The sequence below is a fragment of the Legionella septentrionalis genome, from assembly GCF_003989745.1.
GTDB lineage: Bacteria > Pseudomonadota > Gammaproteobacteria > Legionellales > Legionellaceae > Legionella_A > Legionella_A septentrionalis.
This window is the reverse complement of the sequence record NZ_RZGS01000013.1, coordinates 1-57,671: the sequence shown is the minus strand read 5'-3', so window position 1 is coordinate 57,671 and position 57,671 is coordinate 1. Positions and strand designations below refer to the sequence as shown.

The window sequence follows — 57,671 nt, the reverse complement described above, 5'->3', positions numbered from 1 at the left end:
TATTCCATACCGGATTAGTGGTGGACAATCCTGGTTTGCCCGCTCTGAGGTAAAAGATGTATTTGCTTATTTGAAACTATTGTGCAATGAAACCGACGATGCTGCTTTTTTAAGAATTATCAATACGCCTAAACGGGGTATTGGGGAGAACACCCTATCTGCTTTAGGCAATTATGCGCAAATACGCCGGCAAAGTTTATATGCTTGTTGTGATCATTTAGCATTAAGTGAGCATGTTGCTGATAAGCCGCGGGCGGCATTACAAGTATTTAAGCAATGGCTTGAAAAAATAAAATTTCGTTCACACAATGAACCTATTGTCGATGTATTGCGCGAAATGGTCGAAGAAAGCGGTTATGAAGCTCATATTTATGAACAATGCGACACGCCCTTAAAGGCGCAAAAGCGTATGGACAATGTATGGGAATTGCTGGAATGGGTAGGAAGGATATTAGACAAAGAGCCTGGGAAAGAATTACCCGATGCGATTAATAAATTAATTTTGTTGGATATTTTAGAGCAAGCGGATGAACAAGATGCCGACACGTTGCAATTGATGACATTACATGCTTCCAAGGGCTTGGAATTTCCTTTTGTATACCTGGTCGGCATGGAAGAAGAATTGCTGCCGCACCGGGTTAGCATCGATGCCGAGCAGATTGAAGAAGAGCGTCGCCTCGCTTATGTAGGAATCACGCGTGCACAAAAAGGCTTATGTTTATCATTAGCACGGCAACGGCGCCGCGCCGGTGAATTGCAGGATTGCCTGCCAAGTCGTTTCCTCGATGAATTGCCTAAAGACAGTCTTGAATGGTTCGGAAAGGCGGGGGAGCAGGATGAGACGAAATCAAAAGCCCTGGCACGCTCGCACTTGGCAGGGCTTAAGAATTTATTGCTGGAATAGCAGAAATTAACAGGCGCGCATTGGTTTTGCCTGCTTTGCCAAATTATGCAGAAATCCTGTTGTTGCCGTTTCTGCAGTTGCATTGGTGAAAAAGCGGTGTTTGCCATACGCAGCATGGTTTGCTTCCTGCTCTATTCTTGTGGTCAACACATCGTCAGCATCCAGCTCAAGCTCGCGCAAGTCGTGTTGCAGACGGGTTAATTGCTGGGCTTTTCCCTGCGCCAATTCTTGGCTGACCCAAACGTTTTGCAAATGTTTTTCCTTGAAGCGCTCAATTTTGTAAATGGCGCGCTCTTTTTTCCACTGCAGGGATGGTTCTTTGGTTTCTTTAACAGATACTTTCTTGATTTCATCCAATCCCCATTGCTTTTCAAAAGCGCGCCGAAATTCCAGGACGGGGCGCTGACCGCTGTTTAATTTACTGGTTAGGTAATCCCAGCATGCTGCTGCAAAATAAATCGGGATGAATAGCCGCTTCAGGATGCGGGTGGGAATATCATTGTTATGACTATGATCGTGTCCTTTGCCTAAACGCTCCTGAAGCAATTCTTTAAGATGCGCGGCGTGTTTTTTTTCCTGATCCTCATGCTGATGTTTATGGCGGGCCTGGCTATGGGAGTCATCAGCGTGGTGATGACTATCTTCATCTGCAGCAAAATCAAAGAAGTAATGAAAATCTTCCAGGGTTTCGCTGCAGGTACTCATGGTTGCGGTAGCCCATTCCGGAATGCCCGGTACCCGATCATCACTTACCCCCATGCTGATCAAATGGCCGATGAACATAACGATGCGCAAGGGAGCCGTCACAATGGTCAGAAAAAGACGGAAGGGATTAAGAATTTGCAAAATATTTTCCTGTGCGTAGAGGCGGGTAAAACGCTCTTTAACGGTTGTAATCCAGCGGGAAAAAAAACCTTCCTGAGGTTTATCTTTCTCGGCAGGCCGAATGGCTTTTTCAACCATGCTTAAGGTTTCACTGGTATTTTGTAAATTAAAAATGATGGAGGCAAAACCGATGATAACAGGGTTAACAACCCCTACAATGAATTGCGGGATGGAAGTGGCCATCCAGCTGAACAGAGGGCGGGATGCACGCGCGATACTCCACCATGTTCCGGCAGTACAAATAGTCAAAGCCAATGCCAGCACGGAAAGGAAAACAGCAGAAAGTCCTATAAATACGCTGTGCAGCGTCAAACCATTATTCCAGTCGTCGCGGACTTTCCTGAACCATTTGCGAATGGTGTCATTAGCAATCATGTCAGTTATTGCATTATAAGTGAGCATGCCATAGGCTGCTCCAGCCACAACTGCCATAGGGATAATCAGAGTCGGCAATACACCGAATGGGATGGCGGCCAGGAAAGGGATAATAGTGAATGCTTCCACCAGGAGGTAGGTCGAACCTATCCCCATAAAAATGCCAGCCAGTGTGCTGAAAATTTTTGCGGCATTAAAAGCCAGTTTCTGCGTATGGTATTTTTTAACGAAAGCTTGAGCATCGTGTTCTTTTAACCAGGCATTGAGTTCTTCTTCATAGGGGCTTAATTCTTGGGTATCGTCTACAGGGCGAAAGAGCTGGACGGCAAACCATTTTTCCATGTCGCGTAATGTTTTTTCAATCTCTTGTTTACGGTCTTCGTCTTCTGCATCCAGACGTTTATGCGCAAATTTATGCAGCAATTCCAATTGTTTCTGGTAATCTTTGCAAAACTGCGGGCAATGTTCCGTGTCTTTCGGGAAATGGGTGAGCAGGAATTCCTTACCTAATTCATTTTTTAAATAATTATGCTTTAAAAGCTTCAGCAAAGAACCTTTGATGTTTTGAAAATAAATTTCGCTTTCATAAGCAACGGACAAAACAAATGCCCCTGCCGCAAGCGGCAGCACAGGCCAAAGGGCAAACATACCCCCAAAACTTAAAAAGCCAAGAATCAAACTGGCGCCGCAGGTGAGCAACAGCAGGAATAAGTAATAAGGTATTTTTTTGCTTTTCATTTTATTTAAAAGATAATTTTGCAGAATTGGTACTTTATTACAAATGCAAATGATTATCAATAACGATAGCAAGGAAAGTGGCTGGCGGAAGCCTCTTTAAAAAGCAGCAAGAAACCCAGCTTGCCAGAAGGCAAGCTGAGTCAGCTAATCAATTGGTTTGCAGCATCAAAGACGTGTTTTCTTCTTCATGGTTAGCAACAGTAGAGCCATTCAGTTTGCTTGCCGCAACATCAGCCAAGGCATGGCCTAATTCTGGATGCTTCCCTTTGGTGAAAAAGCTGTACGCGGTTAATCCAGAGCCGGCAGACATAAAAACTCCGCCAGCTATTACGGCGCCAACTGCAGCCACCCCTGTAGGAGCCAAGGCTACCCCTAGGGCAAGGACTAGTAAGCCAATAGCCGCCATGACTCCTCCTAACAGACGCAGGGTAAAGGTAGGGGAGCTTTTAAGCTTGGCTGCTTCCTGTTGGTATTCTTCTATCGAATAGTTATTCATTAATAACTGATGCGTATGGTTGAGTGTTGCCGATAAAAACTCATCCGAGGCTTGGCGTTGCTCGCGCAAGTCCGCTACGATGCTGATCAGTGTTTTTATTTTGCCATGCAGCTCGGATGGTTCATTTTGACTTAGCCAGGTTTGCAAAGCTTGCAAAACTTTGTCAATTTCGGTGATTGGCACAACTTCATCGTCTAAGGATTCAGGCGGTGAGTACATGGCGTTTCCTTCATGTCCTACTTCCTGAGGAGGTGTCTCTTGTGCCGGTAGCTGCGGTGTTTTTTCCTGTACAATTTCAACTGGCAATGTTGAAGGTGTTTTTTCTGACGGTTGGCTAATAATTTCGACGGGTTTTTCCTCCGACAGTGTTTCCCGCGGTGTTTCTTTAGCTTCATTTGGGGTTTCTAATGAAGCTAAAATTTTTTGCAGTGTAATTTGAGTTTGCTGCATTAATGTAATTTTTCTAAGGATTTTCGCATTAAGCTCGGTTATATTATTCAAGCGTTTTTGTTGCGTTTCATTAAGTGTGCTACCCTCAAGCGTTTGTTTGAATTCCAAGACTATAGCAATGGTTTTCTTTTGGGTTTCTTCATAGTATTGCAAAGCAGTGTTAAGTTGATTATTAGCATCCGCATATTGGGGCACCCGATATTTTGCCGTAGCTTTATTGTGTTTTTCTTCTAAATTTCGCAAAATATTGGCAAGTTGCTCTTCATAAAGTTTTATTTTTTTGGTGAGAGCAGTAGTGGCCGACTTCATTGCTTGTAACTCCTATGTAAAAATTAACCATTTCGTGAAAAAATACACGTGGATCAACAGGTTCTTTAGAATGAAAGCCACATAGTAGCCGAAGCTTGGTAACAAAAAAAGAAGCGAAAAAATAAAAATTTAAGCAAATTTGTTTTATTTAATTGATTCTTAAGGAGAAGAACATGCCGGGAAGGTTTATTTTTTTAATGTGTTGCATGCTGTTGTCGTATTCGTTAACAGCAAAAACTCCTCTTGTTAAAGAGCAAGTGCAATTGCCAGCTTGTTTGGCCAATAATATAAAATTTGCACATAAGATCCTGGCAGAAAACGCTCAGTATAAAATTATTGAACTTAATTTGCATGATTTAGACACGTTAAGCCAGTTGGCAGAGCAAATTCATTGTGGCCATTTCGTAAACGTCAGCCATTTAATCTCCAGTGAATCGTTAACAAAGCGGCAAGAAACCGCTGCAGCCTTATTGGATAAGCCTGCGCACGCAAGGACTTTTGCGGGGGATAATCGCCTCCGTCACCAAAAGCTGGTGCGCAAAGCATTGCAGCAGATCGATTTGCAAGCCATGTGGCAGACCATCACCCATTTGTCTGCTTTCGTGAATCGTTCCGCCTTTAACGAAAACGGCGTAAGGACTGCCGAATGGATAAAAGAGCAGGTTGACAGGCTTATTTTAGAACATGGCAATAAAGATGCGGAGACTTTTTATGTACAAACGCGAGCTCCTTACGTGCAGCCTTCTGTCGTTACTGTGATTGGCAAAAGTAAAAAAGCTCCTGCTATTGTCATTGGTGCACACATGGACACTCTCGGCCGCGATGGGATGGACAGGATGCCAGGGGCGGATGATGATGCCACCGGCTCGGCGACTGCAATGGAAATTGCCCGTATTTTATTAGCTGCAGACATCCAGTTTAAACGCCCTATTTATATCATCTGGTATGCCGCTGAGGAACGAGGCTTAGTTGGCTCCCAGCAAGTTGTACAGGATTTTATGCAGAAATCCATCCCGGTGCATGCTGTGTTGCAGCTGGATATGACAGGTTATCGTCATCATGCCAAAGATAATACCATGTGGATTTTTACGGATTATACAAACCAAAAATTAAACCGGTTTTTAGCGCAATTGATTAAAGCTTACATTAAAGTACCGGTAGCTTATTCCCAGTGTGGCTATGGGTGCAGCGATCATGCTTCCTGGACGCAAGAAGGCATACCTGCTTCATTCCCTTGTGAGACCAGCTTTGAAGATCATAATCCTTTTATCCACACTGCAGCCGACGGCATGAACTTGCTCAATCAGCAACATATGAGGAATTACACCAAGCTTGGCTTAGCATTCGCCATTGAGCTTGCAGCAAAATAAGCGCATCGCACAAACAATTGCAATTCCGCGGGGTTAAGACCGCGGGATGCAAGTGATAACCAGATGAAACTTGATGTTATTGCCATGCTTTTTACACGGATGCAACATTAGTGAAACGATGGGAGCATCAGCAGGGTGAAGCGTCATCACCCTTGCTGGGTTTGGCTAGGATGATTTGTCGGGTGTGCTGGGATTGCTTGCAGGCGGCGGGCAATGGAATTCTCCCATCACTTGCCCTTTGTTATCGATGGTTTTCAACGCTACGGGAAATTTCCATAAGCTGTGCAGATGCTTTAATACTTCATGCGTTGTATTCCCTAATGGCGCGCGCTCATGTTGCATATAGTGCAGGGTAAGGGTGCGATCGCCTTCCATGTCGACGGAAAAAACCTGGATATCAGGTTCGAGATAACCTAAGTTGTATTGTCTTGATAATGCTTCCCGGATTTGCTGGTAGCCGCCCTCATCATGGATAGCACCTACGACTAATTCTGGATAACGATCATCGTCAAGAATATGAAATAATTTCAATTCACGAATGACTCGTGGCGAAAGGAATTGTGCTATGAAACTTTCATCCTTGAAATTGCGCATGGCATTGTCAAGGCTCTTTAACCAATCGCTGTTGACAAGTTCTGGAAACCAGAATTTATCTTCCGGGGTGGGATTTTCACAGATGCGTTTGATGTCTTGCATCATGTGATAACCCAAGGTGTAGGGGTTGATGCCGCTATAATAAGGACTGTTGTAAGCAGGCTGCATGATGACGTTGGTGTGATTTTGCAGTACTTCCAGCATGAATTCATCGGTAACCAAGCCTTCGTCGTAAAGCGCATGCAGCAAAGTGTAATGCCAGAAGCATGCCCAGCCTTCATTCATGACCTTGGTTTGTCCTTGCGGATAAAAATATTGCGCAATTTTACGCACAATGCGCACGATCTCGCGTTGCCAAGGATGCAGCAACGGAGCATTTTTTTCGATGAAATAAAGGATATTTTCTTGCGGCTCTTCGGGGAAACGTTTCTTCTCGCGTTTGTGGAAAGTTTCTTTATTAAAAGGGATCGTCCGCCATAACTCATTAATTTGCGATTGCAGATAAATCTCCCGGTTTTGCTGACGGATCTTTTCTTCCTGAATCGTTAGGGCTGTTGGGTGTTTATAGCGGTCCACACCATAATTCATCAATGCATGGCACGCATCCAGTGTCGATTCAACGTCTTCTATTCCGTAGCGCTCTTCGCATTCACTGATGTAATTTTTGGCAAATAAGAGGTAATCAATAATGGCATCGGCTGATGTCCACATTTTAAACAAATAATTGTTTTTGAAAAATGAGTTGTGGCCGTAACAGGCATGAGCTATCACCAGCGCCTGCATAGCCATGGTGTTTTCTTCCATTAAATAGGAAATGCAAGGGTTGGAATTGATGACCAATTCATAAGCCAATCCCATCTGGCCGCGTTGATAACTTTTTTCTACATTGACAAAATGTTTGCCAAAAGACCAGTGGTGGTAGCCTATGGGCATGCCGACTGAAGCGTAGCAATCCATCATTTGCTCTGCGCTAATGACTTCAATTTGGTTTGGATAAGTATCCAGCCTGAAGTCTTTCGCAATGCGGGCAATTTCCCGATCATAAGTCTGTAGAAGTTCAAATGTCCACTCAGCACCGGTAGATAAAGGTTTTTTTCGCGGTTTCATGCTGTTTTCCTTTTAAACAACTCACGAAATACGGGATAAATATCCACGACATTATCGATATTTTCCATCGCAAAATTTGGATGATGTTTGCGCACCTGCTGATACACTTCCCATAAACTTTGGTGGTGTCGCGGCATGATTTCAATATAGGCGAAATACTGCAGCATGGGCATAATTTTTTCTTGCAGCAATTCCAGACAATAAGGCGAGTCGGCATTCCAGTTATCGCCATCTGATGCTTGTGCCACGTAAATATTCCAGGCAGCTGGATTGTAGCGGGTTTCGATAATTTGGCTCAGCAGTTCCAGTGCGCTGGAGACGACCGTGCCGCCCGTTTCTCTTGAATAGAAAAAATCTTCTTCTGTGACTTCTTTCGCGGATGTGTGGTGGCGGATAAATACCAATTCAATTTTTTCATAATTTCGCGTCAAAAAAAGGTACAGTAAAATGAAAAAGCGTTTGGCAATATCTTTTTTGGGTTCATCCATAGAACCTGAGACATCCATGATGCAAAACATCACTGCTTGCGTGGATGGAGCCGGCATGCGCACGCGGTTGTTGTAGCGTAAGTCAATCGTATCGATGAAAGGCACTGCATTGAGCTTCTTTTTCAAAAACTGAATGTCTCGTTCCAAACGCGTGATGTCCAAATGATCTGCGTTTAAAGCTTGCAGACGGGCAAGTTCAGCTTCTGCTTCACGCAATTGGCGCCGGTAAGGAGATCCCAAAGCAATGCGTCGGCTGGTAGCTTGGCGCATGGAACGCAGCACGTTGATGTTTGTCGGGGTGCCGCTACTCGTTATGCCGGCGCGCACTGTTTTGAAAGTATTGATGCGTGCCAATTCTTTCCTTACCAAATCGGGGAGTTCTAAGTCTTCAAAATAAAGTTCCAGAAATTCTTCCCGCGATAATTGGAAGATAAAATCATCTTCTCCTTCGCCGCTGTTGCTGGCTTGACTGCCGCTGCCACTGCTATTGGCGCTACCTGGGCGTTTGATGCGATCGCCGGTTGTAAATTCATCATTACCGGGCAAAACACGTTCCAGTACGCCGCCATAACCGCGCGCGAAGCGTGGTTCACTGATGTCTTTCGCCGGGATGCTGATTTGCTCTCCCTGATCGATTTCAGTGATGCTGCGTCGGCTGACGGCATCGGTTACAGCGCGCTTAATTTGATTTTTGTAGCGACGTAAAAAACGCTGGCGGTTAACCGTGCTTTTTTTCCCTGAAGTTTGTCGCCTATCAATCAATTGGGTCATAAATACACTTCCCGTTTATCCTCCGCTTTGAGTTGGCATCGAAGCGGAGGATTTATCAACTCATTATTGCGATTTACGCACCCTTAAATACCATTCACACAACAATCGTACTTGTTTGGGGGTGTATCCTTTTTCCACCATCCGTGCGATAAATTCTTCATGTTTCTTCTTATCTTCCTCAGATGCTTTTGCGTTAAAAGAAATCACAGGAAGTAAATCTTCGGTATTGGTGAACATTTTTTTCTCAATAACCGTACGCAATTTTTCATAACTATTCCAGCGTGGATTGTTGCCATGGTTATTGGCGCGCGCTCTTAACACAAAGTTGACGACTTCGTTGCGGAAATCTTTGGGGTTTGAAATCCCGGCGGGTTTTTCTATCTTCTCAAGTTCTGAGTTCAGGGCTGCACGGTCAAAAATTTCTCCGGTATCCGGGTCGCGGTAATCTTGATCCTGGATCCAGAAATCAGCATAAGTGATGTAGCGGTCAAAAATATTCTGACCATATTCTGAATAGGATTCAAGATAAGCGGTTTGGATTTCCTTACCTATAAATTCAACGTATTTAGGTGATAAAAATTCTTTAATGAAGGTCAGATATTTTTCGTGCACTTCTTGCGGAAATTGCTCTTGTTCAATTTGGCGTTCCAGCACATAAAGCAGGTGCACGGGATTGGCTGCGACTTCGGCATGATCAAAGTTAAAGACTTTTGATAGGATTTTAAATGAAAAGCGCGTGGAAATTCCGGTCATGCCTTCATCAACGCCGGCAAAATCACGGTATTCTTGATAGGATTTTGCTTTAGGGTCCGTATCTTTCAAGCTTTCGCCATTATAAACGCGCAACTTGGAGTATATGCTTGAATTTTGCGGTTCTTTCAAACGCGTTAACACAGAAAATTGTGCAAGCATGTCCAGAGTTCCCGGTGCACATGGAGCATGGCTTAAGGAACTGTTATCAAGCAATTTTTTATAAATTTTAATTTCTTCGGAAACGCGCAAGCAATAAGGAACTTTAACGATGTTAATACGGTCAATGAATGCTTCATTGTTTTTGTTGTTGCGGAAAGTTTGCCATTCTGCTTCGTTTGAGTGGGCAAGTATGATGCCTTCAAAAGGAATGGCAGACAGACCCTCGGTAGGATTGTAATTCCCTTCCTGGGTTGCGGTTAATAAAGGATGCAATACTTTGATCGGTGCCTTAAACATTTCCACGAATTCCAGCAAACCGCGATTGGCGCGGCAAAGTCCGCCGGAATAACTGTATGCATCCGGATCATCCTGCGAAAATTCTTCCAGCTTGCGGATATCCACTTTTCCCACCAGCGAAGAAATATCCTGATTATTCTCATCACCAGGTTCTGTTTTGGCGATGGCAATCTGCTTCATACGCGATGGTTTAACTTTGATAACCTTGAATTTATTAATGTCACCGTTGTATTCGTGAAGGCGTTTAATAGCCCAAGGGGACATCACGTAGCGCAAATAACGCTTGGGAATACCGAAGCGTTCAAAAAGTAATTCCCCATCTTCATCCGGGTTGAATAAGGAAAGTGGTGAATCGAAAACAGGTGAACCTTTAATTGCATAAAAAGGTGTTTTTTCCATCAAATCCTTGAGTTTCTCTGCCAAAGAAGATTTACCGCCGCCTACAGGCCCCAGTAAATAAAGGACTTGTTTGGTTTCTTCCAAGCCCTGGGCTGCATGTTTTAAAAAACCAACGATTTGTTCAATGGGTTCTTCCATGCCATAAAAATCATTAAATACAGCATAACGGTGAATGATTTTATTGGAGAAAATTCTGGACAAAACAGGATCGTGGCGGGTGTCTACCAATTCTGGCTCGCCAATCGCCATGAGCAGACGCTCGGCGGGGTTGGCATAAGCAGAAGGATCGGTACGGCATAACTCAAGGTATTCATCCAGTGACAATTCTTCCTCTTTGTTATCCACGAAGCGGCGCGTGTATCCTGCCAAAAAATCTTGCGTATTCATAAGTTATTCCCCTATTACTCATCCCTAACGGATGACAATACCATAAAAAATATGCTTTGGGTGATGGTTGAATATGCTAATTTTCAATACTTTTATTTTTATAGCGGAAGAATAAAGAATTCTTTTCACTGCAAATCCTTTTCTTTTTTCTATTTCACTGATAAAAGCATGATACTTATCACTTATTTTGAGTATAGCTAGTAATTTTAATTATTTTTCATAATCGCTTAAAAAGTTGTTATATACAGGAACGACACCATGCCCAAGACTATTTATCGCAAAGATTATCAACCGCCTGTTTTTTCCGTGGAATCCGTCGCGCTGGATTTTGATTTATACGACGACCACGCGCTGGTGACGAACCAAATGCAGTTGAAACGGCAGCGGGAAGGGGGATTGCATTTATGTGGCGATGAACTTGAATTATTGAGTATCGCCATGAACGGCCAGGGGCTTGCGGCGGATGCATACGAATTGCGTGAGGGAAATCTTATCATCCCGGTATGCCCTGATGAATTCAGCTTATCTATCGTCACGCGCATCCGTCCACAAGATAATACGAGCCTGTCAGGCCTTTACCGCTCCAGGCAAATGTTTTGTACGCAATGCGAAGCGGAAGGGTTCCGGCGCATGACCTTTTATCCAGACCGGCCGGATGTCTTAAGTATTTTTACTACGAAAATTCATGCTGACAAACGTCAATATCCTGTACTGCTTTCCAATGGTAATTTGGTTGCATCTGGCGATGAGGCGAATGGCAGGCATTGGGTGCTATGGGAAGATCCGTTTAAGAAACCGTCTTACTTGTTCGCATTGGTTGCTGGAAATTTAGTCCAAATTTCTGATGAATTCATCACAGCCTCCAAAAGACGGGTTGATTTGCATATTTTTGTTGAACCGGGGAACGAAAATAAATGCCAGCATGCCATGGATTCTTTGCAGAAAGCCATGCGTTGGGATGAAGTAGAATACGGTCGCGAGTACGATCTGGATATTTTTATGATCGTTGCAGTAAGTGATTTCAACATGGGTGCCATGGAAAATAAAGGATTGAATATTTTCAATTCCAAATACATCCTGGCTCGGCCTGATACGGCAACCGATGTGGATTATGCCAATATAGAAGGTGTGGTTGGCCATGAATATTTCCATAACTGGACTGGAAACCGGATCACTTGCCGCGACTGGTTCCAATTAAGTTTAAAGGAAGGATTAACCGTGTTTCGTGATCAAGAATTTTCCCGGGACATGAATTCACGTGATGTAAATCGTATTTTAGATGTTAAGGTATTGCGCAACACGCAATTTCCAGAAGACGCTGGTGCCATGGCCCATCCGGTGCGCCCTGAATCTTACCAGGAAATAAATAATTTCTACACCGCGACGGTTTACAATAAAGGTGCCGAGGTCATTCGCATGCAACAGACGTTGCTGGGCAAAGAAGGGTTTCGCCGCGGCATGGATTTATATTTCGCCCGGCACGATGGGCAGGCAGTTACTATTGATGATTTTGTTGCAGCTATGGAAGATGCAAATGCAGTCGATCTTACGCAATTTAAGTTATGGTACAGCCAAGCCGGTACGCCGGAAATCGCCGTAAAAAGTGATTATTGTAGCGGGGAATTGACCCTAACATTGGCACAAACATGCCGTCCCACGCCGGAATGCAAGGATAAAAAACCATTCCATATCCCCATACGCATTGCGCTATTTGACGAGCAAGGCAAGCAAATGCCGCTTGCTACGCAAGTATTGGAGTTGCGGGAAAGGGAGCAAACATTTACGTTTACCGGGTTGCAAAGCCGCCCCATTATTTCCCTGTTGCGGGAATTTTCATCCCCCGTTATTTTAAAGCAAATTCAGTCACAAGAAGATTTACTGGCACTGTTGCAGTTTGAAACGGATGGATTTGCAAAATGGAATGCCGCCCAATGTTTGGCTCTAAATTGCGTGCAGAGTTTTTATCGCTCGGCCAAAGAGCAATGGTGCATACCGGAAAATTTGATTAAAGCGTATCGGTTCGTATTACAAGATAGCGACCAAGATGCTGCATTGCGCGCTGAATTGTTAAACCCGCCTGGTTTTGAGGAAGCTGCAGCTGAATTGGCGGCGGTAGACGTTGGTTTGTTGGAAGAGGCTCGCGATTCCTACCGTGCCCAATTAGGGGCGGCCCTTTTTGATGACGCTTGGCAGTGTTACGAAGTTTTATGGCAAGAAGAAGATCATGCGATGCACGGGGTGGCGTATAACCGGCGTAAATTGCGCAATATTTCCTTGTGGCTGCTGATGAAGGGAGATGAAGCTCGTGCCCTGCACCTTTGCCATGATCAATTTGTTAAAGCGCAGACGATGACGGATCAAATTGCCAGTTTAAGTTTATTGGTTAATGCAGAGCATGCGGAGATGCGCGAAAAAGCGCTCTCTGCTTTTTATGCACAATGGTCGCATGATGATTTGGTTCTTGATAAATGGTTTGTCTTGCAGGCTACAAGCGAATTACCAGGGACTTTAGAGCGGGTGAAAAAATTGTTGGCCCATCCTGCATTCAACATGAAAAATCCGAATAAAGTACGCTCTTTAATTGGCGCTTTTAGTCAAGGCAATCCTCGTCATTTTCATGCCGCAGATGGAAGTGGGTATGTATTTTTAACCGATATGTTGTTGCAAATAGATAAATACAATCCGCAAGTTTCCGCGCGGTTGGCTACGCCGTTTACGCGCTGGCGCAAGTTTGCTGCAGACAGACAACATTTGATGAAAGAACAATTGCAGCGCTTGTCTTCGCTGGATTTATCAAAAGATTTGCAAGAATTGGTAGAGAAGAGCTTGCAAGATTAATTTTAAGGCAACAACATGCAGAAAAAATGTTACGCTGTGATGGGCAACCCGGTGGAGCATAGCTTGTCGCCGTTTATTCACCAGGCATTTGCCAGGCAAGTTAAAATTGAATTGATTTATGAAAAAATCAACATCAATTTGCCAGATTTTGCCGCGCAAGTGCGTGATTTTTTTAGAGCAGGCGGTAACGGTCTTAACATCACATTGCCGTGCAAGCAACAAGCATTCACCCTTGCCCACATCGCTACCCAAAGATGCCAGACAGCAAAAGCCGCCAATACGCTTTGGATGCAAAATGGAGCGCTGCATGCGGATAATACCGACGGTATCGGATTAATACGCGATTTGCAGCGCCACATGGACGTGGAAAATAAAAAAATCCTGCTGCTGGGAGCGGGTGGCGCAGCACGCGGCATCATTGGTAATTTATTAGCTGCAAATCCTGCAAGGTTTGTGATTGCCAATCGAACTTTTGCGAAAGCAGAAATGCTTAGCCTTGAGTTTCCTTTATTAAAGCCTTTGCATTTTAATGAACTTGATGAAGGGTTTGACTTGATCATCAACTCCACGGCAGCAAGCCTTGAGGGAAGCAACATCGCCTTGCCTCCTGTGGTTTTCAGCACTAAACCGCTTTGTTACGATTTGGCTTATCAGGCGCATGGCCAAACCCCATTTGTAATGTGGGCGGTTGCACAGCAATGCGAAGGCCGGGATGGGTTAGGCATGCTGGTCGAGCAAGCCGCCGAAGCTTTTTACATTTGGCATGGAGTAAAGCCTGCAACCAAGACTGTTCTCGAAGAATTAAGAAGTCGACAGGTGCAGCGACTGCAATAAATGATTAGGAAAAAAATTTCGTCACCGTAGTGGCAGAAGCCATGGTATCGTGATAACCCAAGTCAATCAGTTCGCCTGTGAATTCTTTTTCAAATAATAGAAAACTCAGTAAGTCGCCTGAATGGCGTTGTGCCCCCAACGCATTTAACAAGAAACGCAATAATCCCGGCATGGCATGGTATTGGGTTTGCGCTAAAGCAGAGACATCAATGCTGGGACGTAAATGCAGCGTCTCAATGGGCCGCCAGGGTGAATGGCGTTTTTTCCACATGGATAGCAGGCGTGCGATGTCATTCATACGATTGACCATTTCAATATCGCGATCCAGGTTATCCAAAAATAATCCGTTTAACATGTTTCCTAAAATATGGGCAAAGCCGATGTCGCCGTTGCTTAATTTTTCCGGTTCGGCAAAGACAGGGAATTGCCGGGTACCCAAAATTAAAATTTTTTCGACATTAAAACGTACGGCACCACGTAAGGGTGCCACCAGGCCAATGCTGCCATCGCCATAGTGGCAGCCGCCGATGCGAATGGTGGGAAAGAACAAAGGTAGTGCGCTAGAAGCTAGAATGTGTGGCATGTCCATGTCAACCCGCTGACTGATATGGCGGGGATAATGCCAATCTGCAAATTCAGGTTGATGGTGCTGGTAGAACGATATGGTTTGTTGTGTTTCATAACAAATACTCATCACTTCCATGGTTTCTAGATAATGGTTGGCGATGTTGCTTTTTATCCGTGCGAAATCAATGTTGGCTCGAATTAGTTCATGCAGAGGGGCTGTATCAAGCAAATGTCCGGTCTGACGTTGGCGGATGATGATACGGCTTAAATTTTTTACAACGGATTTGCCTAGTTCATAATTACTGGTATTAAAAATATCCTGACAACGGATTTCCCGCCATAAAGTTTCAAGCTTGTCGATGGCAGCCGGAAAATCATCCGCATGCTGAGCAATGATGGCAGCATTAATGCTGCCGATGCTAACGCCGCTGACCATGCTAAAAGGCAGGGTTTTTGCTTGCAATATATGGGAAATTGCCTTTAAGACCCCGGCTTGATAGGCGCCGCGTGCCCCACCTCCGGCTAAATAGAGCGCATTTTTTGCCATGGTGCTCAGAATAAATGTCCAATATGAAAAAATATAGATGAGAAGAGGGGGGGCTGGCAAGAAATGGCTGAGAAAATTTATTAAATTATCAGCTTGTTACATTTCAATTCCGTTTTTTTCGCCAACAAAAAACGACTTCAGCTTTTCTTAATGTTTACTTGCTAAAATATAAAACATACATGCGAGTAATTTATCATGGTTATGCAGGAAAAAATTGAAGATACCCTGAATTTAAATGAAGGCTTACAAGATAAGCTCCTGTCCTCATTGCGAGAAATGAAAAAGGGCGTTGCTTTTACCGGGGTCGTTCGTAAAAAGAAGTCCTCATTACTGGTGACCTTGTTAAAAAAAGTTACACCTGTTGCCGGCGATCTGGCAGGCAGTGCAAATGATACAGGGACAGCAGTGACCCAGCTCCTGCAAATCGGTGGGGTTTTTGCACATTCCGCAAAAGAAGCAAAAATCCTATCCAATGGTTTTCATTATGGCTCATTAGTATTATCTGCTTTGGATTTTATCCGCGTACCTGCGCTGTATTTGGCATCGTGGATTGCGGGTGAGAAATCGCAAGTTACTTTATCCAAAAATGCACGTTGGCTCTATTCAGGGGTTTTACTCGGTTTGGCGATTGCGGCTGCTGTGTTTCCAACGGCAGCAGTTCCCATCGCCATTGCCAGTGCTTCCTTAGGTCTGGGCGTCAGTATTTTTTTAGCTGCCCGGTTTGTTTACAAGAAAATTGAACTGCACTTTAATATCAAGGCTGCTAAAAGCCGGCTCCAGGTAGAAGAAGAAAAATTTATCGACATTCAAAATCAAGCCGCGCAGAAAGAACAGGAATTGTTAGGCAAGTTACCCGAGGAGCGCATCCAGGCATTGTCTTTGGAAATTGAATCCTTGCAAAAGGATTATACAAAACAAAAGAAAATCGTTCAGGGTTTACATAATAAGGTTGCCACTCTTGAGCAACAACAGCAAGCCAAAGGTATCGGCGCTTTTACTGATAAGCTGGTAGGCGTGGGGGTGGGTTCTTTGGCACTACTTGGCATTACCTTAAGCTTATTTTTTCCAACCGTGGGAGTTAGTATTCTTGCAGCCAGCGCAGGATTGGGCGGTTTGTATTTACTGGGCCGCATCACTTATACCGTTGGCCGTGCGCTCATACCTTGGGTCATCACACAAGCTAAATCCTTGCAGCAACGCTTACAAGGCTTAATTGCAGCGGATGCAGAACCTAAAGCCTCGTTAAAGAATAGTGAGCCGCTGCAGGCAACCGTCACAAAAGATTCAACCTTGGTTATGCTAGGCAAGTTGTCTCCCACTGCTGCGGTTGCCCAAACGGAAGATAGCCTTCAGTTATTCAGGGAGCATGAGGAGTGGTATGAAGATGATTCAGACGAAGAAGATAAAGAGGGCAATAATATCGATGCAATCGACAAAGAAACAGTTGAAGAAGATGATGTGGTTGAATCAGTAGAGGGCAGAAACGATGACGAAGAAGGCATAATCCAAAAAACCACGCTGTGACTATGCTAGCATACTGTATGCCTATGCATAATTACCCATTTACAGTGCGTCAATAATTTCACCTCGCCGCAGCAACAGCGAATCCTACCGCTTTCCCCATGCTGCAATATGTTCTTAACGGAAATAATTATGTATAAATTTTTTTTAAAATTTTAATAAATTACTGTACAATAAGGTTCTTTTTTATTCTTTAGCTCATTATATGGGCAAGTGGTTGCATCCACTCAACCAAGTCAGGCGATAACGATGAAACTGGTGGCATTAAGTGAAAAATCGCAGGAGTTAATTGGCAGCATTAGGCAACAGACAATTAGTGATAGCGAAACTCAGCAAGATTTCTTCCAACCATTTGGGAGCAAAGAGAAAATCTTCAGGCATGAATTAGTAGCCTGGCTAAAAACCAGCCCGCAATATCCTGTAACCCTTCGCTATAAAATGGAATCTTTGCGTGCTGCTCTGCTGGAAGACTTGCATGGTTCCTTCCTTGAAAATGAGGAAATTGATAATACAAATGAACTGCCTGCCCCTTGGTATAATAAGGTGCAATTCGTCGCTTTGCTTATTGCCGGCACAGTTTTGGCAATATGCGAAGGTTTTGATGGCATCGCTGCTATTTTAGGGATGTTCGAAGCTGTACCTTCTTCCGTTATTTTTATTGCCGGTTTAGCATTTTCTTTCTTGTCGGTGGTGGTATTTTATGGGTTCGATTTATTAGCCATTTCCTCGAATCTAGGGGTGAAATTACAAGAATCGTCTCAATTAATCGATGTCTTTTTAAGGCAAATAGAGCAAATAAAATTACTAAGAAAAAAAATTGATGAGTATTATCCCAAGGTGGAGCAATTATCAGGGGAAGATGCATTAAATGAGTTAAATAGCTTAAAAGAAATGATTGCCATGCTCAAACATCGCTATAAAAGCATGGATGAGGCGCGCGAAATATACGAAACCAGATTGCACGCACCGCATATTCGAATCATGAAGCTTGTGATTGCGGCAGTTACCGGCGTCCTCTTTTTTGGCGGTGGATTTTTTGCAGGGCAATCTTTGGCTATGGCCATTGCTGGTTTTTTTGTGGCTTCCGTGGCGCCTACTTTCTGGCCTATCCTTTTAGTCAGCGTGGCGGTGGGACTTGCTGCTTTGTATACTTATTGGTTTATCGAACGCCCGGGGCTTGAAAATTTGGTGGGGCGCTGGTTTGGTCTGGATCAAGAAAAAATTGATGCCTTGGCAGATGAAGCAATAATAGCCCATCAGCTGGCAAAACTTGAGAAATTGGAAAGAAAACTTGACCAGCAAATAAACCATTGCCAAGAAGTCAGCACCTTAAAGCAAACTATTCAAACATTAACCCCTACAGAAACACCATTGCTGCAATCCGGTAATGAACAAAGGGGCAGCAATGTTATTCCTCTTTCGCCGCGGTTAAAGGGCGCTGGTTTTTTTACTCCACTCCCAAATCAAGAAAAAACCGCTCAGGAAGACTTAAGCGCTATAAAAACATTGCAATAGTAAGATTTAACCTAAACACCAAGTATATTTTTTACGAAAGGAATGGTTATTTTGCGTTGCGCGATCAGAGATGCTTCATCGAGGCGGTCCAGCAATGTTAATAAGTCATGCATGTTGCGCGCACAGCGGTTTAATAGAAATTGCCCAACATTGGTCGGTAAATCAAACCCTCGCTTTTGCGCGCGGGCGATTAAAGTATTAATTTTATTGTCATCGCTTAATTCGTGAAGTTGCAATGCAAGCCCCCAGCTCAAGCGTGAGCGTAAATCTGGCAAAGAAATGGGAGTGTGTGCCGGCGAATGTTTTCCTGACATAATTAATACGGCGCTTTCATTATCGCGAACTCGATTGTATAGATGGAAAAGAGCTTCTTCCCAAGCACGGTCTTTTGCTATGGCATCGACATCATCAATACAAATGAGTTTTTGTTCTTCCAAACCATCAAGTACTTGCGGCCCCCATTCTTTTAAGAGATTTAAAGGCAAATAAATGGCGGCATGCGATTTGCTAGCGTGACAACATGCTTGCAAAAGGTGGGATTTTCCGCTTCCCTCTGTCCCCCATAGAAACAGAAAGCGTTCGTTGTGGCTTTGCATGATGGCTGTTATGTGTTGCTGCAACAAAGGATTGCCTTCCCAACAAAAATCCGTAAGAGTTGCTTCATCATTCAGTTGAATTGCCAGGGCCAATTGTCGATTCATGTCTGTGAGCCAAACAACGTGTTAATAATTAATCAAGCCTCGGGATGCCGGCTTAGATAAGCTTTTCTTCCCCAAGTCCAAACATAGTCAATGTAAGTGGCGGCAGTCGTAAAAGCCGTGAATAAGACTAATATTTCCGTGAGGTAGGGTGAAAAGTTAAAATAAGCCAACTCAAAAAGACAGAGAGTTACCAGCAGTAATTGCAAGGCCGTATTGAGTTTACTTAAAAAAGTAGGATTAAAACTAAGCTTGCGCTGAATAAGCCAATACCAAGCCAATACGCCAAAGGAAATAGTTAAATCTCGTAAGAAAACTAATGCGACTAGCCACCAGGTTAATTTACCGATTAAAGCCAAGGAAATAAAGCTAGATGCAATCAAGAGCTTGTCAGCCAGCGGATCAATAAAGGAACCGAATTTGCTTTGCCAGCGAAAATGTCGGGCAAGCCACCCGTCCAAGCCATCGGTGAGGCCTGCAGAAAGAAAAATATAAAAAGCACCGTCATACTCTTGTTGATAAAGAAATACCAAAAATGGTGCAATCAAAACCAAGCGAGCAATGGTCAGGGCATTAGGTATGTATTGTAGGATCATGGGGTAAAACGGTAATGCATATATTGTTTTCAATCAAGATAAATTATTCTAATTTTTTTTAAAAAAGCCAGGTTTTTATAAACAGGTGCAAAAATTCTTTGTGTGGTAAAAATAATGAAATCCTTATATAAATTTGGTATGGCAGGTAGGGAGTGATACAAACAGGCATCGTTTGTAAAGCTTAGCAGTGCGTCTGCATTCCCATGCTAACCCATCACGCATCTGCGGCCTGTTTTCACGAAATATACATTGCCCCGGTTTTAAATCGCATGTGTAAGCAGATTTAGTTTGGGTGAGATGTTATTTCTCATCATTCTTACGGTAAATTATCGCCGTATTTCCGATCAGTTGTACCAGTTCAGCTTGCAATTGTTCACACAATTCAATAGCCATGGCTTGGCGATCTTCTTTTTCCGCGCCATTAATTTTAACTTTGATCAATTCATGTGCGAGCAGGGCCGCATGTGTTTCCTCAATTACAGCCGGAGTCAATCCCTTACTGCCTATCAGGATAACGGGTTTTAAGTGATGAGCTTTTGCTTTTAAGGTTTGTTTGAATGCGGTATCCACGGTTTCCAATTCCCAAAATGCTTGCAATTGCAAGTTTATTGCTGAAGAAATAATTAAGGTGTTTTTGTCTTTTGAGTAAAATGGTAAATTATTGCACGTTTTGCTGGGAAAAGATAGCGTTTTTCAGTATGATATAAAGGAACTTCCATAACATAATGATGGGTTATGCCGCGCTCCAAAAGCAGTAAACGCTGGTTGCAAGAACATTTTGACGATACTTATGTCAAAAAAGCACAAATCGAAGGCTATCGCAGCCGCGCTGTGTATAAGCTTAAAGAAATTGATCTTAAGGAAAATTTATTAAAGCCCGGTATGACGGTAGTGGATTTAGGCGCTGCGCCTGGAGGCTGGACTCAATACGTAACCGAAAAACTGAAAGGCTCCGGAAAAATTGTTGCATTGGATATATTGCCAATGGATGCACTTGCGGACGTGCAGTTTATTCTGGGCGATTTTCGTGAGGATGAAATCCTGCAAGAATTACAACAAGTCGTGCCGAAACGTGGAGTGGATGTTGTTTTATCCGATATGGCCCCCAATATGAGTGGTGCAAGTGCAATTGATATCCCCCGGGCAATGTATCTGGCTGAATTGGCTTTTGATTTTGCTAGCAACATGCTAAAGCCTGGTGGCGTGTTATTGATGAAGATTTTTCATGGCAGCGGGTTTGATGAATTGATAAAAAATGCACGGCAACAATTTGCACAAGTGGTGATTCGTAAACCGTTGGCGTCCAGGGCACGTTCGCGAGAAACCTATTTGCTGGCTAAGGGCTATAATTTATAGTAACGTTATAATTCTTACGTCGTAAAAAATTACGTCACAAGAGAGGTTAAGACTTTGAACGATATGGTAAAAAATTTATTTTTATGGTTGATTATAGCCATTGTGCTCGTTTCTGTATTCAGCAACTTTGGCCCTCGTCATGCCTCCACTGAAAAAATTTCATACACCCAGTTCCTCAAGGAAGTGGATCAGGGGATGGTCAATTCAGTCACCATTGAAGACAGCAAGGTTATTCGTGGCGTTAATAAAAATAACCACCGTTTTGTGACGTATATGCCCATGCAAGACAGTGCTCTTTTAGGTGAATTGCTAAAAAATAATGTAGATATTAGCGGGCAGGAAAAACAGCAAGAAAGCTTTTTACTGCATCTCTTCATTAATTGGTTCCCTATGCTGCTCCTGATTGGCGTGTGGGTATTCTTTATGCGGCAAATGCAGGGCGGCGGCGGCCGTGGTGCCATGTCATTTGGGCGCTCAAGAGCCCGCCTGCTGGGTGAGGATCAGGTTAAAGTCACGTTTGCCGATGTGGCTGGCGTAGATGAAGCCAAGGAAGAAGTTAAAGAATTGGTTGATTTTTTGCGCGATCCAACGAAATTTCAGAAATTGGGCGGGCGTATTCCGCGCGGCGTTTTGCTCGTGGGTTCCCCTGGAACAGGTAAAACCCTGCTGGCGAGAGCGGTAGCTGGGGAAGCCAAGGTTCCGTTTTTTACTATTTCCGGCTCCGATTTCGTGGAAATGTTTGTCGGAGTGGGTGCATCGCGGGTGCGCGATATGTTCGAGCAGGCAAAAAAACAAGCCCCCTGCATTATTTTTATCGATGAAATTGACGCAGTAGGGCGCCATCGTGGCGCGGGCCTCGGTGGCGGGCATGATGAACGCGAGCAGACTTTAAACCAATTATTGGTAGAAATGGATGGGTTTGAAGGCAATGAAGGGGTGATTGTGATTGCTGCAACAAACCGCCCGGATGTGCTTGACCCCGCGCTGTTGCGTCCCGGCCGTTTTGATCGCCAGGTGGTGGTGCCATTGCCGGATATACGTGGCCGTGAGCAAATTCTCAAAGTGCATTTGGGCAAAGTGCCTATCGATACGAATGTAGACGTTCTTTCCATCGCCCGCGGAACCCCTGGGTTTTCAGGTGCTGATCTTGCCAATTTGGTCAATGAGGCAGCCCTTTTTGCCGCACGTGCTAACAAGCGTAAAGTAGGCATGCTCGAGCTTGATAAGGCCAAGGATAAAATCATGATGGGTGCAGAGCGCCGCTCCATGGTAATGGATGAAAATGAGAAAAAATTGACCGCATACCATGAGGCTGGGCATGCCATCGTAGGTTTGCTGGTGCCGGAACATGATCCAGTTTATAAAGTCACTATCATACCTAGGGGCAGGGCGCTTGGCGTTACCATGTTTTTACCTGAGCAAGATCGTTACAGCCACAGCAAACGCCGCCTGGAAAGTCAATTAGCCAGCTTATTTGGCGGCCGTGTGGCAGAGGAATTGATCTTTGGCGCCGACAGCGTGACGACAGGTGCTTCTAATGACATTATGCGTGCCACCGAAATTGCGCGTAAAATGGTTACGAGTTGGGGTTTATCTAACTTAGGTCCACTAACATTTGGCCAGGAAGAAGGGGAAGTATTTCTTGGCCGTACGGTAACGCAAAACAAGGAAATTTCGGATCAAACCGCTCAGCAAATCGATGAAGAAGTGCGGCAAATTATTGATAGAAACTATCAACGCGCCGTGAACATTCTTACAGAAAATATGGATAAACTGCATCTAATGGCAGAAGGCTTGATTAAATACGAAACGATCGATGTGAAACAAATTAATGAAATCATGTCCGGGAGAGTTCCATCCCCGCCTGAGGATTGGGACAGCGTGAAACTGGATAAAACACCTCCTTCCGGTGATTTTCAGGATAAGGATTCCTCGGTGAAGCTTGCTAAAAAAGCTGTGGATGATCCCGCCCGTGAGCATTGACAGTGTCATCAGCATATATTCTTTCTAGCTAATTTTATTGAGAATAAATTGTGAATAGCGAGCAGTTTCGTCTTTGGTGTAAGGGTAGTACTTTCCCCCCGGTTTTTCCCGCCCAGTCACACAAGCCATTGATCATGGGGGTGCTGAATGTTACTCCGGATTCTTTCTCGGATGGCGGGCGATTTCTTGACCCGATTCATGCTTATGAGCAAGCAATGCGCATGGTTGCAGAAGGTGCTGATCTTATCGATATCGGTGGGGAATCTTCAAAACCTGGAGCAGAGCCAATTTCCGCGGCCGAAGAGCTTAACCGCGTAATGCCGGTGATTGCACGCATACGAGCTGCCAGCGATGTCTGCATGGCAATTGATACCTATAAAGCGGAAGTCATGCGGGAAGCAGTGGCGGCTGGCGTTGGCTGCATCAACGACATCATGGGGTTACGCAGTGAGAATGCTTTAAGTACGGCGGCCACATTGGGCGTGCCTGTTTGCCTAATGCATATGCAAGGGCATCCTCAATCCATGCAAAATAATCCCAGTTATGCCAAGGATGTAGTTGCGGAAATTAATGATTTTTTTAAAGAACGGATGATTGCTTGTCAGCAAGCAGGCATTCCGCCAGAGTATTTGATTTTGGATCCAGGTTTTGGTTTCGGTAAATCTGTGCAACATAATTTAAACTTAGTCAAGCGTATGGCTGAGTTCCACCTGCATAAGCGCCCTCTCTTATTGGGTGTTTCGCGCAAAAGTACGTTGGGTATACTATTGAAAAAACCTGTTTCAGAGCGGCTGGTTGGAGGTATTGCCATTTCTGTATTTGCAGCTTTGCAGGGGGTTACTATAATCAGAACGCACGATGTGGAGGAAACGCGCCAAGCGTTACATGTTGTCGATGCCATTATTAAGGGAGGCATAGAAAAGGAATGAGTCAGCGTAAATATTTTGGTACCGACGGAATTCGCGGCCAGGTAGGTTTATCCAGCATTAATCCTGAATTCATTTTAAAATTAGGTTGGGCGGTCGGCAGGGTTTTGGCAAATGGAGAGCGCAAAAAAGTACTGATAGGCAAAGATACTCGTATTTCCGGTTATATGCTGGAATCAGCTCTGGAAGCGGGGCTGTCAGCAGCTGGAGTGGATGTAAAACTGCTAGGCCCCATGCCCACCCCAGCTATTGCTTATCTGACGCAAACGCTGCGGGCCAATGCTGGAATTGTCATCAGCGCTTCGCATAATTTATTTGAAGATAACGGCATTAAATTTTTCTCGGCAGATGGAAGCAAATTACCTGACAGCATTGAATTGGAAATCGAAGCTGAGTTGGAAAAAAAATTGCAAACCGTACCTTCTGTGCAATTGGGTAAAGCCAGCCGCATCACGGATGCTCCAGGGCGTTACATCGAATTTTGTAAGTCCACTATTCCTTCTTTAACTCGCTTGTCTGGCTTAAAAATCGTCGTGGATTGTGCAAATGGGGCCACTTATCACATCGCACCCAATGTGTTTAGTGAATTAGGCGCTGAAGTAATTGCCATTGGCGATAAGCCAGACGGATTTAATATTAATCAAGGTTGTGGCTCCACTGCTCCTGAAAGTTTGTGCAAACAAGTGGTAGCTACAGGCGCCGACATTGGCGTTGGCTTAGATGGTGATGGTGACCGGGTGGTTCTCGTAGATGCTGAAGGTAATTTAATCAATGGTGATCAAATTATTTACATCATCGCCCGAGATCGCCATCAAAAAGGCTTGCTGTCGGGAGGAGTAGTCGGTACCTTGATGAGCAATTACGGCTTGGAAAAAGCAATTGCCGCTATGGGGGTTTCTTTCTTGCGGGCCCAGGTGGGTGACCGCTATGTACTTGAGGCTTTGAAAGAAAAAAATTGGCGTATTGGCGGTGAATCCTCAGGGCATGTGGTGTGTCTTGACAAAACCACCACCGGCGATGGAATCGTCGCTGCATTGCAGGTATTAGCCATCATGGTGAAGCAGCAGAAAACCCTGCAACAATTGTGCGAGGGAATAACGATGCTGCCGCAGGCACTGGTAAATTTAAAAACCGAGCATGCAGGTATACTGGCTAAACATGCATTAGTTTTGGATGCCGTACAGGCTTTGGATAGAAAATTAAATGGTGACGGACGAGTTCTTTTACGGCCTTCCGGAACAGAACCATTATTAAGAATCATGGTAGAAGGCCAGAATGGTTCGCAAGTACAACATTATGCCAAAGAACTCTGTGCAGAAATCAAACACATTGAAACGCAACTTAAAAACACGAATGCCATCGCGTGACTAAGGCTTTTGCCTTAAGTCGTTTGCGATGGTCTATGGCTGTTACATCAGCAGGCAGCCCCCCGATTTTTTTGATTGAGTTTTAGTCGTTGCATTGGTTTCTTCGCAAGGTTCTGCAAGATCATCAATTTTGGTGAGGGTGTGATGGTATTGGTAGCGTGTGCCGCAAATAATTTTTAAGCTTTCTTCCAGTGATAAAGGTTTTTCCTCCTGGGGGAAGAAAGTTGTAGAATTGTTGTTATGGGGGTGTGATTTACGCAGCGACATAGCTGCATCAATCACCCATGCGCCAGGGATTTCGACTAAGCCGACAACAACACTGGGAAGGCTTTCAGTTTTTTTATGTAATTTGTTATATTCGAAATTCATCACTTTAAACGCATCAAAAATACTTTGATTGATATCAATACCCTGCTCATAGTTTTGTTTTATAAGCTCACCTTGCACTTCGAGTTTTTTTCCCGAAAATTGCTTCACTACATTGGGGGCAATGATCACTTGTTTATTGTGGCCATCAATAACAATTCCATGATAATCAGCGACTTCCAGGCGTTTTACAATAGAACGGCCTAACTCTTTAGCCAAAGAAATGGCAAGGCTTGGCGCTTTGTCCAAGTTGACTTTAAGGGAGCGCTTTTGCACAACGAAGACATCAACCACGTCTTTTTTTATTAAATCAACAAATTGTTGCATTTCATTATTATGTACCATCTTGGTCGCATGAAAGAGGGCATAATCACCATTGGTTAAGCGTGCAAAAACGATTTGGCAAGGACCAAAATCATTGGAAAACAGGAATTTTCCCCGCTTGCATTCTCCAATCCCGACTTCATCACATAAATTAAATTTCGCATCCGAAGCTAATACAGTTTCAACGGCGGCGCGGATAATAAGGTTTTGTAATAGTGGCATTTGTGGGGAGGCCGTTTTTGCCAGAATTTTTTTTAAATTTTCTACCGCACTTTTATTGGGGAAATCATCTGGATTTAAAAGCAAAGGCTCCGCTTCTGCATTAACATAAAAAATCTGCCAATCTGTTTTTTTTATCAATGCAAAAGAATTTGGTTTCAATGGGGAAGGCAAATCGGCGGCAATCGTTAAATCTTCTCGTGCCAATGCATTGACTAGAACTTGCTGCGGTTTTGCCTGCAGTGAATTTTTTTCTTTCGCAGGGAAAGAATGGAAAAAATGTTGTTCTTGGTTCTTAAAATAGACATTTTGCATAAATTTATCCAAAAAGCAAATTGTATAAAAAATATTCAGAAAAATCAATTTTTATATTTTAATAAAAAAAATACAGCTTTTTGGATAGTTTTAAACGGTTTCAAAAATTATTAACAACTGCCTGCAGTTAAAAATTTTAATCATAAGATAGTAAATTTCGTCAATACCGTGGTTGCATTCAGGCAACGTTATTTATGAGGTAACAATAGTCTTTAGTTGTTAACATAGCCGAAACACAGGATTCTAAATAAAATATGATCAGGACTAGAAATTTGTTAAACGATTACAGCAAATTTATTAACTTTTATGCTGGGGATATAAAAGGTACAGGTTATTTGGCATTTAGAGATTTACATAACCTGTTAAATGTAAATTCCGGCAACAAAGCATTAGATCCCTACTCTCTATATATATGTAAATGCTGAATAAGAATTACAATTTTATCTAATTCCCCCAGCATGTAGCCATGCCACATTCATTCCAACTTCTATGTTTCCCTGCTTAGGAAGTATAGAAACATTGTTCATCCGCTTCTATCCATGAATTTCCAAAATTATCGATTGCGAAGGGAGCGAATGATGCATTGCAAATACGGTAGCGGGTGGCGGAAAATCAAACGGCGCAAGATCGATTGCGTTACGGGTATTGGTATCCCGGTAGATGGATGTTCATAGGCATGCACATCTGGATCATTGTATACCTCAACAATGGCCCCTTGAGTAAGCGTGAGTGGGGTATGCAAATCCGGGCAGGCTACTGAGAATTCCACAAGATTTAAATTTAAGACAGCTGCTGCTAATTTAAATAAACGTTTATTTTCTTTACACATAGATTTGTCAATGGCAGTAAAAGAACCTTGTCTATTTTGTTTTACGACGCCAAGAATTTTTCCATAACACACTAAAACCCGGTACCAAGGCAAATGATTGTATGATTCCTCAACGATTACGAATTCCGAAAATTTAAAAAATTTGGCAAGTTGTGCTTTTAATTCAGAGGGACCGTCCGCCAGAAAACATTCATAATTTTCCTTGGTTTTATGAAGTGGTTTTAAAAGTAACGGATATGGGCAATGAGCAAGTTTGTTATTAAATAAACCATCATTAAACTCATTGACATGTACATCAATGGCTTTGGGGACGGGGATATCCGCATTTTCCAATAATTTGTTAACACAATAGTTATTGCGGCTAACATCGGTGCTGACAAACGAGTTGAAGGGGGTTAAGCCTTGATAAAAATAAAAATGTCTGTTGCCAAGAGAAATTCTGCAAGCTTGTATTTCCGGTAATAGTTGTGCTGGCAAATGCAATTTTAAAGCACTTTGATAATAACAGTTAACCTTGTTCATGCAAGATACCCAAAACCATTTTAACTTGTTTCTTATGCTACTGGATTTTTAAAATAATAGGAAAAAATTTGTACTATTATGTAAGTTATGGGGTTTAAGTGAGAATAAAATGCCTGTTACCGTAACACCAACGACCATTATATCCAAACCTGATAGCGCCAGCGTACACTCATCTTTTCTAGGCGCAAACCTTGCAAGTGGTTTTTTCGAAACCATTGGCAAACGAAATAGCCAGGAAGACGCCCTGGCAATCCATCAATTAGATGAAAAATTCGATGCACTCAGCCCGGAGCAAGCCCGGCAGCGCATGTGGACGGCGCTTAAAGTAATTGATCAAGGGGTCCGCGAGCAGCAAATTGAGGATGGTACTACGGTATCAACGACGCTTAGCGATAAAAAAGGCAATTTTATCACAGCGACTTTGGGTGATGCCGTAAGTTTCGCTGTTTTTTATGACCAACAAGGCAAGCCTTTGGGGGTGAAAAGGCTTAATGAGATCACTCATAAACCCGGTGATGAAACTGAACAAAATAGAATCAAAGAAGCTGGGGGTTTTGTTGCAAAAGTCTTTGGGGAATATCGGGTTGGGGGCCGCCTCGCAGTTGCCCGGGCGCTTGGGGATCATGAGTTTACTGGAGTTTGTGCCGATGCCCGCATCGACATTAATAACGTACAGGATCTGGCGGGTGAGCTTAAGCTTGATGTAAAGCAAATTGCCTCAATCCAAGTAATCACCACATGCGATGGTTTTACAGATGGGGCCGGGGCCAATAAGCAGTCAAAAGAAGAACATGAAGCTTATCTGCTGAAATGTTTGCAACATTTAGACGAGCCTGGCTTCCAGTCGCCGGATAAATTATCAAGAAAGCTGGCTTTGCAAGCGACAAAGGATGGTTCAGGGGATAATATTTCCGTTGCCATTGCCAATGTGGGGGAAAACGCATTTGCCTTAGGTGTATTTGATGGCCATGGCGGCAGTGAGGCATCATCTTATGCTGCGGAAAATTTTTCTAAAGTGTTAGATGAGGTGTTTGCATTGAGCGAAGAAGAATACGCCAGGCACCCTCATGGTGTTGCTCAAAACCCTGAAATTTATGCCAGGGATAATAAAACTCCAAGTGTTACTCATAATGATGAAAAGCAGGTTTCTTTGCAGGATAAAAGCACTCTTTTTGACCTTAAGGTGGCAAGAGGGCTTAAAGATTTGGAGGAGGATATTGCCAAGCTTTCGGTGACCCAGGATTTGCCTTTGCTGGGACAATTGTTTGCAATGCGCAAGGATGAGCAAGAGGAAAACCTTCGTATTAATTTGGAGAAACTACGCGATGAAGGTTTAGACAATGCGGCAAAAGTAATTAAATACCAGAATTACATGTATGAAAAAGTGCCCAAAGGCTACAACACCAACATTGGGCTGATGGATAATCTGCATCAACGGTTTACTGATCGTGCTGCGGAAGTTTTGGCGGTTGCGCAGAATTTAAGCCCTGATGCAGAGGCGCAGCGGGTGGGGGCAGACTTGGCTGTGCTCATGCAGCAAAACATAAGCCCACTGGAAAAACTTAAACAATGTGAAAAATATTTAGACGAAACAGCTCCTAACAGTAATAGAAAAAACGGTGATATTTTTAAGGAAGAATACCGCGCTATTAAAGAATTGCAAGATTTAAAAGCGAAGGTGACGGCTGACAATCGAATTTTAGAGAAAACCAAGCGGGAAGAAATAATACAAATTGCACAACAAGCAGCCCAGTTGCTGGAAGGTTCTGCAACTACCCAGGACAAAATTAATGCATACAAAGATTTTCTGGCCCAGTCATCTTCTACTGTAGGTCAGGGATTAACAAATGGCGAGCTCATTAACCGGGAAGTTGAAAAAAACAAAAAACTTAACTGGGCTGTAGATGAGTTGCTTGAGATGACCAATTCTTATATAAATGCATTAAAAAGCAATCATAAGGATGCTAGTCACTTAGCACCTTTGCAAGGAATTTTATATGATCACAACCGCTCTCCTGAAGCGAAAGTCAGGGCATTTTTTTCTCCGGAAAATGAGAAAAATTTTGCCCTTATCAAAGAAGACACAAGTTTGGCAGGACGAAAAGTTTTATTTGGTCTTGCAGTTGTGGGCATTATACTAACCGGTGTGCTTCCGGGGCTTCTGCTTACAGCCACATTTCATGCTTTCGGGTACAAGTTAACTGATTTACTGACAGACCCACCAGGCCCTACGCAAACTTATAAAGAAAAACTGAGCGGAGTAAAAACTGCGTTGGAGCCTTATTTAAATGAGGGTGACATTAGGCCTGACGCAAACAAAGAAGAGCAAGAACTGCCCCAACTAAATAATAAGTAGCCGTAGTGAACTACATCTAAAATAGGGTTTGCTCGATGGAGATATTTTTATCTATTTTTCCACCTTATTTTCAAGCCATGATATTTTCTTTGCTGAAATTGGAAAGCTCTTCGCGGCCTATTTGGCATTGACTACAAACTAGCAGTCAATCATTCCCAATATAATTCTTACCGGATCGTTTTACTTGAATTTTTATTATTTGCATTATGCCGGGTGTTTGTTAAGATGCTGCGTTACTCAATGCATGAATTTAAGGAATCACGAGGAAGCGTCATGAAGCAAACCATGGTCATGGGCAATTGGAAAATGAATGGAAGCGCACAAACCGTTTCCCAATTATTAAAAGACATTTTGCAAATTTTGCCTGGCAATATGGATGCGCAGTGCGTGGTATTTCCTCCCGCAATTTATTTACCTTTGGTGCAAAGCTTGCTTGCAAACACGAGTTTGAGCTGGGGGGCACAAAATGTTTACCCTCGGGAAGCAGGTGCTTATACAGGGGAGCTTTCAGCTCCTATGCTTAGAGACTATCATTGTCGATATGTATTGATAGGGCATTCCGAGCGCCGCCATTTATTTCATGAGGGTGAAAAATTTGTTGCGGAAAAATTCCACCATGTAAAAGATCATGATATGATACCCGTTCTTTGCGTAGGGGAGACCCTGGAAGAGCGAAAACAAGGTTTGACTGAAGACGTGATAACTCGCCAATTGTTGGCGGTTACCCAAAATGGCTCGCATGTGTTCAGGAATTGCATCGTTGCTTATGAACCTGTTTGGGCAATAGGCACAGGACAAACAGCATTGCCGGAGCAGGCTCAGGAAGTTCATGAATTTATACGTAGCTTCGTTGCTCAGTACGACCAAGAAGGCGCGCAAAAATTGACTATATTGTATGGGGGCAGTGTCAATGATGAAAATGCTCGCACTCTTTTCGCCATGCCGGATATAGATGGCGGTTTGGTAGGGGGTGCATCGCTTAATGCCCAACAATTTGTGGAAATAGTGAAATGTATCAATTAGTATTAATGGTTCATGTGGTGATTGCCATTGTGATAATTGGCTTGGTGCTGATTCAGCATGGCAAAGGCGCGGACATCGGTGCGGCCTTTGGTTCGGGCGCTTCCAATACACTGTTTGGCAGTCAAGGCACTGGCGGATTTTTGTTTAAGCTTACGGGTGGTTTGGCTTTGACATTCTTTGTCACGAGTCTGTCTTTGTCTTATATGGTTTCTTCTCAATATCAAAAAGCTGAGCAGCAAGCTATACCTAAGCAAGCTACACTCCCGGACAATAAAATTCCTGTACCTGTTGATGGTACAAAGCAATAAATAGTATTTCTATTTCCTCATCAAGGATGGTGTTGGAGCACGGGTGACTTTGTTACAGTCACAGGATGAGATGAGATTTGCCGAAGTGGTGGAATTGGTAGACACGCCGTCTTGAGGGGGCGGTGGCGAAAGCCGTGCCGGTTCGAGTCCGGCCTTCGGCACCATTATATGAGCAATACGAATGATGTTATCTGAATATTTGCCTGTTCTTGTATTTATCATAGTCGGACTGGGGCTGGGCGCTGTTATGCTCGGTGCTGGTTCTTTGTTATCCACCCACAAACCCGATCCGGAAAAAAACGCTCCTTACGAATGCGGATTTGAGGCATTTGAAAATTCTCGCATCCCCTTTGACGTGCGTTTTTATCTGGTTGCCATATTGTTCATCATCTTTGATCTGGAAACTGCGTTTTTCTTCCCGTGGGCATTAGTATTGCGCAAAATCGGCTGGTTTGGTTTTTCTGCAATGATGATTTTCCTTGGTTTGTTGGTGATTGGCTTTATTTATGAGTGGAAGCGGGGGGCACTGGAATGGGAGTGATGGCTGCTTCAGAACTACAAAAAAATGGTTTTGTTACCACGTCGGTCGATAAATTGCTGGGTTGGGCGCGCAGTGGTTCCATGTGGCCGATGACATTTGGGTTGGCTTGTTGTGCAGTAGAAATGATGCATGTAGGTGCGGCCCGTTATGATCTAGATCGCTTTGGAATTATTTTCCGTCCAAGCCCCAGGCAATCTGATGTGATGATTGTGGCCGGAACCTTATGCAATAAAATGGCGCCTGCGCTGCGCAAAGTTTATGATCAAATGCCTGAGCCCCGTTGGGTAATATCCATGGGATCATGCGCCAATGGCGGTGGTTATTATCATTATTCTTACTCTGTAGTTCGTGGCTGCGATCGCATTGTCCCGGTTGATGTCTATGTACCTGGCTGCCCGCCAACGGCTGAAGCCTTGTTGTACGGGATTATCCAGTTGCAGAATAAGATTAAAAATAAAGCCGTTATTGAGGCTTAGGTTTGTTTGTAGAAGGGTCTGGAAATTCCATTCCAAGAGTTTGTATTAAAACTCTCTTGTTGCCGGCAAAGTAATCCATACTGAAAATCCAGAAGGCAGCGAGCTCTGAGCATATCAAGGTATAAATACATGACAAAAAGTGAACGTTTAATTGAATCCTTACAAACTGAGCTGTCTACATCCCTGTTATCCATCGAAGAAGCTGTAGGGGAAGTTACGATTGAATGCAGCTTACCTTCGTTGCTGAGTGTTTTGCAGCAATTACGCAATCATGAAATGTTTGCTTTTGATCAGTTGATGGATGTATGCGCAGTTGATTACTTGCATTATGGCGAATATGACTGGGAAACCGAGTCGGCTACCGAAAGTGGTTTTTCCCGTGGCGTGGAACCTTTAGAAGCCAAAGCTTACGCATTAAATAAGCCCCGCTTTGCTGTGGTATATCATTTTTTGTCAACCATTAAAAACCACAGATTGCGCGTCAAAGTTTTTATTGAAGAATCCCATTTGGTTGTGCCATCCGTACATCATATCTGGAAAAGTGCAAATTGGTTTGAGCGTGAAGCTTATGATTTATATGGTATTTTATTTGAAGGTCACCCGGATTTACGCCGCATTTTGACTGATTATGGTTTTATAGGGCACCCATTCCGCAAAGATTTCCCTCTCATTGGGCATGTTGAAATGCGCTACGATGCCCAGTTGCAAAAGGTTATATATGAGCCTGTGAGCATCGAACCCAGAACTCTGGTTCCGAAGGTTATCCGCAGTGACAACCGTTACGTTGATACGCATCAAGGGGTGAACCATGATTGAGTTGCAAAATTATACCCTGAACTTTGGTCCGCAACATCCGGCGGCCCATGGTGTGCTCCGTTTGGTTATGGAGTTGGATGGTGAAACCATTGTCCGCGCAGATCCGCACATTGGTTTACTGCATCGCGCCACAGAAAAGCTGGCTGAAAGTAAACCTTACATTCAAAGCATCGGTTATATGGATCGTTTGGATTATGTATCCATGATGTGCAATGAGCATGCCTATGTGCGTGCTCTGGAAAAATTATTAGGCATTGAAGCGCCACTCAGAGCGCAGTATATCCGCACCATGTTTGATGAAATAACCAGAGTATTGAATCATTTATTGTGGCTGGGAGCCACCGCACTGGATATTGGTGCGATGACAGTATTTTTATATTGCTTTCGTGAGCGTGAAGATTTGTTTGATTGTTATGAAGCCGTGTCTGGGGCACGCATGCACGCTACATATTATCGGCCAGGTGGCGTAGCGCGCGATCTGCCTGATTCCATGCCGCAATATAAACCATCACGCTGGCATAATGAACGTGAAGTCGAGAAAATGAATGCCAACCGCCAGGGCAGTTTGCTGGATTTTTTATGGGCATTCACCGAGCGTTTTCCTCGTTGCGTCGATGAATATGAATCCTTATTGACCGAAAACCGTATTTGGAAGCAACGTACAGTAGACATCGGCGTAGTTTCTCCCGAGCAGGCACTGGAGTGGGGTTATAGCGGCCCTATGCTAAGAGCTTCCGGTGTAGCGTGGGATTTGCGTAAGAAACAACCTTATGCAGCTTATGATAAAGTCGATTTTGACGTTCCAGTAGGTAAAACCGGTGATTGTTATGATCGCTATCTGGTACGGGTGGCAGAGCTGCGTCAATCCAACCGCATCATTAGACAATGCATTGAGTGGCTACGCAATAATCCTGGTCCTGTCAAACTCGATGATAACAAGGTCGTGCCTCCCCGTCGCAGCGTCATGAAACATGATATGGAAGCGTTGATACACCATTTCAAATTGTTTACAGAAGGCTTTACCCTACCGCGTGGCGAAGTGTACAGCGCCGTAGAAGCGCCTAAGGGTGAATTTGGTATCTATTTGGTTTCTGATGGGGCAAACAAGCCCTATCGGCTCAAAATTCGGGCTCCCGGATTTGCTCATTTATCAAGTTATGATGAGATGGTAAGAGGGCACATGCTTGCGGATGGTGTAGCTATTTTAGCCAGCCAGGATATTGTGTTTGGAGAGATTGACCGTTAGGTTATGTTTTGAGCTTAATGTCAAAATGGGTAACGGCTTAAAACAGAATTATTTAATGATAGGTTTAGAACATGTCTGCTAACTCAGAAAAATTACTGCGGCGGCTACTCAGCAGTGAACGCATGCAAGAGATTGATGCCTGGATTGCTAAATATCCGGCTGATCAAAAACAATCAGCCGTCATGAGCGCGTTGCGCATTGTTCAGGAACAATACGGATCCTTGACTCAGGAACTCATGGACGCAATAGCTGACTATTTAGACATGCCACCTATTGCAGTTTATGAAGTCGCTACTTTTTATACCATGTATGAGCATAAACCGGTTGGCCGCCATCTGCTTAATGTTTGCACCAATATATCCTGCCAACTATGTGGTTCTGCCAAGGTAGTAAATTACTTAGAAGCGAAGCTTGGCATTAATCTGGGTGAGACTACGGCAGATGGTCGTTTTACGCTGCGCTCGGTTGAGTGTTTAGGTGCTTGCGTAAATGCCCCCATGATGCAAGTAAACAAAGAATATCATGAAAATCTGACGCCTGAAAAAATTGACAAAGTGTTGGAGGCGTGTGAATGAACATACCAGTGCATGCAAGATTATATCCATTGTTGCTAAGCATGTGCATGGCGGATAGAGGTGGTTGTCATGGTTGAATTAAATCAAGTTTGTTACCGCACATTCCATTTGGAGAAACCTTGGACTTTGGAAGCATACCAAAGCCTGGGTGGTTACAGCGCCTGGCGGCGGATTTTGCAAGAGCAGACACCACCCCAGCAAATCATTGAAGAATTGAAACGGTCTGCTTTGCGTGGAAGAGGGGGCGCCGGTTTCCCTACCGGGCTTAAATGGAGTTTCATGAATCGCAATTCCCCTATCCAGAAATACGTGGTATGCAACTCGGATGAAGGCGAACCTGGGACATGCAAAGATCGCGATATTTTGCGTAAAAACCCGCACCAATTGATTGAAGGCATGGCGATTGCTGGTTATGTAATGGGTGCTACAGTCGGTTACAACTACATCCGTGGTGAATTCTGGGAGCCTTACGAACGCACAGAAGCGGCTCTTAGAGAAGCTTATGCTGCAGGGCTTCTCGGTAAAAATATTTTGGGTTCCGGTTTTGATTTTGATTTATACAATCATTTAGGCGCAGGCGCTTACATATGTGGTGAAGAAACGGCCTTATTAAATTCCCTGGAGGGGAAAAGAGGCATGCCGCGCTTTAAACCACCGTTCCCAGCCAATTATGGTTTGTATGGTAAGCCGACCACCATTAACAACACGGAAACATTTGCCTCTGTGCCGGTGATTATGGAAAGAGGCGGCGAATGGTTCTTAAACTTGGGCAAACCCAACAATGGCGGCACGAAATGCTTCAGCGTCAGCGGTCATGTGAACAAACCGGCTAATTTCGAAATTCCTTTGGGTACCCCGTTTAAAGTATTGTTGGAGTTGGCAGGCGGCGTACGGGAAGGGCGCAAGATCAAAGCAGTCATTCCTGGCGGTACCTCTATGCCGGTACTGCCCGGAGATGTCATGATGAATTTGGACATGGATTATGACAGCATTCAGAAAGCAGGTTCAGGCTTAGGTTCAGGGGCTGTCATTATTATGGACGAGACCACTTGCATGGTGGATGCTCTTTACCGCATTTCCGAATTTTATATGGATGAATCGTGTGGGCAGTGCACTCCCTGCCGCGAAGGGACTGGCTGGATGGTGCGCTTGCTGCATCGCATCAAACATGGACACGGCGAGCCAGGTGATATAGAAAAATTGGTTAATGTAGCGGATAACATCGAAGGGCGTACTATTTGTGCCTTGGGGGAAGCCGCTGCCTGGCCTGTACAAAGCTTTGTAAAACATTTTTACCAAGAATTTGATTATTTCATTAAACATAAACAATCAAGTGTTGTTGGTGCAGGGGAACCCTTGCATTTTTAATCCATCAAATTTGCTGCTGTGCAAGATGAAATAAGCTTGGCGCAGGACAGACTGATGTATAAGTATCAGGTATAAAGCAATAATGCTGCATACAACGGCACTAGCCAATATTAATGAGTAAAGTTAAGTCTATTTAAGAAGGTTTAATAATGGCCACCATTGAAATCGACGGAAAAACATTAGAAGTAGAAAACGGTAAAATGATCATCGAAGTTGCTGATGAGGCTGGAATTTATATTCCCCGTTTTTGTTACCACAAAAAATTGTCAGTGGCTGCTAATTGCCGTATGTGTCTGGTTGAAGTGGAAAATGGCCGAAAGCCAGTGCCTGCATGCGCTACTCCGATTACCAATGGCATGAAAGTATTCACCAAATCCGAAGAAGCCATCCGTTCACAACAAGCGGTTATGGAATTTCTTTTAATCAACCACCCCTTGGATTGTCCTATATGCGATCAGGGTGGAGAATGCGAATTGCAAGATGTCTCCATGGGATTCGGTGCAGATGGTTCAGAGTACGACGAGAGCAAACGTGCAGTTACTGATGATGATCTTGGGCCATTAATCTCGACTGAAATGACTCGCTGTATTCACTGCACGCGCTGCGTTCGCTTCGGTGATGAAGTGGCAGGACTTCGCGAATTGGGAGCCACGAATCGTGGTGAAAAAATGCAAATCGGGACTTATGTCAAACACAGCATCACTTCCGAAGTTTCGGGAAATATCATTGATTTGTGTCCAGTCGGTGCTTTGACGTCAAAACCTTACCGGTTCACAGCCAGACCTTGGGAGTTGGTACAGCATGAAGGTGTAGCGCCCCATGATTGCCTGGGTTCTAATGTGCATTTGCATGTGCGCCGCAATCATTTAATGCGCGTAGTCCCTAAAGAAAATGAATTGATTAATGAAACTTGGCTTTCTGATCGCGACCGTTTCAGTTATTTAGGATTAAACAGCCCTGCCCGTGCCAGTCGCCCGATGATTAAGCGCGACGGGCAGTGGGAGCAGGTAGACTGGGAAGTAGCTCTTAAATTTGCTGCAGAAGGAATGAGCCGTGTTATCAAGCAGCATGGGCCGGAGCAGATGGCTGCATTTGCATCTCCTTCATCTACTCTGGAAGAGCTTTATCTTGTGCAAAAATTAATGCGTGAATTGGGTGTCCATAACTTGGATCATCGTTTACAGCAAAGCGATTTCCGCGATCAACACCAGCAAGCGGCCATGCCCTCCAGTTCATTACGTTATGCTGAAATTGAAAACCAAAATACCATTTTGCTAATAGGCTGTAATATTGATCGCGAAGTTCCTCTGGCAGGAATCCGGGTACGCAAAGCATTTCGCAATGGTGGAAAAATCTATGCCATCAATGTCATGGATTATGATTACCACTTCGATGTGGCGGAAAAAATCATTGTGGCGCCGCAAGATATCCCCATGCAGCTTGCCAGCTTGGTGAGCGCTTTGATAGGCGATCGCGGCGAATTGCCCGCAGAGGTACAAAAATTAATTATTGGCCTGACTCCGGATGAAAAGGTGCATACCCTGGCGCATGCACTTAGGCAGCCTAATGCAGCGATAATCACCGGTGCTATTTGTGAAAACCATCCGGATGCTTCTTTGTTGCGCACTTTGGTTCATATTTTGGAAACCATGGGCGGGGTACGAGTGTTGCGTTTAACCACGGGCGCTAACAGTGCTGGTGCATGGCTGGCCGGTATGCTGCCACATCGCGCTGCAGCTGCGAAAATGAGTGAACCTGCAGGATTGGATGTGCAAATGGCACTAAATGCCAAGTTAAAAGGCTATTTTCTAATGGCTGCAGAACCTGCTTTTGATTTTGACAATCCATATCGTACGCGGCAATCCATGTTGGCTGCCGAATTTGTCGTAGTGATGAGCGCTTTTCAGAATGAAGCCATTCAGGATTATGCAGATGTAATTTTGCCGATAGCGCCCTATGCAGAAACGTCAGGAACTTATATTAATGTGGATCACACTTGGCAAACCGTAAAAGGTGCTTTAGCACCCCACGGTGAATCGCGTCCTGCCTGGAAAATACTGCGCGTGCTAGGTAATCTTTTACACGTAAGAGATTTTGATTACCTTTCCTCAGAAGATGTGCTAAAAGAAATCAAAGAGCAGGCGGACATGATGTTAGAAACCCGCTATACGCCGTTTTATCCTGAATCTCTGCCGCAAGCACAAGAGCAATTGGTCCGCGTGGGCGAGTGGCCTTTGTATCGCTGCGATGCAATTGTGCGCCATGCGCTGGCATTGCAAGAATGCGCCGCCGCAGAATCTGCCTGCATTCATATTCATCCGAAAACTGCAGATAAGCTTAAATTAGATGAAACGGCTACTGTATCTCAGGGAGATATTGAGATAACATTGCCGCTTAAACGCGATGAGCGCATGGCCCCCGATGTTGTCTGGGTAGCAAATGCAATGCCTGAAACAGCAGATTTAGGCCATGCTTTTGCTGCAATAACTATCAAGCGCTAAGGTAAAAACATGCTACAAGATATCGGCATATTGCTGTGGATTATAATTAAAATTTTGGTAATTGTTGTACCATTGCTCCTGGCTGTGGCTTATTTGATTTACGCTGAGCGCAAGGTTATCGGTTATATCCAGGTGCGTGTGGGTCCTAACCGTGTCGGATTCCGCGGTTTATTACAACCTATTGCTGATCTTATTAAGTTGATTTGCAAAGAAATTATTATACCTACTCGTTCTAATAAATACCTTTTTATTATTGCCCCATTGCTTTCTTTAGCGCCTGCATTGGCAAGCTGGGCCGTCGTCCCTTTTCAGGAAGGTATGGTTCTGGCCAATATAAACGCCGGCGTATTGTTTTTATTTGCGATGAGTTCACTCAGCGTATATGGCGTGTTAATTGCCGGCTGGGCTTCAAATTCCAAATATGCTTTGCTCGGCGCTTTACGCAGTGCGGCACAAACGGTTTCTTACGAAATTTCGATGGGTTTTGCACTGGTGGGAGTATTGCTTGCTGCCGGTAGCATGAATCTTTCGGAAATTGTTTATTCACAACAGGGCGGTATCTTGCACTGGTGGTTCCTGCCATTATTGCCCTTGTTCATGGCATTCTGGATAGCCGGCATTGCTGAGACCAACCGCGCGCCTTTTGATTTGGTCGAGGGTGAATCTGAAATCGTCGCTGGTTTTCACGTTGAATATTCTGCGATAGGCTTTGCCCTGTTTTTCCTGGCTGAATATGCAAGCATGATTTTAATTTCAACCATCATCAGCGTTTTGTTCCTCGGCGGTTGGTTGTCGCCTTTTGAAGGCATCCCATTTTTAAATGACATCTTCTTCTTTGTTCCCGGGATTGTCTGGCTTTTGCTGAAGATTTCATTCTTTTTATTTGTTTATTTATGGATTCGGGCAACATTTCCCCGCTACCGTTATGATCAATTGATGCGCTTGGGCTGGAAAGTACTCATTCCTGTCACTATCGTCTGGGTTATTGTGACAGCCTTGATGGTGATAGCAGAAGTTAAGCCCTGGTTTTAAAGATTATTTTAAGTATTGACAAAGCAAATGAGCCGCTAATGAAAAATGCATATCGATACATTAAGCACTATATCCGCAGTTTTACACTGATAGAGCTTTTGGTTGGATTGGGAGTAACAGTCAAATATTTCTTCAAGAAAAAAATTACTGTGCAATTCCCTGAGGAAAGAACGCCGATTTCTCCACGCTTTCGCGGGTTGTTGGCTCTGCGCCGCTATGCAAACGGCGAGGAACGCTGCATTGCATGTAAATTATGCGAGGCAGTTTGTCCGGCATTGGCAATTACAATTGAGTCAGAGCCCCGGGAAGATGGCTCACGCCGCACCACCCGATATGATATTGATACATTTAAATGCATCTATTGCGGTTTGTGTGAAGAATCTTGTCCGGTTGATTCCATCGTAGTTACGCCTATTCAACATTATCACTATACAGAGCGTGGCCAAAATATCATGACGAAAGAAAAATTGCTTGCTGTAGGCGACTTAATGGAAAAACAATTGGCTGCAGATAGAAAAGCCGACGAAAAATACCGATAAATGAGGTAAAAAAATGCACGAATCATTGCTGCAATGGGTTTTTTATATTTTTGCTGGAATGTCTATATTTTCAGCACTAATGGTGATTACGCAAAATAATCCGGTACGTTGTGTGCTTTTTCTGGTGCTCACCTTCATCTTAAGTTCAGTTTTATGGATGCTAGCGGGCGCGGAATTCTTGGCTTTAATTTTGGTGCTCGTTTACGTAGGAGCAGTCATGACGCTCTTCCTGTTTGTGGTCATGATGCTTAATGTCGACATAGAATCCATGAAGGCTCATTTCATGAAATATTTGCCTTTTGGTTTAATGCTAGTGGCCTTGCTGGTTGCGCTTTTATGGGTTGCTATCCCGCAGGGTGCGTTTCAAACTGGTGTTGAAATGTCAGTAGCGGTAGACCGTGTGGTTAATGAAAGCCTGGTGCCTGCGGGAGATGCATTGCCCGAAAATATTTCAAACACCGAAAGCTTGGGCATGGTGCTTTATACCGATTATGTGTTTGCTTTTGAAATTGCTGCAGTTATTTTGCTGGTCGCCATAGTTGCAGCCATCACCTTGGTGCATCGCCGTCCCATGCGCTCGAAGCAGCAGAATGTCGTTCGCCAAATCATGACTCGACCTGAAGACCGGCTAGAGTTGGTTAAAATGAAGCCAGAAAATACGTAAGCTTTTAATAAAGTTAGTTTCTTGATTGAACAATGAGAATTAATCCTTGGGGAATTCTGCATGATACCGGTTACACATTACTTGATACTAAGTGCTATCTTATTTGGGCTGAGTTTAATTGGAATTATTCTCAATCGCCGCAACGTGATTTTATTGCTGGTTTGCATTGAATTAATGCTGCTTGCTGTAAACACTAATTTTGTGGCTTTTTCGCATTATTATGGCAGCCAGGCCGGCGAAGTCTTTGTCTTTTTTATTCTGACCGTAGCAGCGGCAGAAGCGGCAATCGGTTTGGCCATTGTGATGTTGCTTTACCGTAACCGCGGCAATATTGATGTAAACAAGATGAACCATTTAAAAGGGTAACAACGTGAGTATTTTACAGTGCTGTGTGATCATTGTTCTGGCACCTTTATTCGGTAGTGTGGTTGCTGGTTTTTTGCGTAAACAAATTGGCCGCTCTGGAGCCCATAGTGTTACCATAGTCGGTGTTGCCCTTTCTCTCGTGTTATCCCTTTATATCGCTTACATGATTCTTACAGGAGCAGCTCCTGCACTGAATATGAATTTGTACACTTGGGCGAATGGTGGAGCTTTATTCCCTTACAGTTTCAACATCGGTTTTTTAATTGATCCCCTTACCGTCGTGATGATGGTGATCGTCACTTTTGTATCCTTGCTGGTGCATATCTACAGCATAGGGTATATGGCGGACGATAGCGGCTATCAGCGTTTTTTCAGTTATATTTCCTTATTTACTTTCATGATGCTGATGCTGGTTACTGCCAATAACTTCCTGCAATTATTTTTTGGTTGGGAAGGCGTGGGGTTGGTTTCCTATTTACTCATCGGGTTCTGGTATGAAAAGGAATCGGCAATCCAAGGCAATTTAAAAGCGTTTTTGGTGAACCGTGTCGGTGATTTTGGTTTCATTCTCGGTATTGGTTTAGTGCTGGCTTACACAGGCAGTTTGGATTATGCAACTGTCTTTAATGGTGTAAGTTCCCTGGCTAATGAAAGCATGGAAGTATTTGCCGGACATCCATGGTCGGTTATCACCGTAACCTGTTTGTTGCTGTTTGTTGGTGCTATGGGTAAATCTGCACAAGTTCCGTTGCATGTATGGCTGCCCGAATCCATGGAAGGTCCTACTCCTATTTCAGCTCTTATCCATGCCGCTACCATGGTGACCGCTGGTGTATTCATGGTCGCGCGCATTTCACCCATGATTGAATATTCGATGACGGCTTTGAGCGTAGTACTAGTAATTGGAGCCACAGGCGCTTTGTTTACTGGCATATTAGCGTTGGTGATGAATGATATTAAGCGGGTTGTCGCTTATTCTACCCTGTCGCAGCTTGGCTATATGATGGTTGCTATGGGTGCATCTGCATTCAGTGCGGGTATTTTTCATTTACTGACCCACGCATGCTTCAAAGCATTGTTATTCTTGGCTGCCGGTTCCGTTATCATTGGCATGCACCATGAGCAAGATATGCGTAAAATGGGTGGTTTGTGGCGAAAAATGCCGATTACTTATCTAACTTTTTTAATCGGTACTTTGGCACTTTGTGCAATTCCTCCATTTGCCGGATTTTATTCCAAGGATACGATTATTGAAGCGGCGCAATTATCAGAAATTCCAGGAAGTGCTTATGCTTACTTTTGTGTCGCTGCCGGAGCAATGGTTACCGCACTTTATTCATTCCGCGCCTTGTTCATGACATTCCACGGTAAGCCGCGCATGGATGAGCATACTTGGTCTCACGTCCATGAATCGCCTTGGGTAGTTTGGTTGCCTCTGGTTATTTTAGCTATCCCTTCGATTATCCTGGGCTTCATTTTGTATATGCCTATGTTGTTTGCTGCCAATCCTTTGCTAAAAAGCTCGCTATTTGTCTTGCCGCAATACGATGTGTTGGCAAAAATTGCCGAAGAAGGGGTTTCGGCTTGGGAAGCTATCGCGCATGCTTTCGTTTCTCCCGTGTTTTGGCTGACATTAAGCGGTGTGTTGCTGGCCTGGGTGGCGTACGTAGCAGTTCCAACTATCCCTGCCGTGTTCGCCCGCACTTTTTCCTGGGTTTATAAGATTCTTAAAAATAAATATGGTTTTGATGCATTCAACGATGTGGTTTTTGTAAAAGGTTCAAAAACATTGGGTCAAATGTTTTACCGCATCGGCGATCAAAAACTGATTGATGGCATGATTGTAAATGGTTCGGCTAAAACAGTGAAATGGTTGGCTGTGAAAAGCCGGGTAATACAAAGCGGATATTTATATCATTACATTACAGTAATGGTACTGGGGTTGTTTGGATTCCTTTGCTGGTTATTGCTCGGCTAAGTATTGCGATTTAGGGTTATGTAACCTGGGCTAAAAATAAGGTAAGAGTATGCATCATTTGCTCAATTTGTTGATTTGGTTACCCATCATAGGCGGGGTGTTTGTTTTTCTAACTGGTGATGATAACAATCCGAATGTATCTCGGTATTTATCTTTATTTACGGTTATCTTAACCTTGCTGATTTGTATTCCGTTAATGGCTGGCTTTGATATTGATTCACCAGGTATGCAATTTGTAGAAGACATGGCGTGGATGCCTGCTTTGGGAATTCGTTACAGCCTGGGTATCGATGGTCTGTCTCTTCTCTTAATTATTTTGTCTATCTTTACCAATTTAATTGTCATCTTGGCTACCTGGGACAGTATTAAAAAGCGTATAGGCCAATACATGGCGGCTTTTTTAATCATGCAGGGCTTGTTGGTCGGTGTGTTTTCTGCTCTGGACGCCATTGTGTTTTATATTTTCTGGGAGGCAACTCTTATCCCTATGTATTTGATCATCGGGATTTGGGGTTCTGATAATCGCGTCTATGCTGCTATCAAGTTCTTTTTATATACATTTCTTGGCTCTGTGCTCATGCTTGCTTCCTTTTTATATCTGGGATATTTGGCAGGCACCTTCAAAATAGAAACATTGTATGCAGTTAAATTGGGGATGACTGCGCAAACTTTGATATTCATTGCATTTTTCTTAGGTTTTGCTATCAAGGTGCCCATGTTCCCGGTGCATACCTGGTTGCCCGATGCGCATACCGAGGCGCCAGCTGGCGGTTCAATTGTTTTGGCAGCCATTTTATTAAAATTGGGCGCATATGGGTTTATTCGCTTTTCACTGCCTATTGTTCCGGACGCATGTAATCAATATGCACCGCTCATGGTGGCTTTGTCGTTGATTGCAGTAGTTTATATTGGTTTGGTCGCAATCATTCAGCGCGATATGAAAAAGCTAATTGCTTACTCTTCCATTTCGCATATGGGATTTGTCACCTTAGGATGCTTTGCCATATTCGCCATTGCTAAAAACGGCGGATTGCAAAATGCAGGCCTGATTTTGGAAGGGGCTATTGTTGTAATGATTTCACACGCGTTTATCTCAAGCGCAATGTTCGCTGGGGTAGGTTATCTTTATGAGCGCATGCATACAAGGCAAATTAAGGATTTTGGCGGTGTTGTCAATACGATGCCGGTATTTGCCTCATTTTTCATGTTGTTTGCCATGGCTAATGCCGGGTTGCCAGGAACGTCTGGATTTGTCGGTGAGTTCATGGTGATCCTTGGCAGCATGAAAGCTGGTTTTTGGGTCGCCTTTTGGGCTGCTACTACATTAATTCTTGGCGCGGCCTACACTTTGTGGCTGTATAAGCGGGTAATATTTGGCCCAGTAGCCAATGAGCAAGTGGCGGAATTGAAGGATCTTTCCGGTTTTGAGTTTAGCGCTTACGCTTTATTGGCATTCATGGTTATTGTCATTGGCGTTTACCCTAAACCAATGGTGGATTATGTACATCATACGGTAAGTTATACCTTAGCTCAGGCAGAAAAATCCAAGTTGTAAGCGTCGTAACTTTTCGCATCTAATGAAGGCTAATTGAAATGGTTGAATTATTGAATAACATTCATGTCGCTTTACCAGAAATGATCATTTTGGTAACAGCATGTGTGGCTTTACTCGGTGAGCTGTTCATAAGCCGCCGCTTTCCAGCTATCGTTTTTCTTTGCGCCAGTGCCGGATTACTACTGGCAGCCATAGTCAGTTTTGTCTTCGTGGGGCAGTTTCAAATTTTAGCCTTTCAGGGCCTTTTTATTAGCGACGATGCAGCTCAGTTAATGAAGCTCTTTATATATATATCTGTCTTTTTGTGCTTCTTTTATTCAAGGGACTACATTAAGGAAAGGCAAATTCCAACTGGTGATTATTACATTCTCGGGCTTTTTTCGACTTTGGGAATGATGACTTTGGTATCGGCTCACTCATTGCTGACGATATATTTGGGACTGGAGCTTTTGTCTCTGCCTTTATACGCCATGGTGGCGATTCGCCGCAACAACAGCGATGCTTCGGAAGCAGCGATGAAGTATTTTATCATGGGCGCCATAGCTTCCGGCATGTTGCTGTATGGCATTTCGCTTGTGTATGGAGCTACCGGTAAACTGGATTTATTACAAGTTGCTAATGCGATTGCAGCAAACTGGCGGCAGGAAAGCGGCATGTTGTCTTTTGCACTGGTATTCATCATAGCAGGCGTAGGATTTAAATTGGCTGCTGTCCCATTTCATATGTGGGCTCCGGATGTCTATCAGGGTGCGCCAAGCTCCGTCGCTTTGTTTGTCAGTACCGCACCTAAAATTGCAGCAGTCGGCATGGCATTTCGCTTGCTTACCTTAGGGTTAGTCGACTTAAGCGCCCAATGGCAGCAGTTAATTCTTATCATGTCTTTATTTTCTGTAGGTATAGGAAATCTGCTTGCCATTGCGCAACCAAACATCAAACGCATGTTAGCGTATTCAGCCATTTCACATGTAGGTTATGCGCTGTTTGGCATTCTTGCGGCAACGGCCGAAGGTTATGCTGCTGCATTGTATTATGTATTGGTTTATGTGCTTATGTCTGCCGCCGCGTTTGGCATGATCATCCTGATGTCGCGTTCAGGCTTGGAAATTGAGCAAATCGATGATTTAAAAGGGATAAACAAGCGCAATCCCTGGCTTGCCTTTATGATGATGGTAGTCATGTTTTCCATGGCCGGCGTGCCTCCGACCGTTGGCTTTTTTACCAAATTATTAGTGTTGAAAGCTTTGGTCGATGTGCATTTAACCTGGGTTGCTACTTTAGGCCTGGTGTTCGCTGTTATCGGTGCATTTTATTACTTGCGGATCGTTAAAGTTATGTATTTTGATGATGCACAAAATCCGGCGCCCATTACTGTATCGGCTGCTACTAAAGCTGTGTTTTCTGTCAATTGCTTGGCGCTCTTATATTTCGGCATATTTCCTGGTGCGTTGATTGCAGCATGTGTCAATGCATTTGCTAGATAATTGGACAAGGGTCTGGGATCAAAGAGAAATTTTATTATTTATTGATGAATGACTTGCTAAATGAGCCAGTCGTGCGTATAATTGGCCTCAGTTGATGCGGGGTGGAGCAGCCTGGTAGCTCGTCGGGCTCATAACCCGAAGGTCGTAGGTTCAAATCCTGCCCCCGCTACCACTATAAAACAAACCCCATTTATGGGGTTTTTTATTATGTGCATTTGCAACAGATTTGAATCATAGCAATTTTCACATTCAGCATAAGATGAAATCAGGTGATGGACTTTGCATCCCTCGCAGTGGCTTGACACCTTCATAAGTAAAGGATCTTTTCAGATGAGCGTATAAGTTTACTTGGGCAAGTAACAAGGATGTCATTAACTATGAGATGTGTATGAAACAAGACGAAATTGAACAGCTAATTACACCGACCATAGAAGATATGGGATATATACTGTGGGGATGTGAATATCTTGCACAGGGTAAACATTCGCTCTTACGCGTTTACATTGATCATGACAATGGTATTGGTATCGAAGACTGCGAACGGGTCAGTCGCCAAGTCAGTGCCCTTCTCGACGTTGAAGATCCAATACCTGGTAATTACAGTTTGGAAGTATCATCTCCTGGCATACCAAGGCCGTTATTCCACAGTTGGCAATACCAAAATTATCTAGGCCAAGGCGTTCAAATTAAATTATTTAAACCTGTTGCCGGCCAAAGAAAATTCACTGGGATTATTACATCAGCAGACGAAACCCGTTTGGTGTTAACCATTGATGATGAAGCCCAGGAGTTTCTTTTTTCTAATGTTGCGAAAGCAAATTTGACAGTCTAGTGAGGCGAACAATGAGCAAAGAATTGTTATTAGTTGCTGAGGCGTTATCCAATGAAAAAGGGGTACGGAAAGAAGTTGTTCTTGAGGCAATTCAAGCTGCTTTAGAATCAGCAACACGGAAGCTTTATGGGATGGAACTGGGTGTTCGAGTGAAGCTTGACCCGCGGACTGGCGAGTATGAAACCTTTCGTTATTGGGATGTGGTTGCCGAAGACGAGGACGTTGAATTCCCTGACCGTGAATTGACTTTGGTGCAAGCTAAAGAGCGCAACCCCAGCATTGAAATAGGTGGTCGCATTGAAGAGCAAATGCCTTCCATTGAGTTTGGACGTATAGCTGCCCAAACAGCAAGACAAGTTATCGCACAAAAAGTACGCGAAGCTGAACGTCGGCAAGTTGTGGAACAGTTTATGAGTAAACTGGGACAGCTTGTTTACGGTACGGTGAAAAAAGTTACGCGCGATAATATTATTATTGACTTGGGTGGAAAGGCTGAGGCTTTTATGCCGAGGACGGAAATGCTTCCGCAAGAAATGTTCCGGCCTAACGACCGCGTGCGCGCTTATCTGTATGATATCATTGAACAAGCCCGTGGCCCGCAATTAATGGTGAGCCGTACTCGTAAAGAAATGCTTATCGAGTTATTCAGAATTGAAGTACCTGAAATTGGCGAAAACGTCATTGAAATTAAAGCAGCTGCGCGCGAACCCGGTAGCCGCGCAAAAATTGCTGTCAAAACGAATGATGGCCGCATCGACCCAATTGGTGCTTGCGTGGGCATGCGTGGTGCTCGCGTCCAAGCTGTCTCCAGTGAATTGGGCGGCGAGCGTGTTGATATTATCCTCTGGGATGATAATCCGGCTCAATTGGTTATCAATGCCATGGCACCTGCAGACATTTCATCTATTGTTGTCGACGAAGATACACATGCTATGGATTTGGCTGTACAAAAGGATCAATTATCGCAAGCCATTGGCCGCAATGGGCAAAACGTGCGTTTGGCCAGCCAATTAACCGGCTGGACGCTTAATGTCATGACGGTTGAAGAATTTGAAGATAAAAGTCAGGCAGAATCAACTAAAATTATAAAATTATTTACTTCGGCCCTGGATATAGACGAAGAAATTGCGCTGCTTTTAGTTTCACATGGATTTTCTTCTTTGGAAGAAGTTGCCTATGTACCGAAAGAAGAATTGCTAGCCATTAACGAATTTGATGAAGAAATCGTCGAAGAATTGCGCAGCCGCGCTAATGATAACTTGTTGACGCAAGCATTATCTTCTGGGCAAAACACCGTTAGTTCCGAGCTTTTGGCACTGGAAGGAATGACGGAAGAGTTAGCTGAACGCCTTGCCGCAGCAGGTATTACGACTTTGGACGATTTAGCTGAACAGTCAGTCGATGAACTTCTGGAAATAGCAGGAATTACAGAAGAAAAAGCAGGTGCATTGATCATGAAAGCACGGGAACCGTGGTTTCATCAGAATAAAGCATGAGCACCAAAGGTGTAAGTTGTGCAGTAATGCCAGGTTCTAAAAATTGCAGGTGAAAATAAGTGCTACTGCTCGCAAGAGCTCATTTTTATCCAGACTAGAACATGGCTAGCATAAACTTAATGTTTAAGAATTTAGAACGTAAGAGCGATCCCGATGGATGGCTGGATGAGGATTAAATTATGGCGGATGTAACGGTTAAGCAATTAGCACAAGTCGTGGGTATCCCTGTTGAGCGCTTACTAAACCAGTTGCAAGAAGCTGGATTATCTTTTACCAATGATGAGCAAACCGTAAACGAAGAACAAAAACGGATATTGCTAAATCATTTAAAAGGCAGCAACGAAGCACGTACCGCTCCCGAGCGGATCACTTTGCGACGCAAAAGCGTCTCACAAGTGACTTTAGGTCATGACTCGCATAGTGGTAAAACAGTAAACATTGAAGTAAGAAAAAAGAAAACTTACGTCAAAAGAAGCCTCTTGGAGCAAACAGCAGAATCTGAGGTGGAAGAACAAGCAGTGGAACTTGAAGTTCCCTTGGAGGAAACTGCTACAGTTACTCCTGAAGCGGAGGTTGTAGAAGAACCCGTGATGGGCGAAGAGCAAAGCCCCGTGCAGGCAGATGACGAGGCGCCAGTTCAAGCTGGTGAAACTGATTCTGCAACGGGTGAAAACCACATTGAGGAAGTGGTTGCAACAGCTGCTGCGGCTCCTGGCCATGTTGCTGAGAAAAAAGAAAAACCTGTTTCGCCTGAAGAAAGTAAAGCTGAGAAAGCGAAGAAAAAAGCGCCTAAAAATGATTTTGAAGACAAGGCTGAAAAAAGCGACTTTAAAAAAGGCAAGAAAAAAAGCAAATACCAGCCAGTTATTCACGATGACGCTGAACATGATTTAATGGTGCCAAAACGCCATAAGCCTAAGAAACGCAAAACTGAAAAATCCGATAAATATCGCGAGGCAGAAGAAGCTTTGACGCATGGATTTGCAATGCCTACCATGCCTGTTGTCCGGGAAGTATCCATCCCTGAAACCATTACAGTCGCAGAACTTGCAAAACGTATGTCTGTTAAGGCCGCCGAAGTGATTAAAGTCATGATAGGTCTTGGTGCCATGGCGACCATTAACCAAGTTATCGATCAAGAGACAGCGATCATCGTAGTTGAAGAAATGGGGCATATTCCGCGACCGCTTAAAGAAGATGCCATTGAGCAAAATCTCGGCGATGTATTGAGTAAAGGAAGTCATGAAGAAGCGCGCGCACCTGTGGTAACGATCATGGGACATGTCGATCATGGAAAGACTTCGTTGCTCGATTACATCCGCCGTACAAAAGTAGCTGCCGGTGAAGCAGGTGGTATTACTCAGCACATCGGTGCCTACCACGTGCATACACCGAAAGGAAATATCACATTTCTGGATACGCCGGGTCATGCTGCGTTTACCGCAATGCGTGCCCGCGGCGCCCAGGTAACCGACATTGTAATTTTAATTGTGGCGGCAGATGATGGTGTGAAACCACAAACCATCGAAGCAGTCCAACATGCGAAAGCTGCCAAAGTCCCTATGATCGTTGCCGTGAATAAAATGGATAAACCGGGGGTTGATCCTGAGCGTGTGATGAATGAATTGTCCAATTATGAAGTGATTCCCGAAGCTTGGGGTGGCGATACAATGTTCGTAAACATTTCTGCAAAAACTGGCCAGGGTGTGGACGAGTTATTGGATGCGATTTTATTGCAGTCAGAAGTTCTTGAATTAACTGCGCACACTGATGGCGCAGCCAAAGGGGTAGTGATTGAATCCAGATTGGATAAGGGACGTGGTCCAGTTGCCACTGTGCTTGTGCAAAATGGTACTCTGCACAAAGGCGATATTTTATTGGCTGGACTGCAATATGGACGCGTACGTGCTTTGGTTGGCGACAACGGCATGCCGGTTGAATCGGCAGGGCCTTCCATGCCGGTAGAGATATTGGGCTTGTCTGCCATTCCCCATGCTGGTGATGAAGCTTTGGTTGTTCCTGATGAAAAAAGGGCGCGTGAAGTTGCGCTTTTCCGTCAAGGTAAATTCCGCGATGTAAAATTGGCCAAGCGTCAAAAAGCTTCTCTGGAAGGCATCATCGACACCATGAATGCAGCTGAGACGAAAATTTTAAATGTGGTACTGAAGGCTGACATGCAAGGCTCTGTGGAAGCGATAGCGGATGCATTGGTTAAGCTTTCCACCGATGAAGTAAATGTTAAAATTATTGCCAGCGGTGTCGGCGGCATCACAGAATCAGACGTGCATTTGGCTATAGCTTCTAATGCGTTGTTAATTGGCTTTAACGTGCGCGCCGATGCTGGGGCAAAACGTCTGGCCGAAGTAGAAGGTGTGCCACTGCACTATTACAGCGTAATTTACGACATCGTGGATCAAGTAAAAGGTGCTTTATCAGGCATGCTTGAGCCAACCTTTAAAGAAGAAATCATCGGGGTCGCCGAGGTTCGCGACGTGTTCCGTTCACCCAAACTGGGTGCTATCGCCGGTTGCATGGTCATCGAAGGCACTATTAAGCGTAATAATCCTATTCGTGTATTGCGTAACAACGTGGTGATTTATGAAGGTACTCTTGAATCCTTGCGCCGCTTTAAAGAAGACGTGGCGGAAGTGCGCCAGGGATTTGAGTGCGGTATCGGCGTTAAAAACTATAATGATGTTAAGACGGGCGATTTGATTGAAGTCTACGAGACCATTGAAATCAAGCGCGAAGCATGATGACTTATTAACCCGTTCGGCGCTGGATATAAATCCAGCGCAAAACCCATAATCGCTGTGGTTGATAAGGAAAGAATATGAGTAATGATTTTAAACGTACAGACCGGATTGCCGAGATAATCCTGCGCAAGTTAGCGCATATTATTCAACAGGAAGTAACTGACCCGCGTTTGCCTAAATTCATCACGATTTCTGCTGTGAAGGTGTCCAAGGATTTAAGCCATGCAAAAGTGTATTTCACGGCATTAAACCATGAGCCTGAAAAGACTGTGCTGATTTTGAATACTGCAGCCAGTTATTTGCGTACTATTTTGGCAAAGACAATCAAGCTGCGCACCGTTCCCCAGCTTCATTTCGTTTACGATGAATCGATCGAGTATGGAAAACGCTTAAGCCGTTTGATTGACGAAGTTAATCCTGCAAGTGATGAAGACGAATAAAACAGACAAGCAAAGCATAAATGGCATCCTCTTGGTTAACAAGCCGTTGGGTTTGACTTCTAATGGCGTGTTGCAGCGTGTAAAACGTTTGTATAATGCCAAAAAAGCAGGGCATACCGGCAGCCTTGATCCTTTAGCCACAGGCATGTTGCCTGTTTGTTTTGGCGAAGCAACCAAATTTAGTCAATATTTGCTTGATGCTGATAAATGTTACGAAGTGACGGCGCGTTTAGGCATTAAGACCACGACTGGCGATACTGCCGGTGAAATGATTGCTGTAGTAAATGATTTTTCTATTCCACTGGATGAATTGCAGCATGCCTTAAAATTTTTCATTGGGACAACGCAGCAAACGCCTTCCATGTTTTCTGCTTTAAAACACCAGGGGACACCGCTTTATAAGCTTGCACGGGCGGGGATAGAAGTCCCGCGGCAACCACGAGATATTCACATTCAGGAAATTGAGCTTCTGCATTTTGATGGGGTGGAATTCAAGCTTAAAGTATTGTGCAGCAAAGGGACTTACATCCGTAATTTAATTGAAGACTTGGGCGATAAGCTGGGCGCGGGAGCTCACGTGACCCAATTGCACCGGGTTTATACGTTAGGGTTTAAAGATGAACCCATGTATACTTTGGAAAATTTGCATGCACAACCGTCTAGCGAACTTTGCCAACGCTTATTACCAATGGATCGCGCCGTATGGCATTTACCTAAATCATTCTTGCAGGCAGAAGAAGTAGGTGCCTTGCGACAAGGAAAAATCATAGGCACGGCTGAACGCATCACTGGGTGCATACGCTTGTATCAGCAAACGGATGCCCAGTTTTTAGGATTGGGGGAAATTCAGGACAAAGGATTATTAAAGGTAAAACGCTTGTTAGCTGCCGATGCAATACAATAAACGTACAATAAACCTATTTTTAATACTTGTTTCCCTGCTCTCACCTTGGTAAAATCCCACCTTTTGAAAAACAGACGTTGAACAGCTTCGTTTTTTTTGCTAAATTTTGTGAAAACTGATTGTACCTGTCCTGTGGATTAAGTTTTTTGCAATAAAATTTTAAAAATGCTGTACAATATCGGTTGAAAAATTACTTAGCCTATTTCCAGGAGTAAACAATGTCGCTAACGAGCGCACAAAAAGCAGAAATTATCAATGAATTCAAACGTGCCGATCAAGACACAGGCTCACCTGAAGTGCAAGTTTCTCTGATGACCGGTCGTATTAATTATTTGACCGCGCATTTTAAAGAGCACAAAAAAGATTTCCACTCTCGTCTTGGCTTGCAAGAATTAGTAAACAAGCGCCGCAAGCTTTTAAAATATTTGAAAAGAAAAGACCCTGCACGTTATTCTACTTTAATTCAAAGTCTTGGTTTGCGAGATTCCTATTGATTATCAGCAACCAAATGTATGGGGTTGATACAAGGAACGTTTTTTAACTAGAAAAGCGCAGTACTCTGCGCTTTTTTTTTCTATGCTAACTGCAGCTTATTTTGTGAGGTTTTTAGGTTAGTAAATACGATGAGCTTTTGGCAATTCGTTAAGTCTCTAAAAGCAAATGAATGTTCATCAAGCATCTTGCCCGGATGCTTTCTCAGCGTTCTGGATGATAAAAGCTCTTGCCTAATCACAATCTTCTGTAGGAAATAATTAAGAGGTAACTCACGTGGCTAAATATATAAAAGAAATACAATTCGGAAAACACACGTTGCGGCTTGAAACCGGAGAAATAGCCAGGCAAGCCGATGGCGCAATTTTTGCTACCATGAATGGTACGCAAGTTTTGGTAACCGTCGTTGGTAATAAAAATGGTGCCGAGAAAAATAATTTTTTCCCGCTAACGGTTAACTATCAAGAAAAAACCTACGCAGCTGGGAAAATCCCAGGAGGATTTAACAAGCGCGAAGGGCGGCCAAGTGATCATGAAACCCTGGTTTCCCGCTTGATTGACCGTCCTATCAGGCCATTATTCCCCGATGATTTCTACAATGAAGTACAAATTATCGCTACCGTGATGTCGCTTAATCCCGAAGTGCCAGCCGATGTCGTATCCATGATTGCAGCTTCTGCAGCTCTGGCAATTTCCGGTTTGCCCTTCCAAGGCCCCATCGGTGCAGCCCGCGTTGGCTACAAAGACGGTATTTATACTCTGAACCCAAGCTATAAAGAGCAAGAAACTTCTGAACTTGATCTCATCGTTGCAGGTACCGAGAATGCAATTTTGATGGTGGAATCAGAGGCACGTGAACTCAGTGAAGAAGTTATGCTGGGTGCCGTGTTATACGGTCATGAAATGATGAAAGATGTAATCAAAGCCATCAAGGAATTGGCTGTCGAAGCCGGTAAACCTGCCTGGGTTTGGTCGGCGCCGCAAATTGATACATCTTTATTGGCTCGCATTGAAGCATTGGGGAAAGCACCTATCACTGAAGCTTATTTGCTGAAAGACAAACAAAAACGTTACCAGCGACTCAATGAATTGCGGGAAGACATTACGATTTCTTTAATGCAGGAATATGAAGAATTGGATGCAACTGCGGCAGCCAGTTTAATCAGTAATCTTGAAAAGAATATTGTACGCAACCGTATTTTGGATGGTGAGCCACGCATCGATGGCCGCGATTTAAAAACTGTAAGACCTATTGCCATCCGCACCAGTCTCTTAGAACGAGTACATGGCTCTGCCTTATTTACCCGCGGCGAAACCCAGGCTATTGTGGCCGCGACTTTAGGCAGCGAGCGCGATGCTCAGACGCTGGATAAATTGGAAGGCGAGACCAAAGAGCGCTTTATGTTGCATTATAATTTTCCGCCTTATTCCGTCGGTGAAACGGGGATGGTAGGCAGTCCGAAGCGGCGTGAGATCGGGCATGGAAGATTAGCCCGGCGCAGTTTGGCAGCGGTGTTACCTGGCGCCAGCGAGTTTCCGTATGTTTTGCGCGTTGTTTCCGATATTACGGAATCGAATGGTTCAAGTTCTATGGCTACGGTATGTGGAACCAGTTTGGCTCTTATGGATGCCGGAGTCCCATTAAAAGCGCCTGTCGCGGGCGTAGCCATGGGGCTTATCAAGGACGGCGAGCGTTTTGCAGTTTTAACCGATATTTTGGGCGATGAAGATCACCTTGGCGATATGGATTTTAAAGTAGCAGGTACCGATACAGGGGTTACTGCACTGCAAATGGATATCAAAATCACCGGCATTACCAAGGAAATCATGGAACAGGCTCTTGAACAAGCCCTGGCTGGACGCAAGCACATTCTTAATGTGATGAAAAATGCACTGGCAGAACACCGCGATGAGTTATCGCAACATGCCCCAAGAATTGTCACCATGAAAGTGGCTGAAGATAAAATCCGCACCATTATTGGTAAAGGTGGCGCAACCATTAAAGGCTTGATTGACAGTACAGGGGTGTCAATCGATATCGATGACACTGGTGTCGTGCAATTGTTTTCCCCTAACGCCGATGCATTGGAAGAAGCACAGCGCCAAATTAAAGCGTTGGTTGCGGAAATTGAAGTAGGGCAAACCTACCGTGGCAAGGTGAGCAAAATTGTTGATTTTGGCGCGTTCATCAACCTCCTCCCTGGCAAAGATGGCTTGCTGCACATATCGCAAATATGCTCAGAGCGATCTCAAAAAGTTGAAGATGTGTTGCAGGAAGGCCAAGAGATTGAAGTGTATGTTGCCGGAGTAGATAAGCAAGGCCGGGTAAAACTGGAGTGGAAGGACAAGCCAGCAGCTCCGGTTAAGCAGCCTGAAGAAAAGGCAGCTGCAGAGGCTCCGGCAGACGCAGCAGAGCCAGAAGAACCGGCTTCAGAAGAATAACGGTAAAGCTTTTTCCCTGCATGCCACGAGTAAAGCTCGTGGCATTATCCCTGCGAAATAATCAAAATTACACACCCGCGTCGCTTGTTTATCTGACCAAACTTTGCCTACAGGTCTTATTTGACGTTCACCTTGTTCCACCCTTTCTCTTGTTAAGGCTTGCTGCATGGAACGTTAAAGCAAATTTTGCCGTAATACCCCAAAATATTACTAGAGAAATTTCCCATTTTCTGGGAGGTTATTTGCAATATTTTAAGTAACGAGAAAAAATTGGAAGTATCAAAATATAGAAAATTTCAATTGTTTCGTTGGCAGGCCAAATTTGGCCATCCCAAATTTAGAATTGCTTGGAATTTTGCTAAAAACCATGCGGAATGCTGCGGTCAGAAAATTTTTATGTATTTTCGAAATGGACATCCGCATTGCCGCAGCTTACTGGGCCGCTTTTTAACGACGTATCCACAAGTTAAATGATATATTCGAAAAAATTTGGGCCAACTCAGATGGTGTGGATAAAGCCGACGGCCAAAAGCCTGTAGAAGGCTTTTGGCTTAAGTGAAATTTATCTGGCTCTAACGAATCAAATTTAAAAATTCAATACGGCTGCTTGAATTGCTGCGCATCTCACCAAGCATCACAGAAGTGGTCATCACCGAATTTTGTTTCTCCACGCCTCTCATCATCATGCAAAGATGTCTTGCTTCAACGACAACTGCTACACCGCGGGCACCAGTAATGGTTTCTATACAGTGGGCTATTTCACTGGTCAAGCGTTCCTGGATTTGCAATCTACGGGCAAAGTAATCGACAATGCGGGCAATTTTAGATAAGCCAATCACTTTACCATTCGGTAGATAGCCCACATGGCATTTCCCCAAAAAAGGCAATAAATGATGTTCGCACATCGAATACATTTCAATGTCTTTCACGATCACCATTTCACTCATATCGGATTCAAACAAGGCATCATTGATTACATCGCTTAATTCTTCCTGATACCCTTTCGTCAGGTAGCGTAATGCGTTGGCAGCGCGTGCTGGCGTGTCGCGCAATCCTTCACGGTTAATATCTTCACCGATTTCGTTCAGAATTTCTTTAAATAATTCTTTCATGATTCAACCTTTATAATGAAATAGCTTCGGTTTTTACATACCATTTGCCGGGAGCCACAGAGTCCAAATATTACGCACCATATCCGGAAATTTATTTAGTTCTCTTTAAGAAAAAAGACTAATTTTAGCCCAATTGGTGCCGCAGGAGCAATGAGCTTCTAGGTAGAAAGGGGATTTCGTTTGAAAATTATTAACCGTCGCCTTGAAGCACTAAATTTAATCTGCTATCCCTTGAAGAAAAGGCCGCCCAATGCCAATGACTAATTTATTCCATAAGCTATTGTTCGAGATTTTGAAGCCTAGAAAGGCGCTTCGCTCGGCCAGTCGCTATAAGAGAAAAGCCGATGAGGAATTGTATAAAAATAAATTTGAAGATTTAATACAAAGAAACCTATTATTCCGCGACTTTAGAAGAACAATTAATTCCATAAAAACTCATCGAAATTATAGGCAACGTCCCTAAAGTTTTTTAGCCAAGATTTCATCTTAAATTGAGCACAAATTTTTCTATTTCACTTCGATCTACCCCCTCTCCCACGATAGGAGCTTTGATAGTATGATGATGCC

Annotated in this window: 45 protein-coding genes, 2 tRNA genes and 2 pseudogenes (1 of these 49 running past the window's edge); 37 read left to right on the top strand and 12 right to left on the bottom strand. The window is 43.9% G+C overall.

Going from position 1 to position 57,671, the window contains the following annotated elements; all coding sequences use genetic code 11:
- A protein-coding gene (locus tag ELY11_RS06265) for a UvrD-helicase domain-containing protein (protein ID WP_127032715.1) crosses the window boundary here: on the top strand, window positions 1-904 show its end. 1,094 nt of this gene lie to the left of the window's left edge; only the last 904 of its 1,998 coding nucleotides appear in the window; its start codon lies beyond the left edge, outside the window; it ends in the stop codon at window positions 902-904.
- A gap of 6 nt (window positions 905-910) precedes the next feature.
- On the opposite strand, the gene ELY11_RS06260 is transcribed toward ELY11_RS06265, so the two are convergent.
- Complete coding sequence (locus ELY11_RS06260; protein WP_127032712.1) at window positions 911-2,902, bottom strand: ECF transporter S component family protein; 1,992 nt, start codon at window positions 2,900-2,902, stop codon at window positions 911-913.
- A 148-nt stretch (window positions 2,903-3,050) separates the two neighbouring features.
- A complete protein-coding gene (locus ELY11_RS06255; RefSeq protein ID WP_127032711.1) occupies window positions 3,051-4,157 on the bottom strand; it encodes a hypothetical protein in 1,107 nt (368 codons plus the stop codon).
- A 173-nt stretch (window positions 4,158-4,330) separates the two neighbouring features.
- Here ELY11_RS06255 and lapA point away from each other — a divergent pair, with 173 nt between their 5' ends.
- Window positions 4,331-5,527, top strand: coding sequence for an aminopeptidase LapA (lapA, locus tag ELY11_RS06250; protein ID WP_127032710.1), 1,197 nt, complete (start codon window positions 4,331-4,333; stop codon window positions 5,525-5,527).
- Window positions 5,528-5,692: 165 nt separating this feature from the next.
- On the opposite strand, the gene ELY11_RS06245 is transcribed toward lapA, so the two are convergent.
- The 3 genes from ELY11_RS06245 to ELY11_RS06235 form a co-directional block, all read right to left on the bottom strand.
- Entirely contained in the window at window positions 5,693-7,228 is a 1,536-nt protein-coding gene (locus ELY11_RS06245) for a SpoVR family protein (protein ID WP_127032709.1), read from the bottom strand.
- Entirely contained in the window at window positions 7,225-8,487 is a 1,263-nt protein-coding gene (locus ELY11_RS06240; RefSeq protein WP_126953413.1) for a YeaH/YhbH family protein, read from the bottom strand. Before ELY11_RS06240 ends, ELY11_RS06245 begins: the two co-directional genes overlap by 4 nt.
- Before the next feature lie 63 nt (window positions 8,488-8,550).
- Window positions 8,551-10,482, bottom strand: a complete 1,932-nt coding sequence (locus ELY11_RS06235; protein ID WP_126953412.1) for a PrkA family serine protein kinase — start codon at window positions 10,480-10,482, stop codon at window positions 8,551-8,553.
- A 258-nt stretch (window positions 10,483-10,740) separates the two neighbouring features.
- Here ELY11_RS06235 and pepN point away from each other — a divergent pair, with 258 nt between their 5' ends.
- The gene (pepN, locus tag ELY11_RS06230) at window positions 10,741-13,320 is read left to right on the top strand and encodes an aminopeptidase N (protein ID WP_126953411.1); all 2,580 of its coding nucleotides are present in this window, start codon (window positions 10,741-10,743) and stop codon (window positions 13,318-13,320) included.
- A gap of 15 nt (window positions 13,321-13,335) precedes the next feature.
- Window positions 13,336-14,154 carry a shikimate dehydrogenase gene (gene aroE, locus ELY11_RS06225; RefSeq protein WP_126953410.1) on the top strand — a complete coding sequence of 273 codons (819 nt, stop codon included), beginning with the start codon at window positions 13,336-13,338 and terminating at the stop codon, window positions 14,152-14,154.
- 4 nt (window positions 14,155-14,158) lie between these two features.
- On the opposite strand, the gene ELY11_RS06220 is transcribed toward aroE, so the two are convergent.
- The gene (locus ELY11_RS06220) at window positions 14,159-15,268 is read right to left on the bottom strand and encodes a patatin-like phospholipase family protein (RefSeq protein WP_126953409.1); all 1,110 of its coding nucleotides are present in this window, start codon (window positions 15,266-15,268) and stop codon (window positions 14,159-14,161) included.
- Between the two features lie 195 nt (window positions 15,269-15,463).
- On the opposite strand from ELY11_RS06220, the gene ELY11_RS06215 reads away from it, so the two are divergent.
- Both ELY11_RS06215 and ELY11_RS06210 read left to right on the top strand, forming a co-directional pair.
- Entirely contained in the window at window positions 15,464-16,792 is a 1,329-nt protein-coding gene (locus ELY11_RS06215) for a hypothetical protein (RefSeq protein ID WP_126953408.1), read from the top strand.
- 246 nt (window positions 16,793-17,038) lie between these two features.
- On the top strand, window positions 17,039-18,304 hold the full coding sequence (locus tag ELY11_RS06210; protein ID WP_126953407.1) for a hypothetical protein: 1,266 nt from the start codon (window positions 17,039-17,041) through the stop codon (window positions 18,302-18,304).
- A gap of 11 nt (window positions 18,305-18,315) precedes the next feature.
- Here ELY11_RS06210 and hda read toward each other — a convergent pair whose 3' ends face one another.
- The 3 genes from hda to yhbY all read right to left on the bottom strand — a co-directional run bounded on the left by hda (window position 18,316) and on the right by yhbY (window position 20,168).
- Window positions 18,316-19,005, bottom strand: coding sequence for a DnaA regulatory inactivator Hda (gene hda, locus ELY11_RS06205; RefSeq protein ID WP_126953406.1), 690 nt, complete (start codon window positions 19,003-19,005; stop codon window positions 18,316-18,318).
- 32 nt (window positions 19,006-19,037) lie between these two features.
- A complete protein-coding gene (locus tag ELY11_RS06200) occupies window positions 19,038-19,598 on the bottom strand; it encodes a CDP-alcohol phosphatidyltransferase family protein (RefSeq protein WP_126953405.1) in 561 nt (186 codons plus the stop codon).
- 300 nt (window positions 19,599-19,898) lie between these two features.
- A complete protein-coding gene (gene yhbY, locus ELY11_RS06195; protein ID WP_126953461.1) occupies window positions 19,899-20,168 on the bottom strand; it encodes a ribosome assembly RNA-binding protein YhbY in 270 nt (89 codons plus the stop codon).
- 165 nt (window positions 20,169-20,333) lie between these two features.
- Between yhbY and rlmE the strand changes: the two genes are divergently transcribed.
- From rlmE to glmM, 4 genes are all read left to right on the top strand, one after another.
- On the top strand, window positions 20,334-20,954 hold the full coding sequence (rlmE, locus tag ELY11_RS06190; protein ID WP_126953404.1) for a 23S rRNA (uridine(2552)-2'-O)-methyltransferase RlmE: 621 nt from the start codon (window positions 20,334-20,336) through the stop codon (window positions 20,952-20,954).
- A 63-nt stretch (window positions 20,955-21,017) separates the two neighbouring features.
- Entirely contained in the window at window positions 21,018-22,937 is a 1,920-nt protein-coding gene (gene ftsH, locus ELY11_RS06185) for an ATP-dependent zinc metalloprotease FtsH (RefSeq protein ID WP_199737636.1), read from the top strand.
- Between the two features lie 50 nt (window positions 22,938-22,987).
- Complete coding sequence (gene folP, locus ELY11_RS06180) at window positions 22,988-23,866, top strand: dihydropteroate synthase (protein WP_233579712.1); 879 nt, start codon at window positions 22,988-22,990, stop codon at window positions 23,864-23,866.
- Complete coding sequence (gene glmM, locus ELY11_RS06175) at window positions 23,863-25,230, top strand: phosphoglucosamine mutase (protein WP_127032708.1); 1,368 nt, start codon at window positions 23,863-23,865, stop codon at window positions 25,228-25,230. The genes folP and glmM overlap by 4 nt, the downstream gene beginning before the upstream one ends.
- 42 nt (window positions 25,231-25,272) lie before the next feature.
- On the opposite strand, the gene ELY11_RS06170 is transcribed toward glmM, so the two are convergent.
- Window positions 25,273-26,454: a hypothetical protein gene (locus ELY11_RS06170; RefSeq protein ID WP_127032707.1), complete on the bottom strand. Its 1,182-nt coding sequence runs from the start codon at window positions 26,452-26,454 to the stop codon at window positions 25,273-25,275.
- 553 nt (window positions 26,455-27,007) lie between these two features.
- Entirely contained in the window at window positions 27,008-27,805 is a 798-nt protein-coding gene (locus tag ELY11_RS06165) for a D-alanine--D-alanine ligase family protein (RefSeq protein ID WP_126953400.1), read from the bottom strand.
- Window positions 27,806-27,914: 109 nt separating this feature from the next.
- Here ELY11_RS06165 and ELY11_RS06160 point away from each other — a divergent pair, with 109 nt between their 5' ends.
- The 27 genes and pseudogenes from ELY11_RS06160 (at window position 27,915) to pnp (ending at window position 55,992) form a co-directional block, all read left to right on the top strand.
- Window positions 27,915-30,161 (top strand): PP2C family serine/threonine-protein phosphatase, encoded by a 2,247-nt coding sequence (locus ELY11_RS06160; RefSeq protein WP_127032706.1) that lies wholly within the window; start codon window positions 27,915-27,917, stop codon window positions 30,159-30,161.
- Window positions 30,162-30,434: 273 nt separating this feature from the next.
- A complete protein-coding gene (gene tpiA, locus ELY11_RS06155; RefSeq protein ID WP_127032705.1) occupies window positions 30,435-31,184 on the top strand; it encodes a triose-phosphate isomerase in 750 nt (249 codons plus the stop codon).
- Complete coding sequence (gene secG, locus ELY11_RS06150) at window positions 31,172-31,492, top strand: preprotein translocase subunit SecG (RefSeq protein ID WP_127032704.1); 321 nt, start codon at window positions 31,172-31,174, stop codon at window positions 31,490-31,492. The genes tpiA and secG overlap by 13 nt, the downstream gene beginning before the upstream one ends.
- Before the next feature lie 79 nt (window positions 31,493-31,571).
- Window positions 31,572-31,656: transfer RNA gene (locus tag ELY11_RS06145), tRNA-Leu, on the top strand.
- A 20-nt stretch (window positions 31,657-31,676) separates the two neighbouring features.
- On the top strand, window positions 31,677-32,033 hold the full coding sequence (locus ELY11_RS06140) for an NADH-quinone oxidoreductase subunit A (RefSeq protein ID WP_126953459.1): 357 nt from the start codon (window positions 31,677-31,679) through the stop codon (window positions 32,031-32,033).
- Entirely contained in the window at window positions 32,033-32,509 is a 477-nt protein-coding gene (locus ELY11_RS06135; RefSeq protein WP_126953396.1) for a NuoB/complex I 20 kDa subunit family protein, read from the top strand. The genes ELY11_RS06140 and ELY11_RS06135 overlap by 1 nt, the downstream gene beginning before the upstream one ends.
- A gap of 129 nt (window positions 32,510-32,638) precedes the next feature.
- Window positions 32,639-33,325 (top strand): NADH-quinone oxidoreductase subunit C, encoded by a 687-nt coding sequence (locus tag ELY11_RS06130; RefSeq protein ID WP_126953395.1) that lies wholly within the window; start codon window positions 32,639-32,641, stop codon window positions 33,323-33,325.
- Entirely contained in the window at window positions 33,318-34,571 is a 1,254-nt protein-coding gene (locus ELY11_RS06125; protein WP_127032703.1) for an NADH-quinone oxidoreductase subunit D, read from the top strand. The genes ELY11_RS06130 and ELY11_RS06125 overlap by 8 nt, the downstream gene beginning before the upstream one ends.
- 71 nt (window positions 34,572-34,642) lie before the next feature.
- A complete protein-coding gene (gene nuoE, locus ELY11_RS06120) occupies window positions 34,643-35,146 on the top strand; it encodes an NADH-quinone oxidoreductase subunit NuoE (RefSeq protein WP_127032702.1) in 504 nt (167 codons plus the stop codon).
- Between the two features lie 69 nt (window positions 35,147-35,215).
- A complete protein-coding gene (gene nuoF / locus ELY11_RS06115) occupies window positions 35,216-36,514 on the top strand; it encodes an NADH-quinone oxidoreductase subunit NuoF (RefSeq protein ID WP_126953392.1) in 1,299 nt (432 codons plus the stop codon).
- A gap of 149 nt (window positions 36,515-36,663) precedes the next feature.
- Window positions 36,664-39,015 carry an NADH-quinone oxidoreductase subunit NuoG gene (gene nuoG, locus ELY11_RS06110; RefSeq protein WP_127032701.1) on the top strand — a complete coding sequence of 784 codons (2,352 nt, stop codon included), beginning with the start codon at window positions 36,664-36,666 and terminating at the stop codon, window positions 39,013-39,015.
- Window positions 39,016-39,024: 9 nt separating this feature from the next.
- Window positions 39,025-40,047, top strand: coding sequence for an NADH-quinone oxidoreductase subunit NuoH (nuoH, locus tag ELY11_RS06105; protein WP_126953390.1), 1,023 nt, complete (start codon window positions 39,025-39,027; stop codon window positions 40,045-40,047).
- A gap of 38 nt (window positions 40,048-40,085) precedes the next feature.
- Window positions 40,086-40,586 carry an NADH-quinone oxidoreductase subunit NuoI gene (nuoI, locus tag ELY11_RS06100; protein WP_126953389.1) on the top strand — a complete coding sequence of 167 codons (501 nt, stop codon included), beginning with the start codon at window positions 40,086-40,088 and terminating at the stop codon, window positions 40,584-40,586.
- A 13-nt stretch (window positions 40,587-40,599) separates the two neighbouring features.
- Complete coding sequence (locus ELY11_RS06095; protein ID WP_126953388.1) at window positions 40,600-41,250, top strand: NADH-quinone oxidoreductase subunit J; 651 nt, start codon at window positions 40,600-40,602, stop codon at window positions 41,248-41,250.
- 60 nt (window positions 41,251-41,310) lie between these two features.
- Window positions 41,311-41,616, top strand: a complete 306-nt coding sequence (gene nuoK / locus ELY11_RS06090) for an NADH-quinone oxidoreductase subunit NuoK (RefSeq protein WP_126953387.1) — start codon at window positions 41,311-41,313, stop codon at window positions 41,614-41,616.
- A 4-nt stretch (window positions 41,617-41,620) separates the two neighbouring features.
- The gene (gene nuoL / locus ELY11_RS06085) at window positions 41,621-43,594 is read left to right on the top strand and encodes an NADH-quinone oxidoreductase subunit L (RefSeq protein WP_127032700.1); all 1,974 of its coding nucleotides are present in this window, start codon (window positions 41,621-41,623) and stop codon (window positions 43,592-43,594) included.
- A 49-nt stretch (window positions 43,595-43,643) separates the two neighbouring features.
- Window positions 43,644-45,149 carry an NADH-quinone oxidoreductase subunit M gene (locus ELY11_RS06080; RefSeq protein WP_126953385.1) on the top strand — a complete coding sequence of 502 codons (1,506 nt, stop codon included), beginning with the start codon at window positions 43,644-43,646 and terminating at the stop codon, window positions 45,147-45,149.
- A 38-nt stretch (window positions 45,150-45,187) separates the two neighbouring features.
- Entirely contained in the window at window positions 45,188-46,630 is a 1,443-nt protein-coding gene (gene nuoN, locus ELY11_RS06075) for an NADH-quinone oxidoreductase subunit NuoN (protein WP_126953384.1), read from the top strand.
- 95 nt (window positions 46,631-46,725) lie between these two features.
- Window positions 46,726-46,802 (top strand) — tRNA-Met (locus ELY11_RS06070).
- A 216-nt stretch (window positions 46,803-47,018) separates the two neighbouring features.
- A complete protein-coding gene (rimP, locus tag ELY11_RS06065; RefSeq protein ID WP_126953383.1) occupies window positions 47,019-47,462 on the top strand; it encodes a ribosome maturation factor RimP in 444 nt (147 codons plus the stop codon).
- Window positions 47,463-47,473: 11 nt separating this feature from the next.
- Window positions 47,474-48,958 carry a transcription termination factor NusA gene (gene nusA, locus ELY11_RS06060; RefSeq protein WP_126953382.1) on the top strand — a complete coding sequence of 495 codons (1,485 nt, stop codon included), beginning with the start codon at window positions 47,474-47,476 and terminating at the stop codon, window positions 48,956-48,958.
- Between the two features lie 179 nt (window positions 48,959-49,137).
- Window positions 49,138-49,230 (top strand): annotated as a pseudogene (locus ELY11_RS12790) (translation initiation factor IF-2 N-terminal domain-containing protein); the annotation flags it as partial.
- 42 nt (window positions 49,231-49,272) lie between these two features.
- Window positions 49,273-51,714: pseudogene (gene infB, locus ELY11_RS06055) on the top strand (translation initiation factor IF-2); the annotation flags it as partial.
- Between the two features lie 77 nt (window positions 51,715-51,791).
- Window positions 51,792-52,154, top strand: coding sequence for a 30S ribosome-binding factor RbfA (rbfA, locus tag ELY11_RS06050; RefSeq protein WP_126953380.1), 363 nt, complete (start codon window positions 51,792-51,794; stop codon window positions 52,152-52,154).
- Window positions 52,141-53,058: a tRNA pseudouridine(55) synthase TruB gene (gene truB, locus ELY11_RS06045; protein ID WP_127032713.1), complete on the top strand. Its 918-nt coding sequence runs from the start codon at window positions 52,141-52,143 to the stop codon at window positions 53,056-53,058. The genes rbfA and truB overlap by 14 nt, the downstream gene beginning before the upstream one ends.
- Before the next feature lie 218 nt (window positions 53,059-53,276).
- Entirely contained in the window at window positions 53,277-53,552 is a 276-nt protein-coding gene (gene rpsO, locus ELY11_RS06040; RefSeq protein ID WP_126953379.1) for a 30S ribosomal protein S15, read from the top strand.
- A gap of 274 nt (window positions 53,553-53,826) precedes the next feature.
- A complete protein-coding gene (pnp, locus tag ELY11_RS06035; RefSeq protein WP_127032699.1) occupies window positions 53,827-55,992 on the top strand; it encodes a polyribonucleotide nucleotidyltransferase in 2,166 nt (721 codons plus the stop codon).
- A gap of 572 nt (window positions 55,993-56,564) precedes the next feature.
- Here pnp and folE read toward each other — a convergent pair.
- Entirely contained in the window at window positions 56,565-57,104 is a 540-nt protein-coding gene (gene folE, locus ELY11_RS06030) for a GTP cyclohydrolase I FolE (protein WP_126953377.1), read from the bottom strand.
- Window positions 57,105-57,671 lie beyond the last annotated feature (567 nt).

Excerpts from the sequence above, each read along its gene's own strand:
- ELY11_RS06260 (WP_127032712.1), bottom strand. The coding sequence starts at position 2,902 with ATGAAAAGCAAAAAAATACCTTATTACTTATTCCTGCTGTTGCTCACC.
- ELY11_RS06255 (WP_127032711.1), bottom strand. The coding sequence starts at position 4,157 with ATGAAGTCGGCCACTACTGCTCTCACCAAAAAAATAAAACTTTATGAA.
- lapA (WP_127032710.1), top strand. The coding sequence starts at position 4,331 with ATGCCGGGAAGGTTTATTTTTTTAATGTGTTGCATGCTGTTGTCGTAT.
- ELY11_RS06245 (WP_127032709.1), bottom strand. The coding sequence starts at position 7,228 with ATGAAACCGCGAAAAAAACCTTTATCTACCGGTGCTGAGTGGACATTT.
- ELY11_RS06240 (WP_126953413.1), bottom strand. The coding sequence starts at position 8,487 with ATGACCCAATTGATTGATAGGCGACAAACTTCAGGGAAAAAAAGCACG.
- ELY11_RS06235 (WP_126953412.1), bottom strand. The coding sequence starts at position 10,482 with ATGAATACGCAAGATTTTTTGGCAGGATACACGCGCCGCTTCGTGGAT.
- pepN (WP_126953411.1), top strand. The coding sequence starts at position 10,741 with ATGCCCAAGACTATTTATCGCAAAGATTATCAACCGCCTGTTTTTTCC.
- aroE (WP_126953410.1), top strand. The coding sequence starts at position 13,336 with ATGCAGAAAAAATGTTACGCTGTGATGGGCAACCCGGTGGAGCATAGC.
- ELY11_RS06220 (WP_126953409.1), bottom strand. The coding sequence starts at position 15,268 with ATGGCAAAAAATGCGCTCTATTTAGCCGGAGGTGGGGCACGCGGCGCC.
- ELY11_RS06215 (WP_126953408.1), top strand. The coding sequence starts at position 15,464 with ATGGTTATGCAGGAAAAAATTGAAGATACCCTGAATTTAAATGAAGGC.
- ELY11_RS06210 (WP_126953407.1), top strand. The coding sequence starts at position 17,039 with ATGAAACTGGTGGCATTAAGTGAAAAATCGCAGGAGTTAATTGGCAGC.
- hda (WP_126953406.1), bottom strand. The coding sequence starts at position 19,005 with ATGAATCGACAATTGGCCCTGGCAATTCAACTGAATGATGAAGCAACT.
- ELY11_RS06200 (WP_126953405.1), bottom strand. The coding sequence starts at position 19,598 with ATGATCCTACAATACATACCTAATGCCCTGACCATTGCTCGCTTGGTT.
- rlmE (WP_126953404.1), top strand. The coding sequence starts at position 20,334 with ATGCCGCGCTCCAAAAGCAGTAAACGCTGGTTGCAAGAACATTTTGAC.
- ftsH (WP_199737636.1), top strand. The coding sequence starts at position 21,018 with ATGGTAAAAAATTTATTTTTATGGTTGATTATAGCCATTGTGCTCGTT.
- glmM (WP_127032708.1), top strand. The coding sequence starts at position 23,863 with ATGAGTCAGCGTAAATATTTTGGTACCGACGGAATTCGCGGCCAGGTA.
- ELY11_RS06170 (WP_127032707.1), bottom strand. The coding sequence starts at position 26,454 with ATGCAAAATGTCTATTTTAAGAACCAAGAACAACATTTTTTCCATTCT.
- ELY11_RS06165 (WP_126953400.1), bottom strand. The coding sequence starts at position 27,805 with ATGAACAAGGTTAACTGTTATTATCAAAGTGCTTTAAAATTGCATTTG.
- ELY11_RS06160 (WP_127032706.1), top strand. The coding sequence starts at position 27,915 with ATGCCTGTTACCGTAACACCAACGACCATTATATCCAAACCTGATAGC.
- tpiA (WP_127032705.1), top strand. The coding sequence starts at position 30,435 with ATGAAGCAAACCATGGTCATGGGCAATTGGAAAATGAATGGAAGCGCA.
- secG (WP_127032704.1), top strand. The coding sequence starts at position 31,172 with ATGTATCAATTAGTATTAATGGTTCATGTGGTGATTGCCATTGTGATA.
- ELY11_RS06140 (WP_126953459.1), top strand. The coding sequence starts at position 31,677 with ATGTTATCTGAATATTTGCCTGTTCTTGTATTTATCATAGTCGGACTG.
- ELY11_RS06135 (WP_126953396.1), top strand. The coding sequence starts at position 32,033 with ATGGCTGCTTCAGAACTACAAAAAAATGGTTTTGTTACCACGTCGGTC.
- ELY11_RS06130 (WP_126953395.1), top strand. The coding sequence starts at position 32,639 with ATGACAAAAAGTGAACGTTTAATTGAATCCTTACAAACTGAGCTGTCT.
- ELY11_RS06125 (WP_127032703.1), top strand. The coding sequence starts at position 33,318 with ATGATTGAGTTGCAAAATTATACCCTGAACTTTGGTCCGCAACATCCG.
- nuoE (WP_127032702.1), top strand. The coding sequence starts at position 34,643 with ATGTCTGCTAACTCAGAAAAATTACTGCGGCGGCTACTCAGCAGTGAA.
- nuoF (WP_126953392.1), top strand. The coding sequence starts at position 35,216 with ATGGTTGAATTAAATCAAGTTTGTTACCGCACATTCCATTTGGAGAAA.
- nuoG (WP_127032701.1), top strand. The coding sequence starts at position 36,664 with ATGGCCACCATTGAAATCGACGGAAAAACATTAGAAGTAGAAAACGGT.
- nuoH (WP_126953390.1), top strand. The coding sequence starts at position 39,025 with ATGCTACAAGATATCGGCATATTGCTGTGGATTATAATTAAAATTTTG.
- nuoI (WP_126953389.1), top strand. The coding sequence starts at position 40,086 with ATGAAAAATGCATATCGATACATTAAGCACTATATCCGCAGTTTTACA.
- ELY11_RS06095 (WP_126953388.1), top strand. The coding sequence starts at position 40,600 with ATGCACGAATCATTGCTGCAATGGGTTTTTTATATTTTTGCTGGAATG.
- nuoK (WP_126953387.1), top strand. The coding sequence starts at position 41,311 with ATGATACCGGTTACACATTACTTGATACTAAGTGCTATCTTATTTGGG.
- ELY11_RS06080 (WP_126953385.1), top strand. The coding sequence starts at position 43,644 with ATGCATCATTTGCTCAATTTGTTGATTTGGTTACCCATCATAGGCGGG.
- nuoN (WP_126953384.1), top strand. The coding sequence starts at position 45,188 with ATGGTTGAATTATTGAATAACATTCATGTCGCTTTACCAGAAATGATC.
- rimP (WP_126953383.1), top strand. The coding sequence starts at position 47,019 with ATGAAACAAGACGAAATTGAACAGCTAATTACACCGACCATAGAAGAT.
- nusA (WP_126953382.1), top strand. The coding sequence starts at position 47,474 with ATGAGCAAAGAATTGTTATTAGTTGCTGAGGCGTTATCCAATGAAAAA.
- rbfA (WP_126953380.1), top strand. The coding sequence starts at position 51,792 with ATGAGTAATGATTTTAAACGTACAGACCGGATTGCCGAGATAATCCTG.
- truB (WP_127032713.1), top strand. The coding sequence starts at position 52,141 with ATGAAGACGAATAAAACAGACAAGCAAAGCATAAATGGCATCCTCTTG.
- rpsO (WP_126953379.1), top strand. The coding sequence starts at position 53,277 with ATGTCGCTAACGAGCGCACAAAAAGCAGAAATTATCAATGAATTCAAA.
- folE (WP_126953377.1), bottom strand. The coding sequence starts at position 57,104 with ATGAAAGAATTATTTAAAGAAATTCTGAACGAAATCGGTGAAGATATT.